The sequence below is a fragment of the Pseudomonas capsici genome, from assembly GCF_017165765.1.
GTDB lineage: Bacteria > Pseudomonadota > Gammaproteobacteria > Pseudomonadales > Pseudomonadaceae > Aquipseudomonas > Aquipseudomonas capsici.
The window spans coordinates 1-55,202 of record NZ_JAFGZD010000014.1 but is presented as its reverse complement, the minus strand read 5'-3'; the positions used below and the strand labels follow the sequence as shown (position 1 = coordinate 55,202).

General features: G+C 57.7%; 54 protein-coding genes (1 of these 54 running past the window's edge). 24 read left to right on the top strand and 30 right to left on the bottom strand.

Annotated features, from left to right (window positions below; all coding sequences use genetic code 11):
* Nucleotides 1-610, bottom strand: the 5' portion of a protein-coding gene (locus JSY17_RS17685; RefSeq protein ID WP_117186907.1) for a glycosyltransferase family 4 protein. 575 nt of this gene lie to the left of the window's left edge; 610 of the gene's 1,185 nt are visible here — the first part of the coding sequence; its start codon is at nt 608-610; the stop codon falls past the left edge of the window.
* A 348-nt stretch (nt 611-958) separates the two neighbouring features.
* Between JSY17_RS17685 and JSY17_RS17680 the strand changes: the two genes are divergently transcribed.
* Nucleotides 959-1,378 (top strand): flagellar protein FlhE, encoded by a 420-nt coding sequence (locus tag JSY17_RS17680; RefSeq protein ID WP_206402554.1) that lies wholly within the window; start codon nt 959-961, stop codon nt 1,376-1,378.
* Between the two features lie 38 nt (nt 1,379-1,416).
* Here JSY17_RS17680 and JSY17_RS25730 read toward each other — a convergent pair whose 3' ends face one another.
* The 3 genes from JSY17_RS25730 to cysZ all read right to left on the bottom strand — a co-directional run bounded on the left by JSY17_RS25730 (nt 1,417) and on the right by cysZ (nt 3,273).
* Nucleotides 1,417-1,920, bottom strand: a complete 504-nt coding sequence (locus JSY17_RS25730) for a hypothetical protein (RefSeq protein WP_232849524.1) — start codon at nt 1,918-1,920, stop codon at nt 1,417-1,419.
* Nucleotides 1,921-1,934: 14 nt separating this feature from the next.
* The gene (locus JSY17_RS17670) at nt 1,935-2,258 is read right to left on the bottom strand and encodes a hypothetical protein (protein WP_117166993.1); all 324 of its coding nucleotides are present in this window, start codon (nt 2,256-2,258) and stop codon (nt 1,935-1,937) included.
* A gap of 289 nt (nt 2,259-2,547) precedes the next feature.
* Nucleotides 2,548-3,273 (bottom strand): sulfate transporter CysZ, encoded by a 726-nt coding sequence (cysZ, locus tag JSY17_RS17665; RefSeq protein ID WP_117166994.1) that lies wholly within the window; start codon nt 3,271-3,273, stop codon nt 2,548-2,550.
* 431 nt (nt 3,274-3,704) lie between these two features.
* On the opposite strand from cysZ, the gene trxB reads away from it, so the two are divergent.
* The gene (trxB, locus tag JSY17_RS17660) at nt 3,705-4,667 is read left to right on the top strand and encodes a thioredoxin-disulfide reductase (RefSeq protein WP_117182331.1); all 963 of its coding nucleotides are present in this window, start codon (nt 3,705-3,707) and stop codon (nt 4,665-4,667) included.
* Nucleotides 4,668-4,728: 61 nt separating this feature from the next.
* Here trxB and JSY17_RS17655 read toward each other — a convergent pair whose 3' ends face one another.
* From JSY17_RS17655 to JSY17_RS17635, 5 genes are all read right to left on the bottom strand, one after another.
* On the bottom strand, nt 4,729-5,070 hold the full coding sequence (locus JSY17_RS17655; protein ID WP_206402553.1) for a HopJ type III effector protein: 342 nt from the start codon (nt 5,068-5,070) through the stop codon (nt 4,729-4,731).
* Entirely contained in the window at nt 5,063-5,359 is a 297-nt protein-coding gene (locus tag JSY17_RS17650; protein WP_117182335.1) for a DUF1244 domain-containing protein, read from the bottom strand. Before JSY17_RS17650 ends, JSY17_RS17655 begins: the two co-directional genes overlap by 8 nt.
* A gap of 40 nt (nt 5,360-5,399) precedes the next feature.
* The gene (folM, locus tag JSY17_RS17645) at nt 5,400-6,098 is read right to left on the bottom strand and encodes a dihydromonapterin reductase (protein ID WP_117166998.1); all 699 of its coding nucleotides are present in this window, start codon (nt 6,096-6,098) and stop codon (nt 5,400-5,402) included.
* 124 nt (nt 6,099-6,222) lie between these two features.
* Nucleotides 6,223-6,792, bottom strand: coding sequence for an antibiotic biosynthesis monooxygenase (locus JSY17_RS17640; protein ID WP_206402552.1), 570 nt, complete (start codon nt 6,790-6,792; stop codon nt 6,223-6,225).
* A gap of 149 nt (nt 6,793-6,941) precedes the next feature.
* Nucleotides 6,942-7,547, bottom strand: a complete 606-nt coding sequence (locus JSY17_RS17635; protein WP_117186911.1) for a hypothetical protein — start codon at nt 7,545-7,547, stop codon at nt 6,942-6,944.
* Nucleotides 7,548-7,751: 204 nt separating this feature from the next.
* On the opposite strand from JSY17_RS17635, the gene JSY17_RS17630 reads away from it, so the two are divergent.
* Together JSY17_RS17630 and JSY17_RS17625 are read left to right on the top strand one after the other, a co-directional pair.
* Nucleotides 7,752-8,204 (top strand): flavodoxin, encoded by a 453-nt coding sequence (locus tag JSY17_RS17630; protein WP_117167001.1) that lies wholly within the window; start codon nt 7,752-7,754, stop codon nt 8,202-8,204.
* A 199-nt stretch (nt 8,205-8,403) separates the two neighbouring features.
* Nucleotides 8,404-8,961 (top strand): hypothetical protein, encoded by a 558-nt coding sequence (locus tag JSY17_RS17625; protein WP_206402551.1) that lies wholly within the window; start codon nt 8,404-8,406, stop codon nt 8,959-8,961.
* A gap of 4 nt (nt 8,962-8,965) precedes the next feature.
* On the opposite strand, the gene JSY17_RS17620 is transcribed toward JSY17_RS17625, so the two are convergent.
* Entirely contained in the window at nt 8,966-9,769 is an 804-nt protein-coding gene (locus JSY17_RS17620; RefSeq protein ID WP_117182343.1) for a SirB1 family protein, read from the bottom strand.
* 167 nt (nt 9,770-9,936) lie between these two features.
* Here JSY17_RS17620 and JSY17_RS17615 point away from each other — a divergent pair, with 167 nt between their 5' ends.
* The 4 genes from JSY17_RS17615 to JSY17_RS17600 all read left to right on the top strand — a co-directional run bounded on the left by JSY17_RS17615 (nt 9,937) and on the right by JSY17_RS17600 (nt 14,249).
* The gene (locus JSY17_RS17615; RefSeq protein ID WP_117186914.1) at nt 9,937-10,959 is read left to right on the top strand and encodes a Leu/Phe/Val dehydrogenase; all 1,023 of its coding nucleotides are present in this window, start codon (nt 9,937-9,939) and stop codon (nt 10,957-10,959) included.
* Between the two features lie 94 nt (nt 10,960-11,053).
* The gene (pdhA, locus tag JSY17_RS17610; protein WP_117182347.1) at nt 11,054-12,151 is read left to right on the top strand and encodes a pyruvate dehydrogenase (acetyl-transferring) E1 component subunit alpha; all 1,098 of its coding nucleotides are present in this window, start codon (nt 11,054-11,056) and stop codon (nt 12,149-12,151) included.
* Complete coding sequence (locus JSY17_RS17605; protein ID WP_117182403.1) at nt 12,141-13,127, top strand: alpha-ketoacid dehydrogenase subunit beta; 987 nt, start codon at nt 12,141-12,143, stop codon at nt 13,125-13,127. Before pdhA ends, JSY17_RS17605 begins: the two co-directional genes overlap by 11 nt.
* 18 nt (nt 13,128-13,145) lie before the next feature.
* Nucleotides 13,146-14,249 (top strand): dihydrolipoamide acetyltransferase family protein, encoded by a 1,104-nt coding sequence (locus tag JSY17_RS17600; protein ID WP_206402550.1) that lies wholly within the window; start codon nt 13,146-13,148, stop codon nt 14,247-14,249.
* Nucleotides 14,250-14,314: 65 nt separating this feature from the next.
* Here the strand turns inward: JSY17_RS17600 and JSY17_RS17595 are convergent, their stop codons facing one another.
* A complete protein-coding gene (locus JSY17_RS17595) occupies nt 14,315-14,584 on the bottom strand; it encodes a YebG family protein (RefSeq protein WP_117167006.1) in 270 nt (89 codons plus the stop codon).
* Between the two features lie 472 nt (nt 14,585-15,056).
* On the opposite strand from JSY17_RS17595, the gene JSY17_RS17590 reads away from it, so the two are divergent.
* The 3 genes from JSY17_RS17590 to JSY17_RS17580 all read left to right on the top strand — a co-directional run bounded on the left by JSY17_RS17590 (nt 15,057) and on the right by JSY17_RS17580 (nt 15,934).
* On the top strand, nt 15,057-15,266 hold the full coding sequence (locus tag JSY17_RS17590; RefSeq protein ID WP_232849523.1) for a hypothetical protein: 210 nt from the start codon (nt 15,057-15,059) through the stop codon (nt 15,264-15,266).
* 59 nt (nt 15,267-15,325) lie between these two features.
* Nucleotides 15,326-15,526 (top strand): hypothetical protein, encoded by a 201-nt coding sequence (locus JSY17_RS17585; RefSeq protein ID WP_201013352.1) that lies wholly within the window; start codon nt 15,326-15,328, stop codon nt 15,524-15,526.
* A 186-nt stretch (nt 15,527-15,712) separates the two neighbouring features.
* Nucleotides 15,713-15,934 carry a hypothetical protein gene (locus JSY17_RS17580; protein ID WP_201013353.1) on the top strand — a complete coding sequence of 74 codons (222 nt, stop codon included), beginning with the start codon at nt 15,713-15,715 and terminating at the stop codon, nt 15,932-15,934.
* 138 nt (nt 15,935-16,072) lie between these two features.
* Here JSY17_RS17580 and JSY17_RS17575 read toward each other — a convergent pair whose 3' ends face one another.
* From JSY17_RS17575 to JSY17_RS17565, 3 genes are read right to left on the bottom strand one after another with little or no spacing between them, the layout of a single operon-like run.
* Nucleotides 16,073-17,437 carry a TolC family protein gene (locus tag JSY17_RS17575; RefSeq protein WP_201013354.1) on the bottom strand — a complete coding sequence of 455 codons (1,365 nt, stop codon included), beginning with the start codon at nt 17,435-17,437 and terminating at the stop codon, nt 16,073-16,075.
* Nucleotides 17,434-19,584: a peptidase domain-containing ABC transporter gene (locus tag JSY17_RS17570; RefSeq protein WP_201013355.1), complete on the bottom strand. Its 2,151-nt coding sequence runs from the start codon at nt 19,582-19,584 to the stop codon at nt 17,434-17,436. The genes JSY17_RS17575 and JSY17_RS17570 overlap by 4 nt, the downstream gene beginning before the upstream one ends.
* Nucleotides 19,581-20,837, bottom strand: coding sequence for an HlyD family secretion protein (locus JSY17_RS17565; RefSeq protein WP_206402549.1), 1,257 nt, complete (start codon nt 20,835-20,837; stop codon nt 19,581-19,583). The genes JSY17_RS17570 and JSY17_RS17565 overlap by 4 nt, the downstream gene beginning before the upstream one ends.
* 880 nt (nt 20,838-21,717) lie before the next feature.
* Here JSY17_RS17565 and JSY17_RS17560 point away from each other — a divergent pair.
* Both JSY17_RS17560 and JSY17_RS17555 read left to right on the top strand, forming a co-directional pair.
* Nucleotides 21,718-21,951: a hypothetical protein gene (locus JSY17_RS17560; RefSeq protein ID WP_206402548.1), complete on the top strand. Its 234-nt coding sequence runs from the start codon at nt 21,718-21,720 to the stop codon at nt 21,949-21,951.
* Between the two features lie 305 nt (nt 21,952-22,256).
* Entirely contained in the window at nt 22,257-22,745 is a 489-nt protein-coding gene (locus JSY17_RS17555; protein WP_117167007.1) for a phosphate-starvation-inducible protein PsiE, read from the top strand.
* Nucleotides 22,746-23,429: 684 nt separating this feature from the next.
* On the opposite strand, the gene JSY17_RS17550 is transcribed toward JSY17_RS17555, so the two are convergent.
* The 6 genes from JSY17_RS17550 to JSY17_RS17525 all read right to left on the bottom strand — a co-directional run bounded on the left by JSY17_RS17550 (nt 23,430) and on the right by JSY17_RS17525 (nt 29,853).
* Nucleotides 23,430-23,642 carry a DUF6124 family protein gene (locus JSY17_RS17550; RefSeq protein WP_117167009.1) on the bottom strand — a complete coding sequence of 71 codons (213 nt, stop codon included), beginning with the start codon at nt 23,640-23,642 and terminating at the stop codon, nt 23,430-23,432.
* Between the two features lie 493 nt (nt 23,643-24,135).
* Nucleotides 24,136-24,477, bottom strand: a complete 342-nt coding sequence (locus JSY17_RS17545) for a DUF3509 domain-containing protein (protein WP_232849522.1) — start codon at nt 24,475-24,477, stop codon at nt 24,136-24,138.
* Nucleotides 24,478-25,168: 691 nt separating this feature from the next.
* Entirely contained in the window at nt 25,169-25,594 is a 426-nt protein-coding gene (locus JSY17_RS17540) for an HPF/RaiA family ribosome-associated protein (RefSeq protein WP_117167010.1), read from the bottom strand.
* Between the two features lie 230 nt (nt 25,595-25,824).
* Nucleotides 25,825-28,173: a TonB-dependent Fe(3+) dicitrate receptor FecA gene (fecA, locus tag JSY17_RS17535; protein ID WP_117167011.1), complete on the bottom strand. Its 2,349-nt coding sequence runs from the start codon at nt 28,171-28,173 to the stop codon at nt 25,825-25,827.
* 202 nt (nt 28,174-28,375) lie between these two features.
* The gene (locus JSY17_RS17530) at nt 28,376-29,353 is read right to left on the bottom strand and encodes a FecR domain-containing protein (protein ID WP_206402547.1); all 978 of its coding nucleotides are present in this window, start codon (nt 29,351-29,353) and stop codon (nt 28,376-28,378) included.
* The gene (locus tag JSY17_RS17525; RefSeq protein ID WP_206402602.1) at nt 29,350-29,853 is read right to left on the bottom strand and encodes a sigma-70 family RNA polymerase sigma factor; all 504 of its coding nucleotides are present in this window, start codon (nt 29,851-29,853) and stop codon (nt 29,350-29,352) included. The genes JSY17_RS17530 and JSY17_RS17525 overlap by 4 nt, the downstream gene beginning before the upstream one ends.
* A gap of 200 nt (nt 29,854-30,053) precedes the next feature.
* On the opposite strand from JSY17_RS17525, the gene JSY17_RS17520 reads away from it, so the two are divergent.
* Genes JSY17_RS17520 through JSY17_RS17495 form a run of 6 tightly spaced genes read left to right on the top strand, consistent with a single transcriptional unit; the run spans nt 30,054 to nt 36,329 of the window.
* A complete protein-coding gene (locus JSY17_RS17520; protein ID WP_117186919.1) occupies nt 30,054-30,392 on the top strand; it encodes a DUF3649 domain-containing protein in 339 nt (112 codons plus the stop codon).
* Between the two features lie 20 nt (nt 30,393-30,412).
* On the top strand, nt 30,413-31,960 hold the full coding sequence (locus JSY17_RS17515; RefSeq protein WP_206402601.1) for a PepSY-associated TM helix domain-containing protein: 1,548 nt from the start codon (nt 30,413-30,415) through the stop codon (nt 31,958-31,960).
* Complete coding sequence (locus JSY17_RS17510) at nt 31,960-32,292, top strand: DUF3325 domain-containing protein (RefSeq protein ID WP_206402545.1); 333 nt, start codon at nt 31,960-31,962, stop codon at nt 32,290-32,292. The genes JSY17_RS17515 and JSY17_RS17510 overlap by 1 nt, the downstream gene beginning before the upstream one ends.
* A gap of 9 nt (nt 32,293-32,301) precedes the next feature.
* On the top strand, nt 32,302-32,898 hold the full coding sequence (locus tag JSY17_RS17505) for an RNA polymerase sigma factor (protein ID WP_117182404.1): 597 nt from the start codon (nt 32,302-32,304) through the stop codon (nt 32,896-32,898).
* The gene (locus JSY17_RS17500) at nt 32,895-33,887 is read left to right on the top strand and encodes a FecR family protein (RefSeq protein ID WP_206402544.1); all 993 of its coding nucleotides are present in this window, start codon (nt 32,895-32,897) and stop codon (nt 33,885-33,887) included. Before JSY17_RS17505 ends, JSY17_RS17500 begins: the two co-directional genes overlap by 4 nt.
* A gap of 60 nt (nt 33,888-33,947) precedes the next feature.
* Nucleotides 33,948-36,329: a TonB-dependent siderophore receptor gene (locus JSY17_RS17495; protein WP_206402543.1), complete on the top strand. Its 2,382-nt coding sequence runs from the start codon at nt 33,948-33,950 to the stop codon at nt 36,327-36,329.
* 135 nt (nt 36,330-36,464) lie between these two features.
* Here the strand turns inward: JSY17_RS17495 and JSY17_RS17490 are convergent, their stop codons facing one another.
* Both JSY17_RS17490 and JSY17_RS17485 read right to left on the bottom strand, forming a co-directional pair.
* Nucleotides 36,465-36,923, bottom strand: a complete 459-nt coding sequence (locus JSY17_RS17490) for an REP-associated tyrosine transposase (protein ID WP_206402542.1) — start codon at nt 36,921-36,923, stop codon at nt 36,465-36,467.
* A gap of 148 nt (nt 36,924-37,071) precedes the next feature.
* On the bottom strand, nt 37,072-37,947 hold the full coding sequence (locus JSY17_RS17485) for a helix-turn-helix domain-containing protein (RefSeq protein ID WP_206402541.1): 876 nt from the start codon (nt 37,945-37,947) through the stop codon (nt 37,072-37,074).
* A gap of 134 nt (nt 37,948-38,081) precedes the next feature.
* Here JSY17_RS17485 and JSY17_RS17480 point away from each other — a divergent pair, with 134 nt between their 5' ends.
* Nucleotides 38,082-39,032, top strand: coding sequence for a DMT family transporter (locus tag JSY17_RS17480; protein WP_206402540.1), 951 nt, complete (start codon nt 38,082-38,084; stop codon nt 39,030-39,032).
* Here the strand turns inward: JSY17_RS17480 and JSY17_RS17475 are convergent.
* Both JSY17_RS17475 and JSY17_RS17470 read right to left on the bottom strand, forming a co-directional pair.
* A complete protein-coding gene (locus JSY17_RS17475; RefSeq protein ID WP_206402539.1) occupies nt 39,007-39,981 on the bottom strand; it encodes a 2-hydroxyacid dehydrogenase in 975 nt (324 codons plus the stop codon). The two genes, JSY17_RS17480 and JSY17_RS17475, sit on opposite strands and share 26 nt — an antisense overlap.
* An 87-nt stretch (nt 39,982-40,068) precedes the next feature.
* Nucleotides 40,069-41,016, bottom strand: a complete 948-nt coding sequence (locus JSY17_RS17470; RefSeq protein WP_117167022.1) for a LysR family transcriptional regulator — start codon at nt 41,014-41,016, stop codon at nt 40,069-40,071.
* Between the two features lie 175 nt (nt 41,017-41,191).
* Here JSY17_RS17470 and JSY17_RS17465 point away from each other — a divergent pair, with 175 nt between their 5' ends.
* From JSY17_RS17465 to JSY17_RS17450, 4 genes are read left to right on the top strand one after another with little or no spacing between them, the layout of a single operon-like run.
* Nucleotides 41,192-42,625, top strand: a complete 1,434-nt coding sequence (locus tag JSY17_RS17465; protein WP_206402538.1) for an efflux transporter outer membrane subunit — start codon at nt 41,192-41,194, stop codon at nt 42,623-42,625.
* Nucleotides 42,626-42,642: 17 nt separating this feature from the next.
* Nucleotides 42,643-44,847 (top strand): FUSC family protein, encoded by a 2,205-nt coding sequence (locus JSY17_RS17460; protein WP_206402600.1) that lies wholly within the window; start codon nt 42,643-42,645, stop codon nt 44,845-44,847.
* On the top strand, nt 44,837-45,037 hold the full coding sequence (locus JSY17_RS17455; protein WP_117182390.1) for a DUF1656 domain-containing protein: 201 nt from the start codon (nt 44,837-44,839) through the stop codon (nt 45,035-45,037). Before JSY17_RS17460 ends, JSY17_RS17455 begins: the two co-directional genes overlap by 11 nt.
* Before the next feature lie 22 nt (nt 45,038-45,059).
* On the top strand, nt 45,060-45,917 hold the full coding sequence (locus JSY17_RS17450) for an efflux RND transporter periplasmic adaptor subunit (protein WP_206402537.1): 858 nt from the start codon (nt 45,060-45,062) through the stop codon (nt 45,915-45,917).
* Nucleotides 45,918-46,027: 110 nt separating this feature from the next.
* On the opposite strand, the gene JSY17_RS17445 is transcribed toward JSY17_RS17450, so the two are convergent.
* The 6 genes from JSY17_RS17445 to tssI form a co-directional block, all read right to left on the bottom strand.
* Nucleotides 46,028-47,110, bottom strand: a complete 1,083-nt coding sequence (locus tag JSY17_RS17445) for a DUF6708 domain-containing protein (RefSeq protein WP_332875326.1) — start codon at nt 47,108-47,110, stop codon at nt 46,028-46,030.
* Complete coding sequence (locus tag JSY17_RS25725; RefSeq protein WP_332875325.1) at nt 47,103-48,188, bottom strand: DUF6708 domain-containing protein; 1,086 nt, start codon at nt 48,186-48,188, stop codon at nt 47,103-47,105. Before JSY17_RS25725 ends, JSY17_RS17445 begins: the two co-directional genes overlap by 8 nt.
* Entirely contained in the window at nt 48,181-49,275 is a 1,095-nt protein-coding gene (locus JSY17_RS17435) for a DUF6708 domain-containing protein (RefSeq protein ID WP_332875324.1), read from the bottom strand. Before JSY17_RS17435 ends, JSY17_RS25725 begins: the two co-directional genes overlap by 8 nt.
* Nucleotides 49,276-49,307: 32 nt before the next feature.
* A complete protein-coding gene (locus JSY17_RS17430; RefSeq protein WP_206402536.1) occupies nt 49,308-52,628 on the bottom strand; it encodes a toxin VasX in 3,321 nt (1,106 codons plus the stop codon).
* Nucleotides 52,625-53,524, bottom strand: coding sequence for a DUF4123 domain-containing protein (locus tag JSY17_RS17425; RefSeq protein ID WP_206402535.1), 900 nt, complete (start codon nt 53,522-53,524; stop codon nt 52,625-52,627). The genes JSY17_RS17430 and JSY17_RS17425 overlap by 4 nt, the downstream gene beginning before the upstream one ends.
* The coding region (gene tssI, locus JSY17_RS17420) for a type VI secretion system tip protein TssI/VgrG (RefSeq protein WP_206402534.1) at nt 53,517-55,202 on the bottom strand (1,686 nt) is incomplete at its 5' end. The genes JSY17_RS17425 and tssI, both read right to left, overlap by 8 nt.

Here is a 55,202-nt window from a genome sequence, read left to right as displayed (position 1 = left end):
CACCCACTTGCAGCCCCCAGCTTTCGCGCAGCGCCTGTGAGCGTCTGGAAGGGTGAAACAACTGGCTGTCTACCCCGCGCGACAACAACTCGATCCGCTCGAAACCACGCCGCTCCAGCTCCACCTTCTGGCTGATGCTGGGAACCAGTGTCATGCGCGAGCGATTGTGGAACCAGCGCAGATAATGGGTCAGCAAGCGGGTAATGAATCCCATGCCGTATTGCTGGGTGTACTGCGGGAAGTTGGTATGAAAGCCACTGATTACCGCAATTCCCAGCCGCCGGGCCGCCCGCAATGCCGAAAGGCCCAATGGCCCTTCGGTCGCGATATACAACACATCCGGACGCCGCCGCTGCCAACGGCGCAGCAGCTTGTGCATCGAAGACTGACCCCATTGCAGCCCCGGATAGCCCGGTATCGGCCATCCCCGGCACAGCATCAAGTCGTCGGCAGCAAAACCTGCTTCCTCACCCTGACGCGGCCTGATCAGCTCGACCCGATGCCCGCGCAAACGCAATCCGTCACAAAGCCGCCCCAACGTATTGGCGACGCCATTGATTTCGGGAGTGAAGGTTTCAGTGATAAGAGTGACATGCAGAATTTTGCTCATGGGAGCAGTCTCGACCTGTTGCATGTCGGTTATGTGGCTGTTGGATGATGGATTTGTGACGTGAGGGTTTTAACTGGGAATAAGCCATGGACTGAGTTCTTCTTGTGAGAGTGAGTTGTAGATTTCAATGAAGGTAAAGTTTGTCTTTTATAAGTACTACATTGAGCCATATTTTGATCTGGCATGGGTGTAGGTCTTTTCTGTAAGTGTTCAATGTATTTGATTGAGTGTTGAGGTTCAGTGCTTTCTGAATAACGTCAGGCTATCGATTTAAATTCGATAGGCGAAGGCAGCAAACCGGTTAGATCGGTCTGGCCTTCTTGATGTGAAAAAACAAGGAAGCATGAAATGAAATTTGACTATAACAAGTCGAAGTGGATTCGCTCGGCCACGGGAATTGTGCTGGCGCTTTCAGGGTATTCAGAAATGGCTATGGCTGGTAGCTATCAATCTTCGGTAAATTTACCAACGGTACATTCGCGCGGATATCTCTATACCGCCAATCTTCCATTACGCGGAGCACCGCCAGAAGGTGCGTGGATCAAGAATGTCAGCTGGAACTGGAATGTGACGGGATGGCCGCGAGGGTTGGAAGTTAAATTGTGTCAGGCCAATAACTGCATTGATATTTCTCGTATGCGTGTTGGATCTACTCAGGTTTTTAGAGGCCAGCTTGCCAATAGAAGCTTTTATTATTCCATCAAGGTGAATGGTGCAGGCACTGTTCCTGTGGCCGGACAATTTGGTCGTGTCACCGTAGATTGGTAACTACTATCCCCCTCTCAATCCGAGAGGGGGATAGCTTGCTACCAATGGGCCATGTCTTTGAACTTCTGAGGAAGGCTGTCATTGAAATCCAGGATTTTCTCCAGAATTTTCGCAGGTGGTGTGCCTTTCAAAAGCTCTGTTTCGTAGAGTTCTCCACGAAGCTTCTGCACCGAAGACATCGTTTTTGCAAAATACAATCTTGTTTCGTCAGTGACTATCTGGCCGGTTGTGGTATAGCGGATGGTTGGGTAGTCAGTAACATCAAATAATTCAAATACCAATGAGTTATAAGCGTATTCATAAGCCATTTTTGCTGCTTGAGTCGGGTCCTTGCCAGCCTCTTCAAGGAGTTCAGACCGGAATGTTGATCCCCTGGGAAACGTGTTTCTTTCTCCCTGACTGACTATCGAATCCTTGCTCTGTGTAGCATTCAACACTTGGCCGAACGACATCCCTTCTTCGCTTTGCGCAGTGGCTGTGACTTTTGATCGCGGGCCCAGGCTTGTGACATTGATAAATGGCGAATCGATATGAGTTTGCATTTTTCGACTCCGTTCTAAACAGCATCTTGCTTGATTTGACGATTCCGCTGGTTCGTCACTCTTTCCAGAGCAGCAGGCCTGGGCTCGAAGTCTTTGTCATTGACGGCGGACTTCCTTTGTTCCGGGGTCATGTTCTGCAGAAAGAAGGTGGATCGGGGTTGTACCAGCCGGGTCAGCGTTGCAGCAGCGGGGATGAGGGCGGTTCCGGGGCCCGATGTCGCTTTTTTAGCGTCACTGAAAACCTGCGCAAAGCGGCTTGAACGCGGTTCGGGAATTCTTTCCAGTGCGGCGGGTTTGTAAGCGCTTTGTGCAGCGGCAGTTTTTGTTTTGACTTCCATGGTGTTGCCTCCTGTGTGTTTATTGCAGAAGAGCAAACAGGGTGCCAGTTTTCATGGAATATTTTTTAAAGTGTTGAGGCTTAATGTTTATAGGGTATTGATAAGCGTCCTACGTAAAACTCCTACAATTTATTTTATATTGATATTACGGCAATGGTTTGCCTGTGGCGGTCATGTATTGCCAGTACTTCTAAGGTGTTTTTTAGAGGGGGGTGAAGAGTGTTCTTTTTATTATGTGAGATATTTCTTTTTATAAGCTTCAGGAACGCATCCCTGCGCTCCTGCAGGGTCAGCGTTCTCTCACCCAGAACAACGTCGCCCCGGCCACCGCCGCCGGCATCATCAGGATGTTGAGCATCGGCACCAGCAGCGCCAGATAAACGATCCCGCCGAAGCTCAGGCTCTGCCAGCGTTTGCTTTTCAGCCACTCGAGCATTTCGTTCCAGCCCAGTTTGTGGTTGTCCGCCGGGTAGTCGATGTACTGGATAGCCATCATCCAGATCCCGAACAGCAGCCAGAGCGGGGCAGCGATCAGGTTGACCACCGGGATAAAGGACAGAATGAAGAGCCCCAGCATGCGCGGCAGCATGTAACCCAGCTTGCGGGCCTCGCGTGCCAGGGTGCGGGGGATCATGGCGGCCAGTTCGGACCAACTGAAGTCGGGCGATTCATCCTTGCCACGGATCACGGCTTCGACTTTCTCGGACAGAAAACCATTGAAGGGCGCGGCGATGATATTGGCCAGCATGGTGAAGGTGAAAAACACCATCAGCAGCACCAGCGCCACGAACAATGGCCAGAGGATGTAGTTCAGAAAGCTCAGCCAGTGCGGCAAGGTCGGCATGAAGGCATCGACCCAGATGCCGAACTGATGCAAGGCCAGATAGATCAGGCCACCGAACAGCACCAGATTGATGCTCAGCGGCAGCAGGACAAACAGGCGCAGGCCGGGGCTGAGGATCAGCTTCAGGCCTTCTTTCAGGTATTGCGGGCCTGTCAGGGCAGGGGCGGGCATGGCAGCCTCCGAAAAATGGAAAACGCCCGACCTTACCGACTTTGCCGGGCGCTTGAAAGAGTTCTCATCGGCTCCGGTCGAGGGCCGGTGTGCATAGAAGTGGCCTATAAGGTGGATTGTGAATCGATATTTCCTTACCCTTCCTCACCCCGATAGGCTTTGCACCAATTTCTTGACCTATCCTTTTCAATTTTCGATGGAGTCATCAAAATGTGTGTACTGGTAAAAAGGCATTACGGCTGACGCTCATCGCGTTGCCGGTGGCCTGGCCCCTGACGCCTGGTGTGTGTAGTGCATTGTCGCGGCCCGGGTCGCAGTTCCAGAACTTTCAGGATTGTCGAGTTACAGAACACTTCCCCAAGTGTTTCGGCAGTCCTTTTTTATCCAGCCGTTCCGACCGCGGCAAACCGGTCGGTCGATAGGAGTGTGTCATGTCCGACGTACGTCATTCCCGAGTGATTATTCTCGGCTCCGGCCCTGCCGGTTACAGCGCAGCGGTCTATGCCGCACGTGCCAACCTCAAGCCTTTGCTGATCACCGGCATGCAGGCTGGCGGTCAATTGACCACCACTACCGAAGTCGATAACTGGCCGGGCGACCCCCATGGCCTGACCGGTCCAGCGCTGATGGAGCGTATGCGTGAGCATGCCGAGCGTTTCGAAACCGAAATCGTGTTCGACCATATCAACTCTGTCGATCTGGCCGGCAAGCCGTTCAGCCTCACCGGCGACAGCGCCGTCTACACCTGTGATGCGCTGATCATTGCCACGGGTGCCAGCGCTCGCTACCTGGGCCTGCCTTCGGAAGAGGCGTTCATGGGCAAGGGCGTTTCCGCTTGTGCCACGTGCGACGGTTTCTTCTATCGCAATCGTGAAGTGGCTGTGGTCGGTGGTGGCAACACCGCTGTGGAAGAGGCGCTGTACCTGGCCAATATCGCCAGCAAGGTGACTCTGGTTCACCGCCGCGAAACGTTCCGCGCCGAGAAGATTCTGATCGACAAGCTTCACGCACGTGTGGCCGAAGGCAAGATCGAGCTCAAGCTGAACGCGACCCTGGATGAAGTGCTGGGCGACAACATGGGTGTGACCGGTGCTCGCTTGAAGAACAACGACGGCACCAGCGATGAGCTGAAAGTCGACGGTGTTTTCATCGCGATCGGCCATACCCCGAACACTTCGCTGTTCGAAGGTCAGTTGGCGTTGAAGGATGGTTACATGGTCGTGCACGGCGGCCGTGAAGGCAACGCCACTGCCACCAGCGTGGAAGGTGTGTTCGCAGCGGGCGACGTGGCTGACCACGTTTACCGTCAGGCCATCACCTCTGCCGGTGCGGGCTGCATGGCTGCACTGGATGTCGAGCGTTATCTGGACGGTCTGGCGAACGCTTCGTTCTGACCTGACAAAACCTGTGGGAGCGAATGAGCGGAGCGCCGCCCGATTCGCTCCCACAGCGCGTTTAACCCTTGCGTTTCAAGGGCTCGCCTTCAAATTTCACACCGGTCAGGCCATGGGCGATCAATGCCCGGATATTGCCGTGGTCATTGCCTTGCGGCGTGGCTTGTACCGAGCGGTAGTGCTCGCCGAAAGCCAGCAGGGCTTCTTCGTCGCTCAAGCCTTCCAGCAAAGCCAGGCCCAGGGTCTTACATGAGCCTTCGTTCTGGCCGGCAGCGTTTTCGACGCCGCCGTTCTTGAACGCCTGAGGCTGATAGTCATAGCCCGCAGCAATGAATGCCAGGGTGTCGGCAAAGGCGTGTTCGCCGCTCTTGAGGCTGGTACGCAGGGTGTTCAGATCAGTCATGCTTGGTTTCCTTGGCGAACGCCGCTTTCTGTTCGGCGCTGGCTTCTTTCTGGTATTGGGCTTTCCACTCGTTGTACGGCATGCCGTAAACCACTTCGCGTGCCTCGTCGAGGCTGACATCGATCTGTCTCTCGTCTGCGGCGGCCTTGTACCATTTGGACAGACAATTGCGGCAGAAACCGGAGAGGTTCATCAGGTCGATGTTCTGGACGTCCTTGCGGCTGTCCAGATGCGCGACCAGACGACGGAAGGCGGCGGCTTCAAGTTCGAGGCGTTGTTGCTCGGTCATGATGGGCTCCGTTGGCTAGGGATGGAGGGGAGGCAATGAGTCATTCACCGGATCTCCCTTTCTTCAGGTGTCGACCACCATTGATGACGACGCTGCTGCCTGTGGTGTATCGGGCTTCCAGCAGATAGAAGACGGCCTCGATCAAGGGCGCAGCGCCAGGCTCGAATTGCAACAGCGCCTTTTTCAGTGTCTGGCGTCGATATTCTTCGTCGCTGTCCGGCTTGAGGATCAGCAGCCCCGGCAGGATCGCGTTCACGCGAATGTCGGGCGCGTATTTCTCGGCGAACGACAGCACCATGTTCTGCAGGGCGGCCTTGGTGGCGGCATAGGCGATATGGCTTTTGCTGCCGCGAGACGAGGTGTCGTCGCAGATATGGATGATGTCGGTTTTTTCCGGCCCGGCCAGTAGCTGACCCAGTGCCTGGTTCAAATGGTAAGGCGCTTCGACATGGAGCCTGAACATGATGTTCAGGTTTTCCAGGCTGTCGTCCAGCCACAACGAAGCGTTGTGGATGATTGCCCGGAGGCCATCGTGGTTGGCTTTGATGTAGTCGATCAGCGCCAGACGATCCTGCTCCACTCCCAGATCGGCCTGAAACTGCACGATAGCGGGATGTGGCGAAACAGGTTTGAGGGTGCGACTGACACTGATGACGTTATAGCCTGCTTCTGCCAACTGTATGGCAAGCTCCAGGCCGACTCTTTGACTGGCGCCTGTTACAAGGATCGTTTTATTCATGCGATGTAATGGGCTTCAAGGTTTTTCGAGCATGAGACCTGCCCGACTCAAAGGCTCCAGCATAACTGAAGTTGTGCCGGGAGTGCGGGCAAGCTCTTGAAACCGCTGTTTACAGGGCGCTATTTCAACTGCCGCCAACCGATTTACCTGCCGCTTCAGGCTCGCAAGGTATCTTGTTCAACCAGTCGGCCAGCAGGTGGGTGGACAGCGGAATGAACCAGTAAACCATCAGCGGCGTGAGAATCAGCGTACTGATCATGATGCGCGGGGCCAGTTCCAGGTGACTGAGCAGCGGCCCCAGCAGAAAGTTGAATATCAGCGAGACAGGAAAGAACGCCAGCCAGATGGCCACTGCCTGTTTCCAGCGTGGCGGACGTTGATTGGCCGCTCCAAACCAGCCATCGATGCCGCTGACCCGGCGTTCCTGAGGCTGGGCAAAAAGTCCGCTGCCGCGCACCAACCAGGAGCGTCGAGAGGCCGAATGCTCCCAGGCGTGCATGGTTTCGGAATCGGCGAAGCGGAAAATGATCTGGAATTCATCATCTCCCGGCGGAGGCGCCAGGACACCGGAGCCCAGATATCCGGGAAAATCGGTAGCAAGTTGTTCGCCTTCGTGCAGCCAGGTCATGAGTTCCTGGTAACGGCCATGGGCAACGCGACGTGCAACCATCAAGGTGACGGGAGGGGTAGACATTGTGTATCTCCGATAGACGAGTGAGATTCCCGGATAGGGAAGTCACATGACACGGCTCCGGGGTGGTGGGGCTGTGTCAGCTTCGAGTTGAAACAAGCAAGGATTGTTCCTGAAAACGCGGCGCTAGGCTATCGGTGCAATTCGAGGTGTTAACGGTGCATGGCGGGGTGCAGGCGTTGATGCTGTTTGTGCAGGTAACGCAGCAGGCGTTCGGCGTCTTCCTTGCTGTCCTGATTCAATCGATAGGCGCCAAAGCCATTGGTCGTGATACGCACCAGTGTTCCCTTCAGGAGAATCGGAGCGTGGCCGGACGGGTTGAACCAGGCACGGAAATGCCTGGGCGGTTTTTTCGGTTTGCTGTATTCGAGCAGGACACCCTTGGACGAAATCTCCTGCACCCAGAGCGAGGTCAGTGAGCCTTTTTCGGTCTCCAGCGCAATCGGTTCGGGCAGAGTCAGGCGCCAGGGGCGAACCTGCGGGCCGTCTTCAAAAATGGTCGGGGTGCCCAGTTCCAGATGCAGGGCATGGAATTCATCCTCGACCAGATGCAGGGGGAAGTTCATCTGCTGATCTTCGAACTGGGCGTGGAGCGTCACTTGTTCATGGGCTGCCAGGCGAGTCAGCAGGTTCTGGATCTGAACGCCACCATTCACGATCAGGCTGCGCGTGCTGTCACGCACGTTGAGCCTGGGGTTGTGCTGCATGCTCTGGATGAAATCCAGTTCAGCCTGGGTGAGGATGGAGTCGGGCTGCATGGTGAACTCGAACGGAACGGTAGACGATAAGCCAAAAGACCATAAATTCCTTTTTCTGTTCTGACCGTTCGTCAATTTTCCAGAAATCCCACTCGAAAACTTTGCGAGAGTCCGGCCGATAGGCTACCGCGGCAAAATGCAAAGTCAGCAGCGGGATCGATAAGGCATAATGTCCGACTCTTTTACTCTGTCACAGGATTTGTCATGAGAGTCGCTATCATTTCCGGCTCGGTCTATGGATCGGCCGAAGAGGTTGCCCGTCATGCAGGCGCGATTCTGCGCGATGCGGGTCACGAACCCTTGTACAACTCGCGCATCACTCTGGCCGAGTTGCAGGCTTTCGAGCCTCAGGCCTTGCTGGCCGTGACCTCGACCACAGGAATGGGCGAACTGCCCGACAACCTCCTGCCTCTCTATTCGCAGCTTCGCGACGTCCTGCCCGCTTTCCTCAGAGGTCTGCCCGCCGGTGTGATTGGCCTGGGCGATGCCAGTTACGGCGATACCTTCTGTGGTGGCGGCGAACTGATACGCGAGCTGTTTGCGGAACTGGGTGCAGTGGAAGTGCAGGAAATGCTGCGTCTGGATGCGAGCGAAAGCGTTACCCCGGAAAGCGATGCCGAGCCCTGGCTGGCGGAGTTCATCAAGCATCTGGGGTAAAAAATCCTATTGCTGTGGCACTGTCATATTCATGTATTTCAGTGCCTTTTATCGTCTCTCCCCAGTGCCTTTTCTTTTTGAGCTGTAAGGCATTTGCATTCAATAAGTAAGACGCGGATGGATTTTTATCCGCCTATTCATTGACTCCCTCACGCTCCGATATTCAAAGAGTGCCCACTCGATGAACAAGGAGCTTCAAATGCCAAGGCCCGTCTTCGTTAACTTGCCCCAACTGGTTGTCAAAACACCTCCTAGCCAGAACACCGTCAAGCTCAAAAATCCTGAAATCAGCAAGATACTCAGCGAGGCCACCAGCACGAATCTGGGTGCCATCAGCCTGCTGACGATGGAAAAGAGAAAGATGAAGCCGCTGTTCAAGGACTTCAATCCCGAGCAGATCACGCCCAGGGAGCTGACCAAGGCGGGCATGCGGCTGTTCAACGGTGGCCTTATCGATAATCACACGGCAGAACTCTTGAGCCGGACAGGAGACGAGTTCGACAAGAAGGGCGAAGTGGTAAACCCGGACAAGCCAATCAATGCCCTGGAGTTTTTCGCCGAGCGCATTGCCGAGATGAAAGGCAAGGCCTTGATGGGGGACCCTTATTCACAGATTCTGCTGCCCGATTACGTCAAGGCCATCCATGTCCTCCAGAACCTTTACACCTTCGCAAGCACCGGAGAGAGCATGGAAATGAGGACGCTTCGGGAAGCCGAGAAAAACAGCAGGCCGCCCTTGATTCCGAGAGGTGCGTGACGCATCAATGAAATGCGCTGTTGGGCGGTAACTGATTCAGCCTTTCCACTACCTTGAGGCGTTGTACGGGATCGTTGCTCAGCAACAGGGCATGCTCCAGATCGAAGCGCTCGGCCTGCGGACACTCCAGTGCCTGATAAAGGCCGGCGCGAGCTAGGTGATCGTGGCTGGTGGCCTGGCCCAGTTCGACGATCCGGTCGGCATCCTTGAGCGATGCCATGAAGTTGTCATTGATCAGATGCAGATGTCGCAGGTTGCGTGACATACGCTGCAGCATGTCCAGTGGCGTGGCCTGTGTCATGTGTTCGACGCGCAATTGCATGTCCGGTCCGAATTGGCGCGTCAGCAGTTCGCGGCAATCCTTGGGGTACAGGCGACGTCCACTGCACGGGTCCAGCAGGTGATCGGCACCGGGTACGCGCAGCAGGAAATGTCCGGGAAAATTGACGCCTTGCAGCGTGATGCCCAGACGTCGGGCCAGCTCCATGGCAATCAATGCGATGCCCAGCGGCTGACCCTGGCGACGTTGCAGGATTCTGTGCAGCAGGGCCGACTCCGGTTTGGGCGGGTTCCAGTCGTCCTGTTGGAAACCCATACTGCTGAGTTGACGCAGCAATGGCTGAGCCAGTTCGCTGGCAGGCAAGACCGGCAGCGCGGCATTGAGTTGGCGCTGCAACCGATCGACCTCTTCTGTTACCAGATGAGGCTGGAACGGCGATTCGTGTTCGGCTGAAATCCATAACGCGGCCTCGAACACCGAGGGCGGTGTACGCTGCAGGCACGCCAGGCAGTTCTGTCGTGGAGTCATGGGCCACTCCGTGTGGGCTCGTTCGTCTGAAACACTCACAACCATGCTTCTTTTAACTCTGGTCGCGGCTTTCGTCCAGCATCGCTTGCATATGCCTGAATGGTCGGTTGCTTTCCCGGGTAGCGCCTATACTCGCTTTACAAACAAGAACCGGGGAGCACCATTAAATGTTTGCTCTCATGCAGCGGTCGCGTACCGAAGCCCTTCATCTGGTCAGTGACCCGCAAACAGGTCTCAAGGCCGTCATCGCGATTCATAACAGCCGCATGGGGCCGGCTCTGGGAGGTTGTCGTTATCTGACCTATCCAGATGAAGAGAGTGCTATCGAAGATGCCATTCAATTGGCAAGAAGCATGAGCTACAAGGCGGTTCTCGCCGGTTTGCCGCTGGGTGGCGGGAAAGCCGTGATCATGCGGCCTTCGCACATATACAGCCGTGCAGCCATCTTTGAATCCTTTGGCCGTTTCATTGAAACCCTGGACGGACGCTACATCACGGCGGTGGATAGCGGCACCTCCAGCGAAGACATGGACTGCGTGGCCATGCACACCCGGCATGTCACCAGCACCAGCGAATCCGGGGACCCATCACCTTATACCGCCATGGGCGTTTTCTCCGGTATCCGGACCACGGCCATGGCGCGTCTGGGCAGCGACAATCTCGAAGGCTTGCGCGTGGCGGTTCAGGGGCTGGGCCATGTGGGCTACGCCCTGGCTGAAATGCTGCATGCGGCGGGGGCCGATCTGCTGGTCAGCGATATGGACAACGGCAAGGTGCAACTGGCGATGGAACAGTTCGGTGCCCATCCCATCGCCTGCGAGGCCTTGATGAGTACGCCTTGCGACATCCTGGCGCCCTGCGCCCTGGGCAGCGCCCTGAACTGCCAGAGCGTGCCGCAACTGCGTTGCGCGGCAGTGGCCGGTGCTGCCAATAACCAACTGAGCAGTCTGCAGGTCGCCGAGCAACTGGAAGCTCGCGGGATTCTGTATGCGCCGGACTATGTCATCAACTCCGGCGGGCTTATTTATGTCGCCCTGAAACACAGAGGAGAAAATCAGAACGCTATCACCGCGCATCTTTTACGAATCGGGCTACGATTGACGGAGGTGTATGCCCATTCACAGGCCGAAAAGCGCTCACCCGCGTGTATCGCCGATGCGTTGGCAGAGCGCCTGCTGAATGTCGAATGAGTGCCCACCATCCCGGAGCCGTTCGACCTGATCCTCGCCGCCAAAAGCAGCGATTGATGATCACCACGCATACCCCGCGTGACTGGAGTAGCGAATGTCTAACAAGATCAAGCTTGCGTATACCCGTTACCTGGCCCCCGACGGTCGTTTGACCGGAGAGCTTCCCCCTTGGGCCGATGATTTCAACCTGCTGACCCGCCTGTACCGGCAAATGGTCCTTACCCGGCTTTTCGATCAGAAAGCCGTCGCCCTGCAACGCACCGGGCGTATCGGCACCTATGCGCCGACCCTTGGCCAGGAAGCCATCGGTGTCGCCATTGGCAGCCTGATGCATCCCGAAGACGTACTGGTTCCTTATTACCGCGACACCGCCGTGCAACTGATGCGTGGTGTGCGCATGGAAGAAATTCTTCTTTACTGGGGCGGAGACGAGCGAGGCAGTGCCTATGCCGAACCTGCTGCGGCCCAGGACTTTCCCCTGTGCGTGCCGATTGCGACCCAGGCCCTGCATGCCTGCGGCGTGGCCAGTGCGTTCAAGATCAGGGGCGAGCATCGGGTGGCCGTCACCACCTGTGGCGACGGCGCGACCAGCAAGGGCGATTTCCTCGAAGCCCTCAATGTCGCGGGCGCCTGGCAACTGCCGGTGGTGTTTGTCGTCAACAACAACCAGTGGGCGATTTCCGTTCCCCGGCGTATCCAGTGCGGCGCGCCGACTCTGGCTCAGAAGGCCATCGGAGCAGGCTTTCATGGTGAACAGGTCGACGGCAACGACATAGTCGCTGTCTACGACCGCATGCAGATTGCCCTCGAACGGGCACGCAAGGGCAAAGGGCCGGTGTTGCTCGAATGCCTGAGCTACCGACTGGGCGACCACACTACCGCCGACGACGCGACCCGCTATCGTCCCGCCGAGGAGGTCAAGCAGGCCTGGCTGGAAGAGCCGGTCAAACGCCTGCAGTCCTACATGGTCAGCCAGGGCGTGTGGGACGAAGGGCGCGAGCAGAACCTGATCAGCGAATGTCAGGGGCTGGTGCAAATGGCGGTGGACGTGTTTGAAAGCACCGGCACCCAGTCTCCCGAGTCCGTCATGCAACATGTCTATGCCAGATGGCCTGACGCGCTGGCGGAACAGCATGAGTGGTTCATGGAGCGTGCTGCACGGCGTACCGGAGGTGATCATCATGGCCAATGAAAAAGTCAGCTTGCTGGAAGCCGTTAACCTGGCGATGCACCGGGCCATGGCCGAAGACGAAAACGTTGTGGTGCTGGGTGAGGATGTCGGCGTCAATGGCGGGGTATTCCGTGCCACTCAGGGTTTGCGGGACAGCTTCGGCTTCAAGCGGGTGATCGACTCGCCGCTGGCGGAAACCATGCTCGGCGGCCTGGTGGTCGGTATGGCGGCACAGGGCTTGAAACCGGTGGTGGAAATCCAGTTCATGGGGTTCATCTACGCCGCCATGGAGCATCTGGTCTCCCACGCCAGCCGTATCCGCAATCGCACCCGTGGGCGTCTTTCCTGCCCGATGGTGCTGCGCACGCCCATGGGCGCGGGGATTCGCGCTCCCGAACATCACAGCGAAAGCACCGAGGCCATGTTCGCGCATGTGCCTGGCCTGCGCGTCGTGATTCCATCGTCACCCGCCCGCGCCTATGGATTATTGCTGGCGGCCATCGACGATCCCGATCCGGTGATCTTCCTGGAGCCGACCCGGCTCTATCGCATGAACCCGCAGCCCTTGGTCGATGATGGCAAGCGCCTGCCGCTGGACAGCTGTTTCACCCTGCGCGAAGGCAGCGACATCACCCTGATCAGTTGGGGCGCCAGCGTGCATGAAACCCTGCAGGCTGCCAGTGCGCTGGCCGAGCGAGGTGTTTCGGCAGAAGTCATCGACGTGGCCTGCGTCAAACCCCTGGACCTCGACACCCTTGAAGCCTCGGTGCGCAAGACCGGGCGCTGCGTGATCATCCATGAAGCGCCGCGTTCCTGTGCCGTCGGTTCGGAAATCGCCGCCAGCCTTTACGAGCGGGCCTTCATGGATCTGCAGGCACCCATCCAGCGTGTCACTGCCCCGGACATTCCACCGCCGTTGTACCGGTTGGAACAGCTCTATATCCCGGCAGTTGAAGACATTCTGCATGCCTGCGACACCGTGCTCGATTTCGCCTGACGCCCAAGGAGGCTTGCGATGAAATATTTCAAACTGCCCGATCTGGGCGAAGGTCTGCAAGAAGCGGAAGTGGTCCAGTGGCACGTCAAGGAAGGTGACACCGTGCATGCCGATCAACTGGTGGTTTCGGTAGAAACCGCCAAGGCCATCGTCGATATTCCCGCGCCTTATGACGGCGTGGTCGCCAAGCTGTTTGGCGGCGATGGTGACGTTCTGCATGTGGGCGAACCGCTGATGGCCTTTGAAGGCGAGGGCGATGCCGGCACCGTGGTGGGGCGCCTCGAAGGCGGCGGCAGCCAGGACGATCAGTTCTGTGTTGGCGCTGCACCTTCGACTCGTGAACACTTGTCTGTAAAAGCCACGCCCGCCGTGCGGCAACTGGCACGGCAACTGGGAGTCGAACTCAATGCCTTGACCGGCTCAGGCAATAACGGCCTGATCACCCGTGCCGATGTCGAACGCGCAGCACAGGTCGAGCGCGACCGTTTTGGCGGCCAGCGCCTGCGCGGTGTGCGGCGCAGCATGGCACTGAACATGGCCAAGTCCCATGCCGAAGTGGTGCCGGTCACGATCTTTGGCGATGCCGACCTGCACCAATGGGCGCAGGCCCGTGACCCATTGATCCGCCTGGGCAAAGCCATGGCTGCGGCCTGCAAGGTGGAACCGGTGCTCAACAGCTGGTTCGACGGCAAATCCCTGTCGATCAAACACCATGAAACCCTCGACCTGGGCATAGCCGTCGACACGCCCGATGGCCTGTTCGTACCGGTGCTGCGTGATGTGGGCAACCGCAGTGCAGCCGACCTGAAAGAAGGCATGAGTCGCTTGCGCGCCGACGTCAAAGCCCGCTCGATCCCGCCACAGGAAATGATGGGCGCGACCATCACCCTGTCCAACTTCGGCACCCTGTTCGGCCGCTACGCCAACCCCATCGTCGTACCGCCGCAAGTGGCGATCATCGGTGCGGGAGGCATTCGCGAAGAGCCGGTGGCCATGAACGGGGAGGTTGTCATCCACCCGGTCCTGCCGCTGTCACTGACCTTCGACCATCGGGCTGTAACAGGAGGGGAAGCTGCGCGGTTCTTCAAAGCGCTGGTGGATGAGCTGGAGAAACCGGAATGACGGAGGTGTAGCTTTTCGCGAATGAATTGGCTCTTGTAGGAGCCTATTCATTCGCGAACCCCGATTCACTCGGCCTCATCCGCCGTTTCACTCAACAACTCATTCAACGCATCCGGCTGGCTCTTGAAGGCGCGGGCGAAGATGTCGCGGTTTTTCGCCATGTAGATCCCGGCTTCTTCAACCTGGGCTTCCGTCAGAGACGGCACGGCCTTGTTCAACACTGTTGCCAGCAACTCGGCGAGTTCAAGCATCTTGTCATGACGATCAGCTTCGGCTTTATCCATGAACAAACGCTCCAGATCTCGGCTGCTGCGGTATACCACTTCGACGGCCATTAACCACCTCACATGCCTTTGCGATAAATTTAGCGATTACTGTGTTTTTGTACAGTGGTTAGCATAAGCCAATCCGCTTCCTTTGGATAGTGGTCCAGGCCCTGAAAGAACGGTAGTGTCGGAAACACCCCGGGGCAACGGCCAATGACATCATCGCTGCAAAACCTGTCGCGGGCCAGTCAAAGCGATTGAACGAGCAGGTATCCGATCATGTCGCTATGGGAGGCGCGCAGACAATCTGGGCAGTCCAGGCCATCTTGTTTCAAGGTCATGAGCTCCGCAGAAACCGATTGTCCAGAGTGAGGCATGCAATACTTAGTACATCTGTACTATTCAAATTCATTGCACATTCACTAATGATGAATGTGGCCAACCATGAAACGGTGTGGCCAGCGCTTTATGATTCCATAAAGGGATAATCACCTATTTACCCAACGGGTTTTAACTGACGTTAGATATAAGGTAATTAAACATGAATGAGAATTTGGTTGTGCGTGAGCTCAGCGAAAATGAAATGTCACTCATCGGCGGCGGCATGACTGTTGGCGAAGGTGTTGCAGCCTTTGGTGTAGTGGCGGCTGCAACAGCACTGGCCCCGGTTACGGCTGTCGGTGCCGGCGCCATCCTGGTGGGTGTAGCTGCCGCCAGTGCCTTCGACGCCTACCAGACGATGGCGTTGTAGCCGAGTCCCATCGCATGAGTGACGCAATTCGTCATCCATGTCGAACACTGGAGACTGTCATGATTTCTGATCGTAACAGGCTGTTTGGAAAAAACGTCAAACCGTCAGGACTGTTCCGGGTTGCGGTGTTTTGTTTCCTTACAGCAGCCATTCTGGACTTCCATTGGTATTACATTGGTTTCGCGGGCATGTTCGCTGCAGTCGCCACCGTCATTCGCCCTCACGATGACGATGAGCTGCATGAAATATCCGGTTCATGAAACCGAATGTACATATCAGACAATCCGCCAGGTTTGCCTGAATCCCAAGTTGCTGTTCACTGACTCCCGCTACAGAAATCACATGAACTAGTGTCCGGAGAAGTGGATAGCCAATGAGGGGTAGGCAATCCTGTTCGAGTGTTCTGTGTATAAATATCACCCCACATCTCTATCAAGAGGTTTGCCATGATCAGTTGCAATCAGAAAACCATCTGCACGCCATCCGATCGTGTTTCCGCTCAGGTTCATGAACTGACCGACGCCGAACTGCGCAGTGTCAGCGGCGGTACCGTTTTCACTATCATGCCAGTGCCCGGCATCGGCGTGATCAAGCCGGACCCGATCTGCATCTATCCATTTCCTGATGTGCCTCCACCGTCGGTCATTCGTGGACCGTTCGTTGGCTGATGTCCGGTGTTCCTTGGCCTGCGGCTGCCTGTGTGCAGGCCAGGACACCTTTCTCCTTTCCCTGTGCATCGACAACAAGTGCCGAAGTCGGGATGTATCGGTCCGAGTGGCCGCAGCAGCTTGATCTCCCTCCAGCCCTCATTCTCCGATATGCAGACTGCCAAGGTCGGATGCCAACTGGAGCTTGGCGTTATGCCAGCTGACCAGGGACTCCACACGCTTCTGATTCGCTGCCGCCAGATCGTTCTGTGAGCGCAGAAGCTCAATGATACTGCCCACACCTGCTTTATAGCGGCCTTGAGCGATTTCATAAGACTTGCTCGCACTCTCGACAAAAAGACGACTGATTGCCAGCGCCCGGGTTCGGGATTCCAGCGCCTGTCGGCTTTTCCAGACGTTCAGCGCAATACTGTTTTCAACGTCATGCAACGCCTGTTCACGAGCCGCACTTTCGTAACTGGCGGCCCGAGCCCTGCGCCGATTGAGGAAACCGTCGAAAATCGGCACCGTGATCTGCACCCCAATCGTCCAGGTGTCTATTTCCTGTCGGGTGGAAACCTGCTCTATCGGTGTGTCCTGACGGCTGTAGTTACTGAATAGCGACACGCTTGGCCGTCCCTGAGCTTTTGCCGCTTCCACCCTGGCCTGGCTTGCAGCCCAGTCCGCCCGTGCCTTTTCGATGGCCGGGTGGGAAGCCCTTGCCTGTTCCATCAGCACATTGACGTCACCCAGAAACGCGACCTCTTCGCTGCCCGGCTCATCCAGAGCGACCAGTTTGAGCGGGGTAGCAGGCGACAGCCCCAACTGACTGGCCAGCTCGCCTTGTGCAACCGCCAGATCGCCTTGCGCCGTTATCCGGTCCAGTTGGGCTTCGGCATAACTGGATTGCGCCTGCAGGCGATCAGTCTGCTCGCCGGCACCGGCGCGATACTTTGCATCGGCCGCTTTCAGGCTGTTGTCCGCAAGACGTTCTGCACTGATTCTGGCTTGCAGTAATGCGGTATTGGCCTGCACCTGATAGAAAACCTTGGCGGTGGCCAGCATCGACTTCTGCACCTCTTCAATCCGGCTGTTACTGGCGACGCTCAGCAGTTGGCGGGCACTTTCGACTTTGGCGGCGCGAAGGCCGAAATCGAACAGTACCCAGCTCATATTGAGGCCATAGATGCTGGTATTGGAGTTCAGTCTGGAATTGGCTTCGGAGAAATCCGGATAACGTATGCTCTTGCCTGCCCGGCCTTTCTGAAACTGCCCCTCTACGGTCGGGTAGTAGGCGGAGTACTCGGCATCCAGTTCTGCCTGTCGGGCCAGTTCGGTGAGCCACGCTTCACGCAGTCTTGGGTCGGCGCATAACGCGACAGACACCGCCACAGAGAGATCAAGGGTGTCGGGAAGGCGACTGGAGCCCGGGCAAGCCTCTGCGCGGATGTCAGCCATGCACATGGACGTCAGTAACATGCCGGTGGTGCTCAACAGGCTCCACCAGCCGACACGACGAATCATGACCCGGAACCTTGTGTTGTCGGCTCTTCGAGCACGGGACCATCATAGACAACCCGGCCATTGGCAAGCGCCACGACCCTGTCAGCCGTGCGAATGGTGTCCGGTCGGTGGGCAACAATGACCCTGGTAATTTGCAACGCTTGCAGCGCCTGATTGACCGCCGCTTCACGTGCGATATCCAGGTGGCTGGTCGCTTCGTCGAGAAACAGCAACTGCGGTTTTTTATAAAGGGCGCGGGCCAGCAATACCCGCTGTTTCTGGCCTCCGGACAGTACCGTTCCCATATCTCCCACCAGCGTGTTGTAGCCCATCGGCATCTGCGCGATATCATCGTGGACTGCGGCCAGACGCGCGCACTGCTCGATCCATTGCTGGTCGGCACCGGCCTCGAAAAAGCTGATATTGTCGCCAATCGACCCAGCGAACAGCACGTCATCCTGAAGTACCGTGCCGGTTATGCGACGCAGCCTGCTGATGTTTTCAGGTCCGACCGGCAGGCCATCCAGCAAAACACTGCCAGCGCTGGGAGCGAGAATGCCCAGCATGATATTGAGCAGGGTACTTTTACCGCCGCCCGACGGACCAACGATGGCGACCGACTCGCCTGGGCGGACATGAAGCGACACATCGTCCAGCACGTAAGGTTCATGCTCGCAATAGCGAAAGCGCAATTGACGCACTTCAAGGCTGGGCACCTTGTCATTGCCGGTTTCATCGAATGCATCCGGGCCGGGAACCGGCTCGGCATCGTGCAACACAATGTCAGCCAGTCGTTCGCCATGCAGGCGCAGCATAATCACGTCCACGATCTTGTCTATCAGGCTGGCCACACGACCGTTGAACTGTTCCTTGTAGGAGTTGAATGCAATCAGCATCCCGGCACTGAACTGTCCTTCCAGAACCAGCCTGGCTCCCAGCCAGATGACAATGATCGTGACCAGCCCGAACAGCACGCCGTTGAAGGTGCGATAGGCCAGTTGCAGTTTCTGGGGCTGCAGGCCGGCGTTGATTTCTTCGACCAGTAAAGCGCTCCAGGCATTGCAACGCTGTTCATGACGGTTGAACAGCTTGATGGTGCGCACGCCTCGTACGCTTTCCAGAAAATGCGACTGCTGACGGGCAGCATGCACGAGCTGATTCTCGCTGGCCCGGCGCAAAGGCCCGAACCAGGCCCAGCGTGCCAAGGCATATATGACCATTGCCACCACGGCCACGAGCGCCAGTATCGGGCTGTAGGCAATCATCAGACCCAGTGTGACGACCGTCATGAGACCGTCGAGTATGGCTTCGATGAACGAGGTGGTGACCGTTTGCTGGATCGACTTCAGGGAGCCGAAGCGCGAGACAATATCGCCCAGATGGCGACGCTCGAAAAACGCCACCGGCAAACGCAGCAGATGGGTGAAGACGTTGATCTGCCACTGCGAGCCGAGCATGGTGCCCAGATACATCAGCGCCCACGCACGGGCCAGCGAGACGGCGTTCTGAATGATCAGCAGAATGCCAAAACCGATTGCCAGCACTGCCAGCAGATCCAGATCGGCACTGACCAGCACCTTGTCGATGACGGTCTGCATGAAGAACGGGCTCAGGATGGTGCACAGTTCCAGCGCCAACGCCAGAAGCAGCACCTGGACAAGCACCCGGCCAAACCCTTGCACGCGCCCCAGCAGCTTGCGTAACGGGATTGGCGGCTGGGCAGCGACCGGCTGGAAATCACTCTCCGGCCACAGCTCCAGAGCCACACCGGTAAAGGCTGCCGACACTTCTTCCAGCGACAGCTTGCACAGGCCGCGCCCGGGATCATGCAGCACCACGCCGTGCGCGCTGACCTCCTTGAGCACCACAAAATGGTTGAAGTTCCAGTGCAGCACACAGGGCAATTGCAACTGACCCAGTGCGCCCAGCTCGACCCGCAATGCCCGGCTGCCCAGTCCGAGTTGTGCTGCCATGCGAGTCAGTTGTTTGAGATTGACCCCTTTCATCGAGGGTGAGAGACGCTGGCGCAGCGAAAAGAGGTCGCTGTGCTGACCGTGATAACTGGCAATCATGGCCACGCACGCCAGACCACATTCAGTGGCTTCGGCCTGAAGCACTACCGGCATTTTTCTGCCGACCCCAAAAGTGAAAGCATTTCTCAGGTTCAAAGCCGCTTTCCTATTCCGCGCAAAGGCTCGAGCAACCACTCATAAAGCGGCAACTTTTCCTGCATGATGTCGGCGTCCAGTTGCATGCCGGAGCGCAAACGCTCGCGTACGTCCTGGCCTTCGATGGTTTGAGACGCCAGGGCTACCGTGACGCGATAAAAGGGACCCTGTTCACGCGACTGCTCGGAGACATTGCCCAGCGTCATCACTTCCTCGGCTGGCAATGCGGTGCGTGAAATCGACGAAACCGTGCCCGGCTGCAAGCCAAAGCGCTGATAGGGATATGCCTGGTAACGCAGCATCACGGTATCGCCTGCGCTTACAAAACCCACGGAGCGACTGGGTAGATACAATTCCGCGTGCAGGTTTGCATCGGCAGGCACAATGCTCAGCAACGGTCGCGCACTGTCGACTCGTGAACCGTTGGAAACCGCAATGGCTGTCGCTTCACCGGTTGTCGGGGCCGTGATGAGAACTTCCCGCTTGGTTTCGCTTTCAATCAGCCGATCCTGACTCTCGGCCAGCCTGCGTTGCAACTCGGCCATTTGCTTGCTCTGGTTGAACGGCAGTTCGACCAGTTCCGCCCGCAGCCTTGTACTTTCGGCCCGCACCGTCAGCAGTGAGCGATTGAGTTCTTCGCCACGCAGGCGCATGTCCAGAACGGCATCTTCCTTTTCCTGCAACTGATCACGGGACACATAGTCCTGGCGTTGCAGGTCGGCGTAGCGTTCGGCCATTCCCTTGGTCAATGCCAGCCGCTGACGAGTAAGGTCGATTTGCGCGAGTATTTTCTGCTGCTCCGTTTCCAGAGCTTCGACCTGACGCTTCTTGCCATCCAGTTCCTGACGGTGCAAGGCAAGGGTTTCGTCGATCTCCCGGGTGAGACTTTCCAGACGCCGTTTGATCGAAAGGCTGATCGCCTGTTGCGAGCCACCTGCCTCACCGTTCTGCGTGTCGCTGGACAACGCCATCAGCACTGCACCGGTGTTCACGGGTTGCCCTTCGGCAACATCGAGGCTGTTGACCACACCGGCCTGGGGGGCGTAGATCCTGATCAGGCCATTTTCGGGCAGTAGCACGCCGCTGGCTGCGGTGCGTTTGGTGTATGTAGCGAACGTCAGAAACAGGGCCATGCAGATGCAGAACAGCAGCGATACTGCCGCCGCCAGCCGCATCGACAACGGGCTGACCAGCAAGACCGTACCCAGAGTACTGCGCTTTTGCGCGTCGAGTGCTTCAGGTCGAAAGAGCATGAATTTGCATCGTGTCAATCATCAGGGATGCGCCATAAAGACGATGGAAGCTCGACAATGTTTCAGGCGCACTTAAACAGTTGGCCCGACATGCCCATGCAGCGGCCACCTGAACAAGTTGAAAGCAGGAAAAGGCTGGTTGGCATCGGTTTATTTGGAACGTGAAGAATTAAAGCGCTGACAGTCGATAATCTCAATAGCACATATGGACTAGTGGCAAAAAGGCTCTTGTGGCGTAGCGACAACGCAAGCCTCGATGTTCAAGAGCTATAGCTCATCCGTACTATCTCTTTCTGAGTTTGCCTATTTGGAATTTTTTGCTGCGGATACGACTCAAGAACGCTCGACCCGTAATACAGTCGCTCATTGTGAGCGTATTCATTAGATGTCATTTATGGAGAAGTACATGAATGCTTAAAAACTACCGCAGACTCCCAAGAAGCCGTCGAGTCGATCAAGGCGTTATCGCTGGGGGACATGTCAATGGTGTCCGTTTGCATACTCCGGGCCGGAGCGACCCATTAGCCGGGATGAGCTTCGGTTATCAGGTATGGGCGATGAGGTATGCTCTTTGATCGATGAGCGTGCGCGTTATATTGAAGTGCTCGCCTGCGGCTTCTGAATGATGTCCATCTCGCGTGATTTCAATTGATTCTGAAAGTTCCATGTCTGTCTGAAATTTATTATTTAAAATTCATCTCTGGATGGCTCGCCATGCGAGTATGTATATAGGAATTGGTGGCGTAAAGATATTATGGTGCATAGTCCATCTGTGCTATTGAAGCGGTTGTCAGTAGTGACCTTTAATAACTTGGTCTGACGTAGATCCATGGTGCGTAAGACTCAACTGTTTAATGACCCGTTCAGAGGTAAAGACGACATGAAGCAAGCAATGAACCTGAAAAATCCACATGAGACGCCTCATAGTGATCCAGAACTGCGACTGCTGAGCGAGACAGAGTTGGAGCAGGTCGGTGGTGGTTTTGAGTTTAGCGCTTTTGGTTATACCTTCGCGGGCGGTCAGTCATTTGCCCCGGGCTATAACTATGCATCCATCAGCAATCCTGGCGGTGTGCCTATCTTTTACAGGGCGTGGCAGACAGAGGTGCGCTAAAGCGATACCGCAGGACCCGGCACTCGCGTCGGGTCCTGTTTGATTTGAAAAGCAGCGATTCCCATCGCGCGTCTCTGCACCGGCAAACCTGACCTCAAGCGCCTTCAGGCAACTCGGTGCCATGTCCGCAAGCCACCTTCAAAAACGGTCTGCAATCCCTTTTTTTTGCTATTGCTTGCGACAACCCGTCGCGCCCCCAACCCTGGCCTTGGCCCTGTTCCTGCTTTAAAAAGCAGCGCTGCAGACTGTCATCTGCATGTAGCATCATCCGCTTGGCAAAAAATCAGGTTCAGGGGTAAAGCGTCATGGGAAACAAATGGGCAGAAAAGATGCGGCAAAAAGTGCATTCGCAGGCCGAATCGCTGGGGAATCTGTGCGTGGAGAGCTTCCACTTCCTGGCACTGTTCGCCATCGGCGCCATCACTGCCTGGGCCTCGATCGTCGCCTTTCTGGGCATGGTCGAAAAAGGCAACATCACGGTCGATGACATCCTGCTGCTGTTCATCTACCTCGAACTGGGCGCGATGACCGGGATTTACTTCAAGACCAACCACATGCCCGTCCGCTTCCTGATCTACGTCGCCATCACGGCACTGACCCGGTTGCTGATCTCCGACGTCTCGCACCATAACCCGCCGGGTATGGGGATCATCTACCTGTGCGGCGGCATTCTGCTGCTGGCGATCTCGATCCTGGTGGTGCGTTATGCGTCGTACAAGTATCCGTCGGCGAAGATCCCGGATCCGTATAGCAATGTGAAAGGGGCGGTGACGGAGGAGAAGGGGGAGGTTTGAGGGGGTTGTGGGACCGGAGCGGGTGCTTCGGTTTTACTGGGTTTGGTGTGTTAGCTTTTGGCCGTTCTCTGCCCGTCGCCAGATGGCAGAAAACGGCCAGGAGCAGACCTTCCTTAAATCTCCAAATAGGTTTACAAGCCAGATACGTTCACAAGTTTAGGCAAGACGGCATGACACTTTCCAAGGGCAGTATCATAAAACTGATCACTATTGATCGGGCGGCGGTGGTACTCAGGGACTGGATAAGTTCTCGGGAGGCGGCTCCTGGAGATATCGCCGTGGTGGAAAGGGTTTCAATGGGGGAGGCTGGATGTACCGTTCTCTTGTTGTGCGAGCCAGAAGTAGGATTCCTTGAGTGGAGAGCATCATATTTTGAGGCTGGGTTGACCTATGAGGTGCTTAGTAGCAGTCCCACTGACGTCGCCTCATGAATGTCTGCTCAAGGCCGATTTCTACCTGCCGCCACCGTCAGCTTTGGGTCGATTTCAGCCGGTCACAACTACCAAAGTTTCAGCCAAATGCTCTCGCAAACAGCCGATCAAGCAATTGCAGTCACACAGGAGGAGAAAGAAAAATTGATTGTTCCGTGAGACTGGATAGCAGCCCGTATATCCACAAAATTATGCCATCGGACCGGATAATGCAGAGCATCACCCAATCCGACCCCACACAATTGCAACAGCCTTACCGCACCTCCACCCGCTCCAACGACCGATCCAGCTCACTCCTGGCCATCCCGATCAGATGCACAACAGAAAAAGCCAGATCACGTTTCGGGCCATTGAGGCTGTCGCCGGATTCGTAGGCGGTGGCGGCTGCGCAGCGCAGCAGTTCGGAGATGTGGAGCAGGGATTCTTCGAGCGATGGGGCAGGTGGATCGGGTGTTAACTTTTTCATGGCTAAGTCCTCGTAAGGCCACCTGCCAATCGCTGCTAAACGATGATAGAGGGTGGCGACTTTGACGCGGGTTAGCAGACCGGGAACTTAGCCAAAACCGGCGCACCCGAAGGTGCCCCACGCAAAGCCGCCATAGGCGATACTTTTTGCGTGACTAAGCTCTCAGGCTGCTAAACCCGATCACTGATGTGCAGTGACCGACACAGCCTAGAGAGCCAAAAATGCCCACGCAAGGGGATGGGATTTTCTAGGAAAGTTCGTGCAGATGATAGAGACAGGTCCGTAAGAAACGGCCTGCAAACGAGGGATTTCGTTAGCTGAAGTTACATCGACAGCCAGCATTTTGCGTAGACAGGAGATCATTTGCCGTTCGCAGAGGTTGGTTGCGGGCAAGCGCGCTCATTAAGCTTTTATGAGGCTGTCGCGAGCAAGCTCCCTCCCACGGGATGTGAGGGGGCTTGGCAGGCTGTAGACGCAGCCTGCCAATACCGGTTCAAAACCCCATCGCCCGGTCCGACCGATCCTGTCGATTCGGCTGCCAGTTGCCGCTGGTGAGAATCGGCACCTGGCTGAGGGTTACGCCATCGGTCATGGCGGTGAGGATTTTCAGGGCGCTGTCGCCGCGCTCGATGGCGATGCCGAATTGCACGCTTTCGATGAGGCGGCGCAGGCGTTCGGGGTCGTTGCGTTGCGCGGCGCTGATCAGGCGCTTGGCGACGATGCCCTTTTCGTTCGACAGTGTCAGCATGATGCTGCCATCCAGTCCCTGGATGCTCAGATTCACCCGGTAATCGGGATGGAAGGTATCGGTGATCATCTGAAAAGGATTATCCATATCTTCTACCTGTCTATGTGAACTGCATAAATTGACCGGGTATTAGTCCCTTTAGTTCTCAGTGCCTGACCATTGGCACGTTTCTCTTGCTCGCGATGTACGTCAAGCCAGCCCATCAATGACTCGCCTGACAGTGCATCGCCATCAAGCTATTGCATGGTTCGGGCCATGTCCTGCAAGACAGTGAGCCCGAGCTCGCCGCACGGCTGCTCATCCAGGCGCAGGCACGGTTTCTCTGTGAGCAATGACGCCGCTTTCAGCGAGTTGGATTCCCGGCCTGTGCGAATGCGATGGCCAGGTTTTTTCAGTGTTTGGCCTGCTGCGTCCCGGCGTAGTCGATACACCTTCGATACCCGCATTCGGGGGGCAAAGGCATCTTTTTGAGGGAAGAGAGTGGTTGCCCTGCCGGGTGGTTTTCGGTTGATGTGTGAGGCGTCGAATACATGTCGAGCAACATACTGCGCATGAAGCAGGGATCGTGAGTGCCTGCTCGGGAAGGCATTGGATAGCGGATTTATAATTCGACGGACGGCTGCAAGAGTGCGAAGGGGGCGCGTTGTGAATGCCGGATTGAAGCGGGCAAGGAGGCACGTAATGCTCTTTTGAGGTGCACCCGCTGCCATGAAAGCAGGAAGGGCGGCCTTTTCAGGGCCGCCCTTCGTTATGTGATCAATGCGTCAGGGAGTGGTTATCAAAGCCGAGCGGCTTCCTTTTCCTGTTCTTTCTCGAGAAATTCTTCCTCCAGCAGGGCGTCCGGGCTGACCGAATCCTCATCCTGTTCATGGGGTAGGGGTGCGCCGCCACGTTTGCTGCGCAGTTTGCCCAAAAGATGCTCAAGGGCGTGATCGAGTTTTTCGGCTGCACCATCAACGGCCTGATCGATGGTATCGGCCTTCTGGGTGACGGAAATCGGTTGATGGCCTTTTGGACGGGCCTCTATCTGGCAGCGGATGTCATGCGGACCTGGTTTTTCGCCGTTTTCATCGCTGAGGTGAACTTCGACGCGGGTTACATATTCGTCGTAGCGTTCGAGCGTGCTTTCAATGGTGGTACGAACCCACTCCTCCAGTCGGATACTGCTTTCGATGTGATTATCGCTATTGACCTGGATTTGCATAGTTAATCCTTATTAGGGCTTGCTCGTGTGAGGCTCATTGATCGATTTCTTGCGAGCTCGATTTCGTTTGCGCTCAAGCACAGTGTTGGCGGCAATGAGCCAACAATTCAAGCCCTAAATGGAAGAAATATTTCGCAGCAAAAATATTGTTTGAATGCAATGGATTCTCATCCAGTCTTTCGCGATTGCAGTCGCTCCTGCACGCAGCAGGAGCGCATGAATCTGCCCTCTTAAAACGCGACGGATGTCTGCACATACACCGTGCGCGGTTCGCCCACGTACTTGCCGCGGTTGTTGTCATCGAACGAGCGGGTGAAGTATTCGCGGTTGAAGATGTTCTTCACGCCCACTGCCACGTTCAGGTCAGACATTTTCGGCCCGAAGTCATAGGCGGCGCGGGTGCTGAACAGCATGTAGCCGGGAATCCTGCCGGTGCTGCCGCTGGCGTTTTCTGCCACGGTGTTGGCGTTGTCGGCGAACTGATCGCTCTGGAACGAGCTGTCCAGATTCAGCTTCCATGGACCTTCGGTGTACCTCACACCCAGGGTGCCCTTGTGTCTGGACGAGAAGGGCACGCGATTGCCTTTGTTCGGGCCGTCTTCGCGGATGGTTGCATCCACGAACGCATAGCTGGCGTAAACCTCGTAGGCGTCCAGCGCCGGGCTCAGGTCGCTCAGCGCGTAGTTGATGCTGCTTTCGATACCCTGATGACGGGTTTCGCCGCGAGCGATGATGCGGTTGTCGGTCTGGTTGGTGTCGTACTGGTTGTCGAAGTTGATCAGGAATGCACCGATCTCTGCGCGCAGCACACCGTTGTCGTAACGGGTGCCCAGTTCCCAGGTCCGTGCCTTTTCCGGTTGGACCTCGCCGCCGTTGACGCGGTTGGGCATCTGGCTGTACTGCACGCTGCCGAACGAGCCTTCGGTGTTGGCGTAAAGGTTCCAGGTGTCCGTGACGTGGTAGAGCACGTTCAGGGCCGGCAGAGCCGTGTTGTAATCACCCTGGTATTTGACGTTGGTCTGGTTGTTGGACTGCGCCGTGTCGATCATCTCGTAGCGAATGCCGGGCGTGATGGTCCACTTGCCGATATCGATGCGGTCGTCGATGTAGAACGCCTTGGCATCGGTGTAGCCACGGGTGTCGCGGTCTTGCGTGCTCGACGTGCTGGGCATGATTTGCGAGGCAGTGGTTTCGTTGTAGCGCACTTCATGGCCGGATTCGTTGATGTAGCGATAACCTAGACCGACTTCATGCCAACTCTCGCCCAGTGCGAAGCCTTGGGAGAAACGGGTTTCGAAACCGCGTACCCAGTATTCGCGCGGTGACAGGGTGACGATGTTGCCCTGTTCCAGATAACCGCTGCGCAGGGTCTTGGTGAAGAAGGTGTTGGCGGTGAACACCCGGGCGTCCTGCTCGTAGCGATAGCCGAAGTTGGCCAGGGTACGACGGCCCCAGAACTTGTCTTTCAGGCGCGTCGACTGATACGGGTCGGCATCGTAGTCCGCGACACTCAGGCCGCCGGGCATCTCGGCTTCGCCTTCGTAATACTGCGCCATGGCGTTGAGGCTATTGGCGTCGTCGATCTGGTATTTGCCCTTGAGGATCAAATCGTCGATCTGGGTATCGCTGTGTTCGCGCCAGTCGCTGCCGCGTACGCCGGAATACAGAATCGCGCCGCCCAGGCCATTTTCCGCCGTGCCGCCGAGCAGCAGGTTGCCGGTTTTCTTGAAACCATCCTGGGTGGAAGACGGGCTGATCTCGGTCTGCACCGAGCCTTTCATGGTCGGTTCGTCCGGGATGGCGCGGGTCACGAAGTTGACGATCCCGCCGACGTTCTGCGGACCATAACGCACGGCACCGCCGCCACGTACCACGTCCACGGCATCCATGTTGCCCAGGCTGATCGGCGCAAGCGACAGTTGAGGCTGGCCATAAGGCGCGAACGGCACCGGAATCCCGTCCATCAGCACCGTGGAGCGCGAAGCCAGACGCGGGTTGAGGCCGCGAATGCCGAAGTTCAGCGCCATGTCATGGCTGCCGGTGCCGTTGTTTTCCGGTGCGTTGACACCCGGAATACGGTTGAGCACTTCGCGGGCGCTGGTGGAGCCGTTGCGCTCGAATTCCTCTCGACGAATCACGTCACGGGCACCGGGATGCTCGAAGACGTTGGTCTGCTGCGCTTCACCCAGCCAGTCACCGACAATGGTCGATGCACCCAGCTCCACAGGGCCGCTACCCGCAGTGCTCACCGGTTGCAGGGAAAAACCTTGATTGCCGTCGGCCACTGCCTGCAGGCCAGTGCCTTCCAGCAAGGCGGCCAGGCCTTGCTCGGGTGTGTATTGACCTTCCAGCCCACGGCTTTTCAGGCCGCTGGTCACTTGCGAGCCATAGGAAATCATCACGCCCGCTTCCCGACCGAACTGGTTCAACGCGGTTTCGAGTTCGCTCGGGGCAATGTGATAGGCCTTGGCATCGGCAGCATGTGCCAGCGACAGACCGCCCAACGACAGGCTCGCGCCGAAAATGATATGCCGCAGGGTGCGAACCAGGGGGGAGAGTTGGGGCGATCGGGATGACATGCAGGAGTCCTTTGATCTGGAGGATTAAGAGGTGCTTTCCCTGTCTGTCACGCGAGCGGTTGAAAACGGCTCACCGGATTTGAAAAAAATTGATAAATCACTTTGTTGGAGGCAGCTTGCTGGCGACTTCAGCGTACAGACGCAGAATATCTGCCGGTTTTCAGGCCTTTTTCGCCAGCAAGCTGCCTCCCACGCATTTTGTTCACACCCGCGCCTGAACACTCACCCAATACCGGGTAAAGCGCTGCACGCGAACGGGCAGGGCGACTTCCAGCATGTCGAGGATGCGCTCGCTGTCGGCCAGCGGATAACTGCCGGAAATCAGCAGATTGGCGACCCTGGCATCGCAGTTGAGTCGCCCGCGACGGTAGCGGCTCAGTTCGGCCAGAAAGTCCGTCAGCTTCATGTGCGAAGCGACCAGCATGCCTTCGGCCCAGGCTCCGGTGCTGGCGTCTGTCGGACGCACCGGGTCCCAGGCGTCGCGGCTGAAGGTCACTTGCTGTCTGGCCTGCAACCGCAATGGCGGACCGAGATGATCGACAGGGCTGAGTTCGAGTGAACCGGCCAGCACGGCCAATTGTGTGCGGCCGTCCAGTTGTCGCAGGTTGAAACGGCTGGCCGCAGTCGAAGCATGCACCACGCCTTCGGCGGTCAGCAGGTTCAGTGGGCGTGAGTCGGCAGCCGCTGTCATCAGGATCTCGCCTTGCAGCAGTTTGATGAATCGCTGCTGGGCATCGAAGCGCACATCCAGGGCGCTGGCGGTATTGAGTTGCACTTGCGTGCCGTCGCTCAGCGTCTCCTTGCGTTGCTCGCCGACGCCACTGCGCAGGTCGGCCAGCAGGGGCTGCAAGGCGATCTGTTCACGCAATCCCCAGCCTGCCGCGGAACCTGCGCCCAACAGCAGCAAGAGCTTGAGTGCCTGCCGGCGACCGGTGGAGGACGGTGCATTGAGCGCCGCATGGGCCAATGGCGAAGACAATCCGCTCAGACGCTGGTTGACCCGCTGGATATGCGCCCAGGCGCGCTGGTGTTCGCTATTGCCATTGAGCCACTGCTGCCAGGCTTGCTGACGACGGGAATCCAGGCCGCCTTCCTGCATTTCGATCATCCAGCCCACGGCCTGCCTGGCCACGGCGGGGGAAATGTCTGACTTGTTCAGGGATTCGGCATTCGGGTTCATAGGGCGAAGTAGCAGCGCAGCGCGGCCTTGTTCAGGTGACGCTTGACCGTCGCGATGGAAATCCCCAGTTGCGAGGCGATTTCGCCATGGCTCAGGCCATCGACCTGGGAAAGCAGGAAGGCGCGTTTGACCGCTGCCGGCAGGCCGTCCAGCAATTGGTCCAGTTCCACCAGAGTCTGCAGGATGATCGCCCGGTCTTCCTCGGAAGGTGCCACGCACTCCGGCAATTCGGCCAGGGCCTGGTAATAGACGCGCTCCAGATCCTGGCGTCTGTAGTGATTGCACAGCACCCGCTTGGCGATGGTGGTCAGAAAGGCCCGAGGCTCGATGATCTGGGTTGTGTCGCGGGCCAGTATCACTTTGACGAAGGTGTCCTGGGCCAGATCCGCCGCACTGTGTGGGCAGCCGAGTCGGCGTCGCAGCCAGGTCGTGAGCCAGGAATGATGATCCTGATACAGACCTTCGACGGTATGACTGAGAGCGGGCTGGACGGTGTGCATCGCGTAGAAAAATCCACGGGGACTCATTGAGGGCGTCGATTCTGTCAGACTCTTTTGCATATGAGAATATTTATCATTAATATTGCGCTTTATTCTCGTGCCTGGGTGCGAACTTTCTGCCCGGCGGTCTGGTGACAGGGCCTTTGCCATGCCGACCCACACGTTTTCATTGCCTTTCAAGATCGGGTAAAGGTTCTCGGATGCACGGCTCAGCCCTCAATAGCCCAGCGGTCAAAAAACGTCCTGCGAAAGCCACCGGAGTCTCTGTTTCCTATCGGCTGGCCGTCACTTCCCGTGTGCTGGCGGCAATCTTTGCGGGCTACCTGCTGGCTTCCGTCACCAGCATCTGTGTCGCCCAGTGGCTGCCGGTCCCTCGGGCCGAAGCGGTGATCACCGGCATGATGCTTTCGTTTCTGGTGTATCTGGTGGCTGTGCTCTGGTGCTTTGCCTGTCGCACGGCAATGCAGGCGTGGGTTGGCGTGTTATTGCCCAGCGCAATTCTGGGGGCCGCTTATGCCTGTGGTCGGTGGCTGTCATGAAGGATGGTTTTCGTCAGGCCATGGCCTGGCTGCATACCTGGGTCGGGCTGGTGTTTGGCTGGCTGCTGTTCGCGATTTTCCTGACCGGGACGCTTTCCTACTTCAAGGATGAGATCACCCAATGGATGCAGCCGGAAATCGCTGCCCGTCCTGTGAATGCCGAAGCCAATATCCGGCTGGCGCAGAGTTATCTGCAACAGCATGCGGCGGGTGCCACGCGCTGGTTTATCAATATGCCCGACGAGCGTTCGCCGGGCCTGATGGTGGGCTGGCTGCCTGAAGGCAAGCCCGGTCAGCGCAACAACTTTGTCCGCAAGGTCCTGGACACCCGGACCGGCGCTCCGGTGCAGGCGCGGGAAACACGGGGCGGCGACTTCTTCTACCGCTTCCATTACCAGTTGCAGATGCCGCACCCCTGGGGCCGCTGGCTGGCGACCATTGCGGCGATGGTGATGTTCGTGGCGCTGGTGACCGGCATCATCGTGCACAAGAAGATCTTCAAGGAGTTCTTCACCTTCCGGCCACGCAAGGGCCAGCGTTCCTGGCTGGATGGCCATAACGCCCTGGGTGTGCTGGTGCTGCCGTTTCATTTGATGATTACCTACAGCAGTCTGGTGATCTTCATGTCGATGGTAATGCCTGCCAGCATCCTGACCAGCTACGGCACTGTGCAGGCCTTCTACAACGAAGTGTTCCCCGGCTCGAACATGCCAGGGCCTGATGGCAAGCCTGCCGAGTTGCTGCCGCTCGCTCCGCTTCTGGCCTCGGCCAGCGAGCGCTGGAATGGCGATCAGGTGGGGCGCGTAGTGGTCAACAATCCTGGCGACAGCAATGCTTCGGTGCTGCTGACCCGTGACGACAAAGGCAGCATCACGCCGGATCGCGGCGGTGCGCTGACCTTCCATGGCGTGAGCGGTGTCCTGCAGAACGAAACCCCTCCACGGCCTGTGCCGATGCTGATCTCCAGCGGCATGTATGGCCTGCATGTCGGTCACTTTGCCGGGCCGACCCTTCGCTGGCTGTACTTCGTCTTCGGCGTGGCCGGAACCGCGATGATCGGCACCGGGCTGGTCATGTGGCTCGGCAAGCGCCGTCTCAAGCATGCCAAGGCCAGCGTGCTGCCTTTCGAGTTGCGTCTGGTCGAGGTGTTGAACATCGCCAGCATGTCGGGCCTGATGCTCGCGGTGGCGGCGTTCTTCTGGGCCAATCGGGTTATTCCGGCCGGGCTGGCCGGACGTGCAGGCTGGGAAGTGAATGTGTTCTTTATCGTCTGGGGCCTGTCGGTGCTGCATGCCGTGCTGCGCAGTGGCCAGAGTGCCTGGCGCGAGCAACTGGGGCTGGGGGCGTTGTTGTTTATCGGTTTGCCGGTGCTCGATCTGCTGACCGACGGTCATTACCTGATCGCCGCGTTGCAACAGGGAAGCTGGGTGCTGCCGGCCTTTGACCTGACGGCGCTGGGGACCGGCCTGTTCCTCGGCTGGGCGGCGCTCAAGTTCAGGGCCGAGCATGCCGAAAAGCCTGTGCGCAAGAGCGCTGGCATTGCTGTCAGCCGCCAGGAGGCCAGTTGATGTTGCTGGCGGCGTTGCTCTGTTACATCGGTTTCACGGCCTTGTGCCTGTCCATGTCCCGGCATTACGGCGAGTTGCTGAGCGGTCCATTGACTGCACGGCGCAGTCGTCTGCTCAGGCTCGCGGGCTGGCTGTTTCTGGCGGTTTCTTCGTTCGTTGCAGTCAATGATGCGGGTTGGGGTGTAGGCTTGGCGCAGTGGTTTGCCGTATTGATGGGCAGCGCGGTGCTGCTGGTTTTTCTGATGCCTTTCAAGCCTCGCTGGGTCGTGAAGCTGGCCGGTTTCGGGTTGGTGCTGTGTCCCCTTGCTGCCTTTGATCTGTTGCCCGTTTAAGTGATCGTGATGATGCCTCCTGAACCCGACCTGCCCGATACAGGCCCTGACGCCGAGCCCTTGGCGGCGAAGGGTGGTCGCGCGCATTTTCTGCAGGTGTTTTTGTCCCAGCGCCCCCAGATGGAAGCGCTGGTCAGCCGCCGCGTGGGTTGCCGGGCCACGGCTGCGGATCTGGTGCAGGACCTGTTCGTGCGTTTCTGGCGGCGTCCTCTGGTGCAGGTCGAAGAACTGAGCACTTATCTGCTGCGCTGTGCGGGCAATATCGCCATCGACCATTTGCGCAGCGAAGGCGTACGCAGTCGTATCAGCGAAAGTCTTGAAACGGCGGAGGACGAAAGCAGCAACGACCCCCGCGCCGCACTGGAAGCGAACAACGATCTGCGCCACGTCGAGGCTGCCTTGCGCGGCCTGCCCGAGCGGACTCGACAGATTTTCCTGCTCAACCGCATTCACGGTCGCAAATACGCAGAGATCGCCAAAGCCATGGGGCTTTCCCAAAGCGCTGTGGAAAAACATATGATGCGCGCCTTGCAAGCCTGCAAGGCGAGCCTGGAACAGGACTCGGCAGGCACCGTCCGAACCAGACCAGGAGACGCGCGTCGATGAAAGCGCCGCCCGCCGTGCAGAATGCCACGACCCCGGAAGAAGCCGCACTGGCCTGGTTAAGTGTGTTGCACGATCAACCCGATTACGCCGACCAACTGGCCTTCAGCAAGTGGCTGCAGGCCGACCCGGCCCATGCGCAAGCCTATGGCAAGGCTCAAGTATTGTGGGAGTTGAGCGAAGCGCCGGCGGCCCGGCTTGCCAGTGAAGACGCGGTTGCGCTGTACGCCTTGTTGCGGGCGATGGATGCACCGCCGCCACGGCGCAACCTTCAGCGCTGGTCCGTTGGTCTGGCGATGGCTGCCTGTCTGATGCTGATGATTGCCATGGGCGCTGGCTGGCAGCCGCAACGCTGGGTCGACGATTTCGGCGCGGATTATGTGTCGGCTCCCGGCCAGGTCCGCACCGTGACGCTGGCCGATAATTCCCAGGTCACGCTGGATGCCGACAGTGCCATTGCCGTGAATTTCAGCCGTGGCGAACGGCATGTGCAGCTACGACGCGGTGCGGCGTTCTTCAAGGTCACTCATACCGGCGAGCCTTTCGTGGTCGATGCCCATACCGGCGAAACCCGTGTGCTGGGCACCCAGTTCGAAGTCCGGCTGGAGCCTGAAGGTGCGCAGGTGACGGTGTTGTCCGGCCGTGTAGGGGTCAAGGCGGCAGCGGGGCTTGAGCAACGGATTCTGGAGGCGGGTCAGCAAGTGGCCTATGACCAGAAGACCACTTCGGCCCCCAAAGGCATCGACAGTGAAAGCCTGCTGGCGTGGCGACAGGGCTGGCTGAATTACTACCGCACGCCTCTGGCCGACGTTATCGACGATCTGAGCCGTTATTACCCCGGCCGCATTGTGCTGCTCAACGATCAACTGGCCGCCAGGCGCATCAGCGGCAGTTTCCCCAGCAAGGACCCGCAGGCTGTCCTGAACGCCTTGCAGTCGGTGGTGGGGTTCGAGACTTACAGCATGTTGGACCGGGTCATTGTTCTGCGCTGAGTCGATGGCAGACCGGCAATCTTCCATGGAGCGGATTTCAAGGCGGCGAGGCGCGGGGCAATGAGCGGTTGGCTGGGCAGAACGCTGTTCGTGGCGGTAGGGATCTGTGTTCAGAGCGTTGTGTGTGCCGCGCAACAGAGCTTCGATTTCTCGATCCCGGCCAGACCCTTGCCGCAGGCCCTGAGCGAGTTCAGCCGTGTCACCGGTCTGAGCGTGATTTACACCCAGGACTCACCATATCGCATTGACGCCCCGGCACTCAGTGGACGCTTCAGCGCCGAGCAGGCATTGGGCACCTTGCTGCGCGATTCCGGCCTGACCTGGCGTCGCGCCAGCGAGCAGACATTTACCCTGGAAACCCTGAAGCCCGAAGCGGGCACCCTCAGTCTGGCAGCCACCCACATCGATTCCCGGTCTGGGGAGCGTGGCGCTTATCAACCGCCCTCCAGCAGCTCGGTGCTGCGCTCGTCGGCCCCTTTGCTGGAGACGCCCCAGAGCATCGACATCGTCCCGCAACAGGTGCTGCGCGATCAGGCTCCCCGCAACCTCGATGATGCCTTGAGCAGTATCAGCGGCGTCACGCAGGGCAACACGCTGGGCAGCACTCAGGACACGTTGATGAAGCGCGGGTTTGGCGATAACCGCGACGGTTCGATCATGCGCAACAGCATGCCGGTGGTGCAGGGCCGCAACCTGAATGCCACCGCTGAACGTATCGAAGTGCTCAAGGGGCCGGCGAGCCTGCTCTACGGAATCCAGGACCCCGGCGGGATCATCAACGTGGTGAGCAAACAGCCGCAGTTGCAGGCCGGCAATAGCCTGACGGCCCGTGGCTCCAGCTATGGCTCGGGCAGGAATGGCAGTGGCGTGACGCTGGACAGCACAGGCCCGGTGGGGGACTCGGCGTTGGCCTGGCGGATGATTGTCGATCATCAGGACGAGGATTACTGGCGCAATTTCGGCACCCATCGCGAGTCGCTGGTCGCGCCGTCACTGGCCTGGTATGGCGAAGACACCCAATGGGTCGCGGCTTATGAGCATCGGGAGTTTCTCTATCCTTTCGATCGCGGTACTGCCATCGATCCGGTGACCAACCACCCACTGGACATTCCGGCCACCCGTCGTCTGGACGAGCCGTTCAACAACATGGAAGGGCGCTCGGATCTTTATCGTTTCGAGGCCGATCACGATTTCAATGAGCGCTGGAAAGGGCATCTTGGTTACAGCTACAACCGCGAAACCTACGATGCCAGTCAGGTGCGGGTCACGGCAGTGAATGTCGCCAACGGCACCCTGACCCGCTCCATGGACGGTACATCCGGCGCGCTGGCCACCGACCGCTACACCATCCTGACCCTGGCGGGCGATGTGCAGTGGGCGGGCTTGCGACATGAACTGCTCATGGGGCTGGACGACGAGTACCGCAAGATCTATCGCTCTGATCTGATCCGCCAGCGCAGCCTGACCACCTTCAGTTACCTGAACCCGGTTTACGGGCAGGAAGTGGAAGGCACTGCGGTCAGTGAACCGGACAGCGCCCAGAGCGATATTCTGCGCAGCAACTCGCTGTTCCTGCAGGACTCGATTCACCTGAACGAGCAGTGGATTCTGGTGGCTGGCGCACGCTTCATTACCTTCGATCAGGTGGCGGGCAGAGGGCGACCGTTCAGCGTCAATACCGACACCAACGGCAGCCAGTGGATACCCCGCGCCGGTCTGGTCTATCGCTACACCGATCAGCTGTCGTTTTATGGCAGCTACAGCGAATCCTTCAAACCCAACTCCAGCATCGCGCCGCTGACCGGTGGCTATGTGCTGGATTCGGGGACCTTGCCCGAGCGGGCCAGCTCCTGGGAGCTGGGTGCCAAATGGGATGCGCCGGGGGCCTTCAGCGCAACCGTGGCGCTCTACGATATCCAGAAGCGCAATGTACTGGTGGCCAACTACGATGCGACAACTGCCAGTACCGTCTACAGCTCGGAGGGTGAAGTCCGTTCGCGAGGGCTGGAGCTGGACTTGAGCGGCCAGTTGAGCGAGCGCTGGAGCCTGATCGGTGGCTATGCCTTTACCGATGCCCAGGTGCAGGAAGATCCGTTGCTCAAGGGCAAACGACTGCAGAATGTCGCCCGCCACAGCGGCTCATTGTCGGCAGTTTATGACGTGGGCAGCGTGCTGGGAGGTGACCGCTTGCGGCTGGGTGCTGGCGCGCATTATGTGGGGCAAAGGGCAGGCAACCCGCTCAACGACTTCAGCTTGCCGGCCTACACCGTCGCCGATGCCTTCGCAACTTACGACACCCGTCTGGACGGGCAGAAAGTCAGGTTCCAGCTCAACGTCAAAAACCTCTTCGACCGCACTTACTACACCTCAAGCGTGAACCGCTATTTCGTCTCGATGGGGGATTCACGGCAGATGCAGATATCCACAACGCTGGAGTTCTGACCTGTGGATGGCTGTCGCCAGCAAGCTGCCTCCCATAGTAGGGTGAGTTACTACGGTATTCCCCCGGCGTTGCGCCGATGGTCTGGCGAAAACGTGGGAGGCAGCTTGCTGGCGACAACTGAGATTCAGGCATCGCTAAATCCATGCCGCATCCCAGAGCGAATATTCCCTGATATTGCTGACCAAGCCCGCCCGCTCAGGGTTTGCAACGATGTAGCGTGCAACAGCAAGGATATCTTGCTCCCGGCGTATGGCTCTATCGTGATATCCATCTTGCCAAAGCCGGCCTGTACGCTTGCAGGATTTGTTCAAAGCTATTGCACTTCTGGACTTTACTCTTTGTATGACACGTGGCAATGAGTCTGTACGCAATTCAAACAGCCAGTGCATGTGATCGGGCATTATGACCCAAGCCAGTGAATGGACAAGCTCCATTTCATGGGCGCGTCTTAGTTCATTCACGAGCAGGCGACCGAGAAGCCAATCCTTAAATATCGGTTCTCGGCCGAGCGTGGTCGCAGTCACCAGGTAGAGTTGTCCTTTTCCCGAGACGCGGCCTTTACGCAAGTTTTTTGAATGTGGTTTTTCAGGCATTCCTTTGCCCTTCTCTTGAACAGACAGATGCCGAATCTACTATCCAGAGATCTTTTTCAGGGGACTTATGGTTTAACTGTGTATGTCGAGGTTGTGGCTGTCGCTGTCGCTGTCGCCAGCAAGCTGCCTCCCACAGTCGTATGAGTTACTACGGTTTGAAGGCCTGCCGGTATTCGCCCGGCGTTGCGCCGATGGCCTGGCGAAAACGGTTGCTGAAGTGGCTGGCGCTGGCAAAGCCGCAGGCCAGGGCAATGTCGCTCAGTGGCTGGGCGGTATGGCGCAGGAGGTGGCGGGCATGGGACAAGCGGCGGGCCAGCAGGTATTGATGCGGCGGCAGGCCAAAGCTTTCGCGGAACATGCGGGCGAAGTGGTATTCGGACAGTGCACAGATCCCGGCCAGTTGCCCGAGGCTCAGCGGGTCGGCCAGATGCATTTCGATGAAGTCCACCAACTGACGACGCAGGTGCGGTGCCAGCCCGCCTTTGAGGCGCAAGCTATCACGCAACCCCACCTGACCGAGCAGCGCATGGCTGAGCATTTCATGGGCCAGGCTGCTGGTGAGCAGGCGCTCGGCAGGCTCGGCCCAGTTCATTCGGATCAGCCTTTGAAAACGTGCAGCCTGCTCGGCATCCTCGATAAAGGTGCTTTCCTGTAGCTGCATCTCCCGAGGCTCGCGATCAAGCAGGGTCACGCAACCCAGTGCAAACTGATCCGGGCTGACATACAAATGCGCCAGACGGATCTCGCCATTGATGACCCAGGCCGATTCATGCCCGGCTGGCAGCGTGCAGAGTTTGCCGGGCGCGCCTTTCTGATCCGGCTTGTCGCGGCGGAAGGTGCCGGTGCCGTCAGCGATGTAACACGACAGCGTATGGTGAGTCGGTGCGTGATATTCCTGGGAGTCATGCCGGTTCTGCCACAGTGCAGCGGTCAATCCATCACCCAGCACGGCACTCTGCTCCAGTCGGGCATGGGGCGAGCTGTTCAAGGCCTGAAAGACCTGGATGGATTCGATGGGTGGCATGGCGACTCCTCTAGGTCTTGCATCCTACTCGCGCGCGACAAGGATGCCATCACCTGCACGATCAAATGCGCAAGATTGTGCAAGCGACGTCGAGGGCGCGGCAGCAGACTCAAGGCTCATTGAGGAGCTGCATCATGAATATCTCGCTGTATCTGCTGACGGTCCTGATCTGGGGCACGACCTGGATTGCTCTGAAACTGCAACTGGGCGAGGTCGCCATTGCGGTGTCGATTTTCTATCGCTTCGCGCTGGCGGCCCTGATTCTGTTCGCCATGCTCTTGCTCAGTGGTCGTCTGCAACCGGTCAATCGTCGAGGACAACTGATCTGCATGGCGCAGGGCCTGTGCCTGTTCTGCATCAACTTCATGTGCTTTTACACCGCCAGCCAATGGATCCCCAGCGGCCTGATCGCCGTGGTGTTCTCGACCGCGACATTATGGAATGCGCTCAATGCACGAGTTTTCTTCAAGCAGAAAGTGGCACGCAACGTACTGGCTGGCGGTGCCATGGGCCTGACCGGGCTGGCTTGCCTGTTCTGGCCTGAGCTGGCCGACCACAGCGCCAGCCGGGAAACCTTTATCGGGTTGGGTCTGGCGCTATTGGGAACCCTGTGTTTCTCGGCAGGCAACATGCTGTCGAGTCTGCAACAGAAAGCCGGATTGCGTCCCTTGACCACCAATGCCTGGGGGATGTTCTACGGGGCGACGATACTGGGTGTGTATTGCCTGTTCAGCGGTGCGACCTTCGCCTTTGAATGGAATACGCGCTACATCGGTTCGCTGTTGTATCTGGTCATTCCCGGTTCGGTCATCGGTTTCACGGCCTACCTGACGCTGGTCGGGCGCATGGGACCTGAGCGTGCGGCATATTGCACCGTGCTGTTTCCGGTAGTGGCTTTGAATATCTCGGCGTGGGTCGAAGGCTATCAATGGACCTTGCCCGCCTTGTTCGGGCTGGGGCTGGTGATGCTAGGGAATGTGCTGGTGTTCAGAAAGCCCAAGGCCTCTTCCACAGTCATACCTGCCTCTGTGGGAGGGGCCTTGGCCGCGACGGTTTTTGTCAGCTCTTCCAGACCTGCGGATTGACCAGATCCTGCGGACGCTCGCCCAACAGCGCGCTGCGCAGGTTGTGGTACGCACGATCCGCCATGGCCTGACGGGTTTCGTGGGTCGCCGAGCCGATGTGCGGCAGGGTCACGGCGTTGCTCAGGCTGAACAGCGGCGACTCGCTCAGGGGCTCCTTCTCGTACACGTCCAGACCGGCACCGCGAATGGTGCCGTTCTGCAGGGCTTCGATCAGCGCCGGTTCATCGACGATCGGGCCGCGTGCGATGTTGATCAGGATTGCACCGGGCTTCATCAGCGACAGTTCGCGACGACCGATCAGATGACGGGTCTTCTCGCTCAACGGCACCACCAGGCAGACGAAATCCGCTTCGGCCAGCAGTTGATCCAGCGTGCGGAATTGCGCGCCCAGCTCCTGCTCGACTTCACTCTTGCGGCTGTTGCCGCTGTACAGAATCGGCATGTTGAAACCCAGGCGACCGCGACGGGCAATGGCTGCGCCGATATTGCCCATGCCGACGATACCCAGCGTCTTGCCATGCACATCGGTGCCGAAGTGCGGCGCTTCGATGCTGCGCTTCCAGTTACCGGCCTTGGTCCAGGCATCCAGTTCGGCCACGCGGCGGGCGCTGCTCATGATCAGCGAAAAGCCCAGGTCCGCCGTGCTTTCGGTCAGCACATCCGGGGTATTGGTCAGCAGAATGCCGCGCTCGCTCAGGTAGCCGACATCGTAGTTGTCGTAGCCCACCGAAATACTCGATACCACTTCCAGCTTCGTGGCCCCTTCAAGCTGTTCGCGACCCAGTTTGCGGCCTGCGCCGATCATGCCGTGGGTTTCTGGCAGCGCTTCGTTGAACTGGGCATTGAGGTCGCCCAGTTTCGGGTCTGGCACGATCACGTTGAAGTCTTGCGACAGGCGTTCGGCCATTTCAGGGGAGACACGGCTAAAGGCGAGTACGTTTTTTTTCATTGGGGCAGTCACTCTTGAGCGGTTGAATGAGTAGCACGCTAACATTCTTGCCCGTCCTTGGGCAGCCGCTTTTGCAAACGCGAAGGCTCAAGCCAGTGATTTCATCGAGTGAATATGCAGGTCGGCTTCGTCGGCAGCGAGAATTTCAGGCAGGGAGCCGCGCAGGTATTCGACCCAGGTCTTGATCTTCGCATCCAGATACTGACGTGACGGATAGATGGCGTAGAGGTTCAGTTCCTGGGAGCGGTAGTCGGGCAAGACCCGCATCAGGGTGCCGTTGCGCAGCCCGTCGATGGCCGAGTAGATCGGCAGGATGCCGATGCCCATGCCACAGGAAATCGCGGTCTGCATGGCGTCGGCGGAATTGATCAGCAGCGGCGAACTGTTGATGGTGACCATTTCCTGGCCTTGGGGGCCGTCGAACACCCACTTTTCCAGCGGGAAAACCGGGCTGACCAGGCGCAGGCAGGCGTGATTCAGCAAGTCGGCAGGGGTGTAGGCCATGCCGAAGTTCTTGATGTAGGCCGGCGAGGCACAAACGATGCTGTAGGTGATGCCCAGACGCTGCGACACAAAACCCGAATCCGGCAGCTCGCTGGCCAGCACGATGGACACGTCATAGCCTTCTTCAAGCAGGTCCGGTACGCGGCTGGTCAGGGTCAGGTCGAAGGACACATCCGGGTGGCTCTGGCGATAGCGGGCGATGGCATCGATCACGTAATGCTGGCCGACACCGGGCATCGAATGCATCTTGAGCTGACCGGTGGGCCGGGCATGGGCATCGCTGGCTTCGGCTTCCGCTTCTTCCACCGACGCCAGAATCTGTTCGCAGCGCATCAGGTAACGCTTGCCGGCTTCGGTCAGCGCAATGCGGCGGGTCGTGCGGTTGAGCAGGCGTGTCTGCAGGTGCGCCTCAAGGTTGGAGACGGCCCGCGAGACGTTGGCAGTGGTGGTGTCCAGTTGTGCTGCGGCCGCCGTAAAGCTGCCCGCTTGCGCCACACAACAGAAGGCGCGCATGTTTTGCAGAGTGTCCATGGGCAGTTCTCGGAAGACATGGCAAATTGTGACATGAAGTTACTAGCACATGGCAAGGGATTATCACCGTTTCTGTAATAAAGAATCACACTTTCCCCTGCTTATCGCCGTTCCGGCCGCCCCCTAGAATCGCGCCATTCAATAGCGCTTCATTTCCAGTCGGGAACTCGCAGCAGTGCCGCGTCGCATCATTTGGAGTTTCAGGCTCCTCAGTGTCTGGGCTGTATCGTCAATCATCAGCGGCTGTATCGGAACCGACGGAATCACTTCACAGGGCCGTGTCATGCCCTTCGAAAGCCTGGCCACCGATCAGGCTATCCAGAGCGCCGAGCGAGACGCCCACTGGCCTGAAGCCCGGTGGTGGAATGTCTATGGCGACCCGCAACTCGATCGTTGGATCGAACTGGCGACCCTCGGCAGCCCGAGCCTGGCGATGGCTGCCGCTCGTGTGCGTCAGGCAAGAGCGCTGGCCGGGATTGCACAATCCGCCGAAGGCCTGCATGTCGACAGCAGCGCCAGTCTGGCTCGCCACGACTGGCCGACCGATCAATTCCATGGCCCTGGCGAACTGGCCAATACTCGCACCTGGGACAACAATGCGTCGCTGGGCCTGAGTTATGCGCTTGATCTTTGGGGCCGTGAAAGCAACGCCAGCGAACAAGCGCTTGACTTGGCGCACATGAGTTCTGCCGAGCAACGCCAGGCGCAACTCGAGTTGCAGGAGAACATCGTCCGGGCCTATATCCAGCTGGCTCTGCATTACGCCCTGCTGGATATCGTCGAAGCGACGCTGACCCAGCAGCAACAGATTCTGGATCTGGCCCGGCGGCGTCTCAAGGGAGGTACCGGAACCCATTTCGAGGTCAGCCAGGCCGAGACGCCACTGCCGGAAATCCACCGGCAAATCGATGAGCTTGAAGAGGTCATTGCGCTGGAGCGCAATCGACTGGCCGTGCTGGCAGGCAAGGGGCCGGGCGAGGGCGCAGCATTGCAGCGTCCGAGCCTGTCGCTGCACACCGTACTCAAACTGCCTTCGGCCTTGCCCGCGCAACTGCTGGGACAGCGCCCGGATGTGGTGGCCAGCCGCTGGCGTGTCGAGGCTCAGGCGCGTGGAGTCGATGTGGCCCACGCCGGTTTCTACCCCAATGTCGACCTCGTCGGCAGCCTCGGCTACATGGCCACGGGTGGCGGGATGCTGGAGTTCCTGACCGGCAGCAAGCTCAGCTACAAAGCCGGCCCGGCCATCAGCCTGCCGATCTTCGATGGCGGACACTTGCGTGCGGAGCTGGGTCATGCCGTTGCCGGTCATGACCTGGCCGTGGCCCGGTACAACCAGACACTGGTGCTGGCCCTCAAAGATATCTCGGACCAGTTGATCCGGCGTGCCTCGGTGGACAAGCAACACCTGTTCGCCGCCGAGTCCGTCGCAGCGGCGCAGAAGACCTATGACATTGCCCTGATTGCCTATCAGCGTGGCCTGACCGACTACCTCAACGTGCTCAATGCCCAGACGCTGCTGTTCCGTCAGCAACAGATCCAGCAACAGGTCGAAGCCGCTCGCCTGAGTGCGTATGCCGGGTTGGTGGTTGCGCTGGGGGGAGGCCTGTGACCCGACTCCCGTTATTCATAGATGGTCCGGGGCACCGCCGTCGCGGCCAAGGCCCCTCCCACGGACTCAACGCGTTGCCCTGGCGGCGTGAATTCAACAACTGGGCGCGCAGCGACGGTGTCACCTGGATCTATATCTTCAAGGTGCTGATCGCCGCGTTCCTCACCTATTGGCTGGCCCTGCGCCTGGAACTGCCGCAACCGCGCACGGCCATGATCACCGTGTTCATTGTCATGCAGCCTCAGAGCGGGCATGTGTTTGCCAAGAGCTTCTATCGCCTGCTCGGCACGCTGGCGGGTTCGGCCATGATGGTGCTGCTGATGGCCTTGTTTGCGCAGAACTCGGTGCCGTTTCTCGGTTGTCTGGCGTTGTGGGTAGGGATCTGTTCGGCGGGCGCGGCACGCTATCGCAACTTCCGGGCTTACGGTTTTGTACTGGCGGGCTACACGGCGGCAATGGTCGGCCTGCCCGCGCTGGCGCATCCGGAAGGAGCGTTCATGGCGGCGGTCTGGCGGGTCGTGGAAATCGCTCTGGGCATTGTCTGCTCCACCGCTGTGACTGCAGCGATTCTGCCGCAGAGTTCCGGTGCGGCAATGCGCAACGCGCTGTATCAACGCTTTGGTGTGTTCGCGCGTTTTGTGGTGGATGGCCTGCGCAGTGTCAACGAGCGGGCGGCTTTTGAAACCGGTAACGTGCGGTTTGTCGCCGAAGCCATCGGTCTGGAAGGGCTGCGCAGCGTGACGGTATTCGAGGACCCGCACATGCGGCGTCGCAACGGGCGACTCAATCGCCTGAACAGCGAGTTCATGGCCCTAACCACCCGTTTCAATGCCCTGCATCAATTGCTTGAGCGCCTGCGAGCCGATCCGGCGAATGGCGTCATGCGCCGGGTCGATCCCGGCCTGGATCGGCTGATTCAATTGCTCGATACCTTTGCCGATCGGTCCCTGACCATTGGCGATGCCGCGGTGCTGGTGCAACGACTGGAAGCCTTCAAGGCCGAACTGCCCGATCTGGTTCGCAGTCTGCGTGCCGAGCTTGAACAGAGCGCGCCGGATGACGCTGAGCTGCTGGATTTTCATACGGCTTTCGAGCTGCTGTATCGCCTGGTCAACGACCTGCACGATTACGCTCAGACCCACGCTTCGCTGGCCGATCACAACCATGTGCGCGAACAGTGGGAGGAGTCGTTCGTGCCGCGTACCAGCTGGATGACCGCGCTGGCAGCCGGGGTGCGTGCGAGTACAGTCGTGGCGTTGCTGAGTGCGTACTGGGTGCTTACGGCCTGGCCCAGCGGCGCGATCATGACCCTGGCGTCCGCTGCGACCGTTGCCCTGTCGTCCACCACCAACAACCCGCGGCGCATGTCGTTCCAGATGGCATGCGGCACCTTGCTGGGGGCGATCCTGGGCTTTGTCGAAACCTTTTTCATCTTCCCGCAGATCGATGGTTTTCCATTACTGTGCCTGGTGCTCGCTCCGGTGTTTGTGGTCGGGGCTTTCCTGGCCTCGCGGCCACAGTGGGCCGGTTACGGGCTGGGCCTGCTGATCTTTTTCAGCATCGGCTCGGTGCCGGACAACCTCACGCTCTACAACCCCTACACCTTTATCAACGACTACATCGCCATGGTCATCGGCATGCTGTTCTGCGCCGCCGCAGGCGCAATCATCCTGCCGCCCAACAGCCGCTGGATGTGGGATCGCCTGGAGGATGCCTTGCGTCGGCAAGTGGTATTCGCCATCAGCGCGCCTTTGCCGCGCCTGGGTTCCAGCTTTGAAAGCCAGACCCGCGACCTGATGCATCAGGCCTATGGTCTGGCAATCGGCAGACCCGAAGTGCAGCGTGAATTGCTGCACTGGATGTTCACGGTGCTGGAAATCGGTCACGCGATCATCGAGCTGCGCCGCGAACAGGCCATCCTGCCGATCCATCCCAGCTACGCCGAGCATCAATCCTGGCGCATTGCGATCCGGGTCATGGGCCGCTCGCTGATACGCCTGTTCATCCAGCCCGATGCCAGCAACCTGCAGCGTTGTCTGGTGGCGGTCGATCACGCCATCAGCCGTGTGCAACTGACCGACGAACCCTTTGCCTCGCACTTCGACACCTCGGTGTTGCGGCGGGTCAAAAGCTACCTGCATTTCATCCGCACCTCGCTGCTCGACCCGCAGTCGCCACTGGCCGCGCATGGCCGCCCGCAAGGAGTCGCCCATGCCACGTGAAATCGCCTTTCACGGTCTGTACATGCCGACCATCACCCTGATGTTCCTGATTGCGCTGGTGCTGGCCTGGGCGCTGGACCGACTGCTGGCCGGGTTCGACCTGTACCGCTTCTTCTGGCACCCGGCGCTGCTGCGCCTGAGCCTGTTTACCTGCATTTTCGGCGCTCTGGCGCTGCCCTTTTATCGTTGATACCCGGTTCGAGAACCTCTGGATGAAAAAGCTCTTCAGTCTGATCGCCACCTTGCTGGTCCTGGCTCTGGCCATCTTCATCGGCCGGACCTTGTGGGTTCACTACATGGAAACACCCTGGACCCGCGATGGCCGGGTGCGGGCCGATATCATCAACGTCGCGGCGGAAGTGTCCGGCACCGTTATCGATGTGCCGGTACGGGATAACCAGCAGGTGAAAAAGGGCGACCTGCTGATGCAGATCGACCCCGAGCATTACCGGATTGCCGTCAAGGAGGCACAAGCCTTACTGGCCTCGCGCAAGGCCACCTGGGAGATGCGCAAGCTCAACGCCAAGCGCCGCGCCGATATGGATAACCTGGTGGTCTCCACCGAAAACCGCGATGACGCCAGCAACATCGCCACCTCGGCCCTGGCCGATTACCAGTTGGCCCAGGCGCAACTGGAAGCGGCTGAACTCAACCTGTCACGTACCCGCGTGCTGGCGTCCGCGGACGGTTATGTCACCAACCTCAACGTCCATCGCGGCGACTATGCCCGTGCAGGCGAAGCGAAAATGGCCGTGGTCGATATGAACTCATTCTGGGTCTACGGCTTCTTCGAAGAAACCAAATTGCCGCATGTGCATGTCAATGACCCGGCTGAAATGCAATTGATGAACGGCGAAGTGCTCAAGGGCCATGTCGAAAGCATCGCCCGCGGCATCTACGATCGCGACAACCCGCAAAGCCGCGAACTGATCGCCGACGTCAACCCGACCTTCAACTGGGTCCGCCTCGCCCAGCGCGTGCCGGTGCGTATTCATCTGGATCAGGTGCCTGATGGCTTGCTGCTGGCGGCGGGGATGACGTGTACGGTGGTTGTTGAGCCCGGGTTGTAGCGAATCGGGCGGCGCTCCGCTCATTCGCGAAGAGTCGAGTTCACTCCCGTGGGAGGGGGCTTGCCCGCGACAGGGCCGTGAATATTTATCCACAGCCGTGGCGTTATTACTCAGGCATTCTGTGATTCTTCAGCCTTCGATTCACTCAGGTCGGCTTTGAAATACGTCATGAAGTCCTGCCCCTGGGCAAAGGCTTTTTCGAGGTCTGCGCTTTGCTGTTTGAGGGCCGGGCTTGGTTTGGCCTGTTGTTCAGGGGGCAGCGGTTTTGACCAGTCGGCAATCGAGTCGGGCAGGGCTTTCATGGTGTAGCGCTGGTCCCATGCGGCGATCCAGTAGGGCACGCGCCACAAGGTGACGATATGAGTTAAATACCACCAGCCAACGCCCAGCGCGGAGCGTTCTTTATGTTGGTATTCCTCGCGCATATCTTCGCGTTCTTTGTCGAAGGTATGAGAGCCTTCGTGGGTGGCCTTGCCGGGACAGAAGTCCGGGCCTTTTTCCATGTAGACGCGAATGGCTTCCCATTTGGCCAGCCCGTGCAGAGGCGTGGGTACGCCCTGTCTCAGAAAATGCACCTTGTCACCCACGGGATCGTCGATGGCCATGCCAAAGGTATAACTGCTCATCACGCCCACTCCGGTAAAACCGGTGCTGACCGACACCCAGGCAACGGTGTCTTCCCAGGGCTGTATGACTGGTTCATTGGAGCCGTCCGGGAAGTAACAGACTTCCCGGCGTTGACGGTTGAAACGTATCGGGCGAGTGCGTGCTTTAGCGCGTGTTGTGCTGACAACGGCGTATATACCAATAAGTGCACCCAAGCCTCCAGCCCATATTGAAACCCATAATCCGAATACAAAGAAATCACTGAAGTAATACCAGAACGTCCTCCCAAACGGATTAAAAAATGTTCCGAAACCTGCTAAAACAGGAGCCACAATAAGGCATACGATAATCATAAACATAGGTATCATTACACACAGTCGAGCCTGATAAGACTTACCTTGATTGCTACTTCCCACGTCCAGATAGACATCGTTGACCTCAAGAAAGCTTCCTCCGAGATCCATTGGAGGTTGTCCGGTAGGCACGGGAAGTGGTGACAGAAACACACTTTCGCCGGTAGCAAAACGACGTATTTCACCCGCCTTGGGGCGGTGGTGTTTCAGGTCCAGTTCGTCATGCTCAGACATGCGATGAATCTTCAGCCTTGCTTTCACTCAGCTCGACTTTGAAATACGTCATGAAATCCTTTCCTTGAGCAAAGGCTTTTTCGAGGTCGGCGCTTTGTTCTTTGAGCGCTGGGCTGGGCACGGCCCATTGTTCAGGAGGCAGAGGTTTTGACCAGTCGGCAATCGAGTCGGGCAGGGCTTTCATGGTGTAGCGCTGGTCCCATGCGGCGATCCAGTAGGGCGCGCGCCACAAGGTGACGATATGAGTTAAATACCACCAGCCAACGCCTAACGCGGAGCGTTCTTTATGTTGGTATTCCTCGCGCATATCTTCGCGTTCTTTATCGAAGGTATGTGCTCCTTCGTGGTTGGCCTTGCCGGGGCAGAAGTCCGGGCCTTTTTCCATGTAGACGCGAATGGCTTCCCATTTGGCCAGCCCGTGAATCGGTGTCATGACGACTTGCCGAAGAAAATGCACTTGGTCATTTTTCGGATCGTCGATGCCCATGCCAAAGGTATAACTGCTCATCACGCCCACCCCGGTAAAACCGGTGCTGACTGAAACCCAGGCGACGGTGTCTTCCCAAGGCTGAATGACCGGCTCATTGGAGCCATCCGGGAAATAGCAGACTTCCCGGCGCTGACGGTTGAAGCGTATCGGACGAGTACGGGCTTTGGCACGTGTTGTGCTGACAATGGCGTATATACCAATGAGTGCTGCGGCTCCCCCTCCCCAAAGTGAAAACCATAATCCGAATACAAATAGATTGCTGAAGTAATACCAGAAGGTTCTTCCGAATGGATTAAAGATTGACCCAAAGATTCCCATTGAAATGGGGAGTAGTACAAGGCATACGATGATCGCCGACATAGGCATCATTACACACAGTCGAGCCTGATAAGACTTACCTTGATTGCTACTTCCCACATCCAGATAGACATCATTGACTTCAATAAAACTTCCTCCGAGATCCATTGGAGGTTGTCCGGTAGGCACGGGAAGTGGTGACAGAAATACACTTTCGCCGGTAGCAAAACGACGTATTTCACCCGCCTTGGGGCGATTTTGTCTGAGGTCCAGTTCGTCATGCTCAGGCATGCGATGATTCTTCAGCCTTGCTTTCACTCAGCTCGACTTTGAAATACGTCATGAAATCCTTTCCTTGAGCAAAGGCTTTTTCGATGTCGGAAATTTGTTCTTTGAGCGCCGGGCTGGGCACGGCCCATTGTTCGGGGGGCAGCGGTTTTGACCAGTCGGCAATGGAGTCAGGCATTGATTTCATGCTATAGCGTTGGTCCCATTGTGCGATCCAGTACGGTACGCGCCACAGGGTAACGAAGTGTCTGAGGTACCAAAAAAACACTCCTAGAGCAGAACGCTCGTTGTGTTGATATTCCTCACGCATATCCTGGCGTTCTTTATCAAAAGTATCCGGGCCCTCGTGTGCGGCCTTGCCAGGACAGAAGTCCGGGCCTTTTTCCATATACACACGAATGGCTTCCCATTTGGCCAACCCGTGAATCGGTGTCATGACGACTTGCCGAAGAAAATGCACCTGGTCATTTTTTGGATCGTCGATAGCCATGCCAAAGGTATAACTGCTGATCACGCCTACTCCGGTAAAACCGGTGCTGACCGAAACCCAGGCTACGGTGTCCTCCCAAGGCTGAATGACCGGTTCATTGGAACCGTCCGGAAAATAGCAGACTTCCCGGCGCTGACGGTTGAAGCGTATCGGACGAGTACGGGCTTTGGCGCGTGTGGTGCTGACAATGGCGTAGATGCCAATGAGTGCACCCAAGCCTCCAGCCCATATTGAAACCCATAATCCAAATACAAAAAAATCACTGAAGTAATACCAGAACGTTCTTCCAAATGGATTAAAAAAAGTCCCGAAGCCCATTAGAATAGGAAGCACTATTACAAAGGCTATGATTGCTGACATAGGCAACGACACAGCAAGCCGAGCTTGAAAAGACTTACCTTGATTACTACTCCCTACATCCAGATAGACATCGTTAACCTCAAGAAAACTTCCCCCGAGATCCATTGGGGGTTGTCCGGTAGGCACGGGAAGTGGTGACAGAAACACACTTTCTCCGGTAGCAAAACGACGTATTTCACCCGCCTTGGGGCGGTTGTGTTTGAGGTCCAGTTCGTCGTTTTGATCGGGTTTGGAAGACATAGATTCAACCAGAAAATAGGCAAGAGGGATGGCTAGAGAACATCGTTGTTCACCAGTAGCCACGGAGCATCAGTGGTACGAGTCTTCAATACAGTAACCTCTGAAAGCAGCTTGTTATCTTTATCACCCAGCGAGGTGGTTTCAAAACGTTTCTCCCGGAAAGCCGTATCGCCGGGAACCGGGTGATACTTCAAGGCGATAGCCAGCCCATGCTGTGCATTGGCCTGGTTCTGGAATATTTCCAGGCCCAATTTGAGTGGGGCGTCGGGAGCACTCAGCAGATCGAGTTGGTACAGGAACGGTTCACTCCAGGCTTCCCAATCATTGCGTTGACTGTTTTGCAGGAAGTAGGCGCTGAGGCCAAAGTTGACGTCGTTGAGTTCTCTGGCTGTCATCCCAGGTAAGTGCAGGATGAGCATGGGCTTGCTATCGATATGTTCTAGCGAGACTTTTGGTGAGGAGGTAATCTCGGCCAGCGACAGACGCTCTTCAGGCAAGGTTCGATTTTTGTTCTGTTTGCCCCACGGGCTTTCCAGCAACCATTTATCAAGCTGGGTTTTATTGTTGCGGTTATATAGCCATTCTCCACCGAGTTGGAGGCCAGTGAGAGCCAGGCCAATCAAGTTGGCACGTGCGACGACGCTCAGTAGTTTTCCTCCTGCTGTTACCCAGGCAAGTGCCCGTGCCTGACTGGCACTGGTCATTGCAGCATAGGTGTATTGAGTCGTTCTAGCCGTAGCCCAACCATTGACCACCAGTTGTCCGGCGTCTCCAGTAAGAGTCATGCTTGCACCCGCTAATTTAGCGCCATTGCCTGATCGCAAGGCTTCTGTCCAGCGGCTCACAGAGCCTTTTTCGCCATATAAGCTGGAGCCTGCAGCAATGGTGCTAAAAAAATAGGTAAAAAGACTTAGCGAAGCGGTGATTTTTCCTAACTTTGCGGCCATTTTTATTTGGCCTGCTTTACTTGAGTAATTGTTAATTGCGACTGTAAGACTCGTAATAACTATGCCTTGTGCCGCAGCAAAAGTCCCTCCAACCATTGAAGAAAAAGCATTTACAAGAGCCAGTTTGTCGGAGGTATCTGCGTTTGTCTTATTCAGGAATTCGCTAACCACAGTCGCAAAGTTAATTATCTGCAAAACCGCCGCCGCCGAAGCAAATAAATCGCCCCCAGCAGACGTGAAAACAGCGTTGCTGACCCCCTTGAAGGGACGCTTGAGCCGATAGTCGTCAGCCATTCTCTCGAACTCAAGCAACTGAGCATTGTTAAGCCCGGCGATCTTGAAGCCCGCTTTGCCCGCTCCATCCCCGACGGGACTCATGGCCTGAGCAACGCTTCCTTCAAGAGGCAGGACAGCCTGTTGCAGGGCCTTGCGTTGAGCCGCCAATGGTTTGTAGCTGCCTTTGGGGGCCTGACCTTTATGTTCCCTGGCCAGGGTCTGTTTGATCTGATTTTTGAGTGAGCGCATTTTCTGACGGAGCTCGGTCAGTTTTGCGACATCCTCATTGAATTTCCTGATCTGGCTGGCCGAGGAGAACTGCAGCGTTATTCCGTTTTTACTGAAGGCCTGCAAAACATTTATCCAGGAGGCCCCTGGAATATTGCGCAGCACTTTTGATGGGTCGAACGGCTGACCACTGCGCAAACCCTGCATCGCATCATCGAGTGCGCCTGCCAGACGTAACTGTTTCGCAGGATCGTAAGTGGTGTCACGTAGCTGGCCGAGCATTATGTCGGTATCGGTAAGCTGCAAGGAGTCTGGCAGATGCTGGGCCAGCAGATTGCCAAACTTGCCGCTAAGCTCCTGAGTACCGGCATAGTCGTTCTTGACCATGAGGGTGTCACGCAGGGACTTGATGAATGACATCAGCTTTGCATGCAGGTCTTTTTGGTCGGCCTGGCTCAAGGTTATAAAGGAGGAGACCGAAAAACCGGGTTGTTGCTCAATCAGTTTGGCGAGTTTTTCAGTTGCGCCGTCGGTCCGGCAAATATCCTTGAGAGCTGCATATTCAGTCGCCAGAAGTGCATGCCGTTGTCCTTGAGGCTTTGGATCGAAATACCAGGCTGAACGATGGAAACGTTCCTCGGTTACCAGCTTGATGCGATCATCGGTGATCAAATCCAGCCGTTTGTTCCAACGCTCCAGATGGGCTTGTTGTTCCTTGATGAATGCTTCCATGGGCGTTCGGTCAATAAGGTCATTGATGCCCTGTTGACCCATCTTTGCACCTTCGAGTGCTTCTTCGGCATTGCCATCAATGGATTCGATCAGATCTTTGTACTTGGGATAGAGTGCCCCCAGGCTTTCTCGCATCCGTATCTTTGCTTTGGCAACACTTACCGGCGTTGACCATAAATTGGCAAACTTCTGTTGGTTTTTATGGTTGACGTAATCAGCGATGGTTTGCCGTTGCTCGGCATTCGTTTCATCCTTGAGCCTGGCAAAGCGCGGATCGTTCTGCGACGCTTTGAGAATGCTGTCGCCGGTCACTGTGTACAGGGTTTCAATGTAGCAACCCATGACATATTTCTTCTGCGTCTCCTCCGAATTACTCCACTCACTGATCCAGCCCGCGACCAGATCCTGATGTTCGGCGAGATCGCGCAGTACGCCGATATCATCCTGTACGACCAGATACAGATGGTCCTGCTCATACTCGGCCTTGACCTGTTTTTTCAAGGTCCCGAGCTGTGTTTTCTTGAACTGGGTTGCCTGTTCCCAGACATAGTCTTTACTTTCTTCGGGCTTGGTACCTGCGATTGCGGGGGCTTTGCCCGGTTGTTCGGCAATCTCCGCAACCCACTTTTCTGCCTGTTTGCTGGTCAGCAGATTGGCTGCGCCTTTTTCCGGGTCGGCCTTGGCAAGGCTGACCTTCTGCATGAAGTATTCACGCTCGGACTTGTGCTTGATGACCTGCGCGCATTTGGCAGCGGTCCATTGCACTTCGGAGTAGTTGACATAGAGATCGTTGGCACGTGTGAAGACCAGCGTCGCTTCGCCTACGTTGCTTTCGCGTTTGTCGGCAGTGACTTCGCTTTTATCCCACAGCAGTTGGGTCACGATGCCATTTTCAATGCGGTATTCATGCAGGATGGCTTGAGGCTTCTTGTCGACGATTACATAGAGCCAGCCGTCGCGGATCAGGCGAATACCCAGTGGGCGTGAGACGGTTTTGTAAGGCATCGCCAGTTCGCTGGACGGGTCGAGTCGTTCGACCAAGCCATAGCGCAGGGGAATGAGCTGGATTTTTGCCTTCATCAGGGGGCAGCCGCCCATGGCGGATTTGCCATCGTCTCGGCTCTTTGCAACGGCGTTCGGGCTTTTGCCGGCCGACGTGGGCGTAGTCATCCTTGGCTCCTGTTGAAGGTTTCAGCCCGTTCCTGTGCGATATCAGCGACCCGTTCGAGTCGCTGGGCGGGCGTTTGTTCCGATGGGGTGCTGAGAATTGCATCGAGGTCTGGATGTTCTTCCAGCGCTCGTTCACCCAGAAACCCGTGAATATTGGCGTAAAGGGTAATATCGAGTTCGGTGTTGAAGCCTCGGTCATAAGAGGTCGAGGCCAGAGCATGCAGATGTTCCCAGCGTTGCAGGGGGGTGGCTTGCGCCTGATAGGAGGGGAAGTATTCGTGCATATGCTCATCGAGCCGAAGGACAAGGCCGCGGAAGTTCACTTCGTCCAGTTGGCTCAGTTGTTCGTCGCTCAACCGGTAGAGCTGCTTGCGGTCAGGCTCCAGTGCCTTGCCCGGTCGTTGATCCACATGCCAGCACCCCAGCGCGACATCGGCAGTGACGATCTGTGTACAAGGACCGAACAGGGTCGCGTCCTTGATACTGTTTGCATGGACGAGCAGCGCATGGGTCACGGCGGGGTCGGCGATACGCAATAAAACTTCTTCACCTTGCGGATGCATCACACTGGTGAGCCAGCGAAAATGCGTGACCATGCGATCCCATGGCTGATCGCTGAAAACAAGGTAGCCCCACTCCTTGGGGGCGGCGTTCAGGAATTGCATCAGGATCGGATTGTTCTGTGCTTTTACCCGGACAAGGCAGGGAGAAATATCACCCAGTTCGGCCCATCGGGTGCCGAGGTAGAGCGGCTCGAACTCAGGATTATCCGACCACTGATAGAGATGCCGTTGCAGGTGTTCGACACTCACCCCATCGAGCAACAAACCTGTCGTGCCGTTCCATGGCAGACCTTTCGGAAGGCCATTTTCCAGCGCCCACTCGGACTTAAGCATCCTGCGCCTCCTGCTTGGCAGCTTCGCAGATCGCACAAATCGGCTTCTTCTGCATCAGCGCCTGACGCTGTGCCGGGATCAGCAGTTTCCCGGCCTTGTCCGCATCCGCCTGCTTCAACGGCCCCGGCAACAGGGGGGCTGCACCGGTCCCGCTGCCCGGGCTGCCACCGGCATTGACGTTGATCATTGGCCCGCTCAGGGTCACGCCGCTGGCGTCGATCTTGATGAAGGTGCCGCCGCTCTTGAGGGTCAGTTCGCTGCCGGCTTCGATCACGAGTTTCATGCCGCTGCTCAGGTGAATTTCCTGCCCGGCCTCGATGAACTGCCCCGTGCCGATCTTGACGTGCTGGTTGGTCGCGACAGTCAGGTGATCGTCGGCCCGGGCTTCGACCTTGCGGTCGGCGTAGGTGGTGTGATGTTCCTCGGCCTTGAATTCGCTGTAGCTGTTCTGCTCGACGGTGTCGTGGCGTTCGTTGCCGACACGGATCTTCTGGTCGTGCTCGATGTTCTCGTCCCAGTCGCGCTGGGCATGGAGGTAGATCTGTTCCTGACCTTTCTTGTCCTCGATGCGCAGTTCGTTGTAACCGCCACCGCCCGGTGAACTCAGGGTCTTGAAGGTGCTGCGGGTCTTGTTGGCCGGCAGTTCGTAGGGAACGACGTTTTCCTTGTGGTACAGGCAGCCGCTGATCAGCGGCTGATCGGGGTCGCCTTCAAGGAAGGTCACCAGCACTTCCATGCCGATGCGCGGGATGGCGATGCCGCCGTACTGGGCACCGGCCCAGGCGGACGAGACGCGCAGCCAGCAACTGGTCTTGTCGTCGGCCTGGCCTTCACGGTCCCAGTGGAACTGCACCTTGACCCGACCGTACTGGTCGCAGTGGATCTCTTCGCCTTTCGGCCCGGTGACCACGGCGCTCTGGCTGCCGAGGATGCGTGGCTTGGGGTGCAGCAACGGCGGGCGGTTCGGTACGTCCCAGGGCGTGGCCTTGAAACGGTTGCGATAGCCCTGGTGGAAATCGTCCTTGAGCGCGGTGGTGTCGCTGGTCACCGACTCTTCCAGCACTTGCGGCTGTTTGCCCTCGTGGAGGATTTCGGTCAGCAACCACAGGTCGTTCCATTTGGCCTTGGGGTGCTGGGTCAGGGCCAGGAAGTGGCCGCTGACCAGCAGCGGTTGATCACTTTTGCCTTCGGCCAGTTGATAGTCGCTGCGATGACGCTCGAGGGCGCGCTTGGCCAGGTGTTTGCCGCGCTCGCGGTCCACGAAGCGCCCCGGGTAGTCGTAGTCCTCGAGGTCGGGCAGGGCGTCGCCACGGTTTTCGCTTTCCAGCGTCAGGCGTGGTTTCTCGAAGTCGTAGTCGCGGCGGGTGGTGCGACTGGTGCGGGTTTCCAGGCGCAGGTCGAAGCGTTTGATGACCGGGTCGTTGGCGACCAGGCCGGAGTCTTGCTGATAGGCCACGGGGGCGAGTTTCGGGAACACCGTCTGGTCATCGCCGAACACCAGCTTGTGGGCCGTGCTGCTGTGCTGGAAGTGGTAGTGAATCCCTTCCTCTTCGCACAGGCGCTGGATGAAGTGCAGGTCCGATTCATCGTACTGGACGCAATAGATGCGCTCGGGATAAACCGACCCGACCTTGAATTCGTAGGCATTGCTCTGGATGCCATGCTCTTCGAGGACCTG

What these genes read in the sequence shown, in the direction of transcription:
- JSY17_RS17680 (WP_206402554.1), top strand. Translation starts at nt 959, where the DNA reads ATGAAATTTGACTATAACAAGTCGAAGTGGATTCGCTCGGCCACGGGA.
- JSY17_RS25730 (WP_232849524.1), bottom strand. Translation starts at nt 1,920, where the DNA reads ATGCAAACTCATATCGATTCGCCATTTATCAATGTCACAAGCCTGGGC.
- JSY17_RS17670 (WP_117166993.1), bottom strand. Translation starts at nt 2,258, where the DNA reads ATGGAAGTCAAAACAAAAACTGCCGCTGCACAAAGCGCTTACAAACCC.
- cysZ (WP_117166994.1), bottom strand. Translation starts at nt 3,273, where the DNA reads ATGCCCGCCCCTGCCCTGACAGGCCCGCAATACCTGAAAGAAGGCCTG.
- trxB (WP_117182331.1), top strand. Translation starts at nt 3,705, where the DNA reads ATGTCCGACGTACGTCATTCCCGAGTGATTATTCTCGGCTCCGGCCCT.
- JSY17_RS17655 (WP_206402553.1), bottom strand. Translation starts at nt 5,070, where the DNA reads ATGACTGATCTGAACACCCTGCGTACCAGCCTCAAGAGCGGCGAACAC.
- JSY17_RS17650 (WP_117182335.1), bottom strand. Translation starts at nt 5,359, where the DNA reads ATGACCGAGCAACAACGCCTCGAACTTGAAGCCGCCGCCTTCCGTCGT.
- folM (WP_117166998.1), bottom strand. Translation starts at nt 6,098, where the DNA reads ATGAATAAAACGATCCTTGTAACAGGCGCCAGTCAAAGAGTCGGCCTG.
- JSY17_RS17640 (WP_206402552.1), bottom strand. Translation starts at nt 6,792, where the DNA reads ATGTCTACCCCTCCCGTCACCTTGATGGTTGCACGTCGCGTTGCCCAT.
- JSY17_RS17635 (WP_117186911.1), bottom strand. Translation starts at nt 7,547, where the DNA reads ATGCAGCCCGACTCCATCCTCACCCAGGCTGAACTGGATTTCATCCAG.
- JSY17_RS17630 (WP_117167001.1), top strand. Translation starts at nt 7,752, where the DNA reads ATGAGAGTCGCTATCATTTCCGGCTCGGTCTATGGATCGGCCGAAGAG.
- JSY17_RS17625 (WP_206402551.1), top strand. Translation starts at nt 8,404, where the DNA reads ATGCCAAGGCCCGTCTTCGTTAACTTGCCCCAACTGGTTGTCAAAACA.
- JSY17_RS17620 (WP_117182343.1), bottom strand. Translation starts at nt 9,769, where the DNA reads ATGACTCCACGACAGAACTGCCTGGCGTGCCTGCAGCGTACACCGCCC.
- JSY17_RS17615 (WP_117186914.1), top strand. Translation starts at nt 9,937, where the DNA reads ATGTTTGCTCTCATGCAGCGGTCGCGTACCGAAGCCCTTCATCTGGTC.
- pdhA (WP_117182347.1), top strand. Translation starts at nt 11,054, where the DNA reads ATGTCTAACAAGATCAAGCTTGCGTATACCCGTTACCTGGCCCCCGAC.
- JSY17_RS17605 (WP_117182403.1), top strand. Translation starts at nt 12,141, where the DNA reads ATGGCCAATGAAAAAGTCAGCTTGCTGGAAGCCGTTAACCTGGCGATG.
- JSY17_RS17600 (WP_206402550.1), top strand. Translation starts at nt 13,146, where the DNA reads ATGAAATATTTCAAACTGCCCGATCTGGGCGAAGGTCTGCAAGAAGCG.
- JSY17_RS17595 (WP_117167006.1), bottom strand. Translation starts at nt 14,584, where the DNA reads ATGGCCGTCGAAGTGGTATACCGCAGCAGCCGAGATCTGGAGCGTTTG.
- JSY17_RS17590 (WP_232849523.1), top strand. Translation starts at nt 15,057, where the DNA reads ATGAATGAGAATTTGGTTGTGCGTGAGCTCAGCGAAAATGAAATGTCA.
- JSY17_RS17585 (WP_201013352.1), top strand. Translation starts at nt 15,326, where the DNA reads ATGATTTCTGATCGTAACAGGCTGTTTGGAAAAAACGTCAAACCGTCA.
- JSY17_RS17580 (WP_201013353.1), top strand. Translation starts at nt 15,713, where the DNA reads ATGATCAGTTGCAATCAGAAAACCATCTGCACGCCATCCGATCGTGTT.
- JSY17_RS17575 (WP_201013354.1), bottom strand. Translation starts at nt 17,437, where the DNA reads ATGATTCGTCGTGTCGGCTGGTGGAGCCTGTTGAGCACCACCGGCATG.
- JSY17_RS17565 (WP_206402549.1), bottom strand. Translation starts at nt 20,837, where the DNA reads ATGCTCTTTCGACCTGAAGCACTCGACGCGCAAAAGCGCAGTACTCTG.
- JSY17_RS17560 (WP_206402548.1), top strand. Translation starts at nt 21,718, where the DNA reads ATGAAGCAAGCAATGAACCTGAAAAATCCACATGAGACGCCTCATAGT.
- JSY17_RS17555 (WP_117167007.1), top strand. Translation starts at nt 22,257, where the DNA reads ATGGGAAACAAATGGGCAGAAAAGATGCGGCAAAAAGTGCATTCGCAG.
- JSY17_RS17550 (WP_117167009.1), bottom strand. Translation starts at nt 23,642, where the DNA reads ATGAAAAAGTTAACACCCGATCCACCTGCCCCATCGCTCGAAGAATCC.
- JSY17_RS17545 (WP_232849522.1), bottom strand. Translation starts at nt 24,477, where the DNA reads ATGGATAATCCTTTTCAGATGATCACCGATACCTTCCATCCCGATTAC.
- JSY17_RS17540 (WP_117167010.1), bottom strand. Translation starts at nt 25,594, where the DNA reads ATGCAAATCCAGGTCAATAGCGATAATCACATCGAAAGCAGTATCCGA.
- fecA (WP_117167011.1), bottom strand. Translation starts at nt 28,173, where the DNA reads ATGTCATCCCGATCGCCCCAACTCTCCCCCCTGGTTCGCACCCTGCGG.
- JSY17_RS17530 (WP_206402547.1), bottom strand. Translation starts at nt 29,353, where the DNA reads ATGAACCCGAATGCCGAATCCCTGAACAAGTCAGACATTTCCCCCGCC.
- JSY17_RS17525 (WP_206402602.1), bottom strand. Translation starts at nt 29,853, where the DNA reads ATGCACACCGTCCAGCCCGCTCTCAGTCATACCGTCGAAGGTCTGTAT.
- JSY17_RS17520 (WP_117186919.1), top strand. Translation starts at nt 30,054, where the DNA reads ATGCACGGCTCAGCCCTCAATAGCCCAGCGGTCAAAAAACGTCCTGCG.
- JSY17_RS17515 (WP_206402601.1), top strand. Translation starts at nt 30,413, where the DNA reads ATGGCCTGGCTGCATACCTGGGTCGGGCTGGTGTTTGGCTGGCTGCTG.
- JSY17_RS17510 (WP_206402545.1), top strand. Translation starts at nt 31,960, where the DNA reads ATGTTGCTGGCGGCGTTGCTCTGTTACATCGGTTTCACGGCCTTGTGC.
- JSY17_RS17505 (WP_117182404.1), top strand. Translation starts at nt 32,302, where the DNA reads ATGATGCCTCCTGAACCCGACCTGCCCGATACAGGCCCTGACGCCGAG.
- JSY17_RS17500 (WP_206402544.1), top strand. Translation starts at nt 32,895, where the DNA reads ATGAAAGCGCCGCCCGCCGTGCAGAATGCCACGACCCCGGAAGAAGCC.
- JSY17_RS17495 (WP_206402543.1), top strand. Translation starts at nt 33,948, where the DNA reads ATGAGCGGTTGGCTGGGCAGAACGCTGTTCGTGGCGGTAGGGATCTGT.
- JSY17_RS17490 (WP_206402542.1), bottom strand. Translation starts at nt 36,923, where the DNA reads ATGCCTGAAAAACCACATTCAAAAAACTTGCGTAAAGGCCGCGTCTCG.
- JSY17_RS17485 (WP_206402541.1), bottom strand. Translation starts at nt 37,947, where the DNA reads ATGCCACCCATCGAATCCATCCAGGTCTTTCAGGCCTTGAACAGCTCG.
- JSY17_RS17480 (WP_206402540.1), top strand. Translation starts at nt 38,082, where the DNA reads ATGAATATCTCGCTGTATCTGCTGACGGTCCTGATCTGGGGCACGACC.
- JSY17_RS17475 (WP_206402539.1), bottom strand. Translation starts at nt 39,981, where the DNA reads ATGAAAAAAAACGTACTCGCCTTTAGCCGTGTCTCCCCTGAAATGGCC.
- JSY17_RS17470 (WP_117167022.1), bottom strand. Translation starts at nt 41,016, where the DNA reads ATGGACACTCTGCAAAACATGCGCGCCTTCTGTTGTGTGGCGCAAGCG.
- JSY17_RS17455 (WP_117182390.1), top strand. Translation starts at nt 44,837, where the DNA reads ATGCCACGTGAAATCGCCTTTCACGGTCTGTACATGCCGACCATCACC.
- JSY17_RS17450 (WP_206402537.1), top strand. Translation starts at nt 45,060, where the DNA reads ATGAAAAAGCTCTTCAGTCTGATCGCCACCTTGCTGGTCCTGGCTCTG.
- JSY17_RS17445 (WP_332875326.1), bottom strand. Translation starts at nt 47,110, where the DNA reads ATGTCTGAGCATGACGAACTGGACCTGAAACACCACCGCCCCAAGGCG.
- JSY17_RS25725 (WP_332875325.1), bottom strand. Translation starts at nt 48,188, where the DNA reads ATGCCTGAGCATGACGAACTGGACCTCAGACAAAATCGCCCCAAGGCG.
- JSY17_RS17435 (WP_332875324.1), bottom strand. Translation starts at nt 49,275, where the DNA reads ATGTCTTCCAAACCCGATCAAAACGACGAACTGGACCTCAAACACAAC.
- JSY17_RS17430 (WP_206402536.1), bottom strand. Translation starts at nt 52,628, where the DNA reads ATGACTACGCCCACGTCGGCCGGCAAAAGCCCGAACGCCGTTGCAAAG.
- JSY17_RS17425 (WP_206402535.1), bottom strand. Translation starts at nt 53,524, where the DNA reads ATGCTTAAGTCCGAGTGGGCGCTGGAAAATGGCCTTCCGAAAGGTCTG.